Here is a 57671-nt window from a genome sequence, read left to right on the forward strand (position 1 = left end):
AGTTGTTCAAGACCAAGACCGGTGAGCTGTCTATCCACTGCACCGAACTGCGTTTGCTGACCAAAGCGCTGCGCCCGCTGCCGGACAAATTCCACGGTCTGCAGGATCAGGAAGCACGCTATCGTCAACGTTACCTGGATCTCATCTCTAACGATGAATCCCGCAATACCTTTAAAGTGCGTTCACAGATTATGGCTGGCATCCGTCAGTTCATGGTTGCTCGCGGCTTTATGGAAGTAGAAACCCCGATGATGCAGGTGATCCCAGGCGGTGCGGCAGCGCGTCCGTTTATCACCCATCATAACGCGCTGGATCTGGACATGTACCTGCGTATTGCGCCGGAACTGTACCTCAAGCGTCTGGTGGTGGGCGGTTTCGAACGCGTATTCGAAATTAACCGTAACTTCCGTAACGAAGGTATCTCTGTTCGCCATAACCCAGAGTTCACTATGATGGAACTCTACATGGCTTATGCGGACTACAAAGATCTGATCGAACTGACCGAATCGTTGTTCCGTACGTTGGCGCAGAACGTTCTGGGAACAACTAAAGTGCCTTACGGTGAAGAAGTCTTCGACTTCGGTAAGCCGTTCGAAAAACTGACCATGCGCGAAGCGATTCAGAAATACCGTCCGGAAACCAACATGGCCGATCTGGATAACTTCGACTCTGCAAAAGCGATTGCTGAATCTATCGGCATCAAAGTTGAGAAGAGCTGGGGTCTGGGTCGTATCGTGACCGAGATCTTTGAAGAAGTTGCAGAAGCGCACCTGATTCAACCGACCTTCATTACCGAGTACCCGGCAGAAGTTTCTCCGCTGGCGCGTCGTAATGACGAAAACCCGGAAATCACCGATCGCTTCGAATTCTTCATCGGCGGACGTGAAATCGGTAACGGCTTCAGCGAGCTGAACGATGCCGAAGATCAGGCGCAGCGTTTCCAGGATCAGGTTAACGCCAAAGATGCGGGTGATGACGAAGCGATGTTCTACGACGAAGACTACGTTACCGCTCTGGAACACGGTCTGCCGCCGACTGCGGGTCTGGGTATTGGTATCGACCGTATGGTTATGCTGTTCACCAACAGCCACACCATCCGCGACGTGATCCTGTTCCCGGCAATGCGTCCGGTTAAGTAAGATGTGAACTGCCGGATGGCGGCTGATGCCTTATCCGGCCTACGCGGAAGACGATTCGTAGGCCGGATAAAACGCGTTTGCGTTGTCATCCGGCAATTAATGACCGCTGGAAAATGCGCGCAACAATTTTCGCGCCTTATCGTCTGAAACCTGCATTACCATCCACGGGCTGAAGGCCCACGGTGTAGCGTCAATCCCGCATAACACATCCTCAAGATTGCTCCACCGATAATCCATCACTTCCTCCGCGTTCGGCTGCAGCGTGCTGATTAGCTGTGCGGCGTATACCGGACAAACTTCATTTTCCACAATTCCACTGGGATCTGCGGCACAATAGCGAAAATCAGCGTATACGGGCGTGAGTGCGCGAATGTCAGCTCCCAGCTCGAAGCGGGCGCGACGGATAATGGCGTCTTCAGTTGTTTCCCCTGATTGTGGATGACCGCACACCGAGTTTGTCCAGACACCCGGCCAGGCTTTTTTATGCAGCGACCGGCGGGTGACCAGTAGTTGCCCCTGCTCGTTAAATATCCAGCATGAGAAAGCGGAGTGCAGGGGCGTTGTGGCGGTATGCGCCGCATACTTTTCCAGCGTTCCACAGGGTTGGCCCTGTTCGTTCAATAAAATGACATGTTCCTGTCGCATTGCGTCCACCCTCAATCTTAAGCGCCTACATTATATGCTTAATTAAGTCATATTGATTAACAGAGGGTGTGAAATGCCAGAGCCGACGCTTCGTTACGCGATATGATTTGGCATCCGGTTTCTGGCTGCTATGATAAAGCGTCTGAAAATGTTGCGAGGTATTGTTTTGAGTGCAGGACGCCTGAAGAAAAATGGCTTGGGTATCGTGATGCTGCTGTGTGCCGGTCTGCTGTTAGCGGGCTGTTCCGGGAGTAAGTCGTCTGATACAGGAAGTTATTCCGGCTCCGTGTATACCGTGAAGCGGGGAGATACGCTATACCGTATTTCGCGCGCCACCGGCACCAGCGTGAAAGAGATTGCCCGTCTGAATAACATTTCACCACCCTATACCATCGAAGTAGGGCAAAGGCTGAAGGTCAGCGGCGGCGCGAAAACCAGTTCAAGCTCTGGCAAAACAACCAAGAAATCCTCGACTAAAACGGCAACTGTTAGACCATCTTCATCCGTGCCGCAGTCATCCTGGCCGCCGGTGGGGCAACGCTGCTGGTTGTGGCCTGCCAGCGGTAAAGTGATCCTGCCTTATTCAACGGCGGATGGCGGCAACAAGGGTATTGATATCTCAGCTGCGCGCGGCACACCGGTTTATGCGGCGGGAGCAGGGAAGGTAGTTTATGTCGGCAACCAGCTGCGGGGCTATGGCAACCTCATCATGATTAAGCACAGTGAGGATTACATTACCGCTTATGCGCATAATGATACGCTACTGGTGAACAACGGGCAGAGCGTGAAGGCCGGGCAGAAAATTGCCACCATGGGTAGCACTGATGCGGCATCTGTACGCCTGCACTTCCAGATTCGCTATCGCGCAACGGCGATTGATCCGCTGCGTTATTTACCGCCGCAGGGGAGTAAACCTAAGTGCTAACAGGCTATTTTATCAGCAGTTAGCATAGTTTGGGCTTGTCAGAGGGTGCGTAAGGTCTATAATGGCCCACGCACCTCTTCGCGGGCGTAGTTCAATGGTAGAACGAGAGCTTCCCAAGCTCTATACGAGGGTTCGATTCCCTTCGCCCGCTCCAAACTCAAGTCTACTGAAGTCTACCAAACTCAATTTTCTCTTGATAAATCAGCAGTTATAGCATTCTATTAGTCTATTGAACTCAATTGTACTCCCTCAGGGCGACTGAGTGATTTCACTATGGGATATGCGCTTTACGGGGTCGGCTTGCACTTTGGCTATTAAGGTATTTTTCCTCCATGGTGAATAAATAAAATACCGGCCATAGTGGCCGGTATTCAGCATTATTATCTATTTTTTAATAATGTCTCTGGTGAGTGGAGTAGAGGGGTTAATATTCCACACCGTTAACCCAAAGTATGCTCTTATTCTTCCAGATCACGTAAGGTCAACAATTTGGTTTTTTTCACCTGCTCGATATCTTTGGTTCCACCGAGCATCATATTGATGACTAATTCTTTGTTGAGTTGCTCGACAACAGAAGCAACACCCTGAGCCCCGCCAAGGTTTAGACCGTACAGGACAGGACGCCCAATAGCCACGATATCAGCGCCACTAGCGATAGCTTTAAATACATGTGAGCCACGACGTACACCACTATCAAAAATAATGGGTACGCGTTTATTTACCACTTTTGCGATAGAGGGCAATACATCAAATGAGGATGGCCCACTATCGAGTTGCCTTCCCCCGTGGTTAGAAACCCAGATAGCTGCAGCTCCGGCCTTAATAGCAATTTCTGCATCTTCCGGCGATTGAATTCCTTTCACAATGACCGGCAAACCGGAGATTTGGTGAACGTATTTAATATCTTCCGGTGTGAAGGCTTGTTTGGCTTGTGCGTAAATTTCGCTGATACCAGAACCTTTGCCTGTTTTTGAACCGTCATCACTCTGCTTCGCAAACATCTCAAGATTTGCAAAGCCGAGAGGGAACTGGAAATTATTTTTTATATCGTCTTCACGATATCCACCAACAGGTGAATCGACTGTCAGAATGATCGCTTTTGCACCATGCTTAACTGCTTCACTCAGTATAAATTCGTTAAACTTATTGTTTTTACTCATATAGAGCTGGAAGAAAAACGGATTTCCCTCTGATGCCCTGGAAACGTCTTCAATGGTTTTATTTCCGTAGGTGCTTAAAGAGAAAATTGAACCTACCTGGGCCATTCCTCGGGCTGTGGCAAGTTCACCGGCTTCGTGCGCCAGACCCTGGGCTGCCATTGGCGCCTGGATTATGGGGGTTTTTAGCGGAATGCCCAGCAAGCTGGTTGAAAGATTGATATTTTTTAATTCAATACCTTGCAATACTCGAGGAACGATAAATTTCTTATCAAAGCTCTCGGTATTGCTGCGCAGATTATTTTCATCTTCCGCGCCTCCACGAATATAACCAAATGCTCCCTTTTCCATTCCGGCTTTTACTTGATCTTCAAGAGCGTCAATGTTGACCATTTTAATGGGGTGCTCTTCGGTGCTGGCTTTATATGCTTCGGCTTGCGCCATACCCGATGAAATCATCATAGCCATAGAGGCTATGGCCAGAACTGTTTTATTCACTTTCACTCTTACTTCCTTGTTATTGGCGTATTGCTTCAGCCTGAATACTAATATCAACTGTTTTGCTCATTCCTATGTTGACGAGATAATCAACACCCCATAGGGTACGATCAATTTTTGCAGAGAAATCGCCACCGCAGACCTGAGCATTGAAAACCGGACTCATATAGCAGCCGAATTTGGTCGTCGTTAACGTGACAGGTTTAGTAACACCCTTCATCGTCAACATCCCTTCAATAGAGGCGGGTTTGCCCTCAGAGAAGTTCCATTTTGTTGATTTGAATACAATATTCGGATGTTTTTCTGCATCGAGTATATCGCTGCTACGGATATGTTTATCAAATGCTTCCAGACCGGTATTTAGAGACTTAACAGGAATGGTTACCTGCATTTCACCTTGCTGTTTCTCTGGAAGATATTTCACTTCTCCGCTGATGGAGTAAAAGCCACCATGGTTGGTTGATGTCTGAAAATGGTCGATATTAAATGTCGCATTCGTATGCGTACTATCCAATTTATATACTTCGGCATGTGCAATATTCACAAAACCTAATGCGCATATTGCGATCAATATGTTCTTGTTCATGGTGTAACCTCAGAGATAAAAAACAGATGCATTTATAATTCATGTGTTATAACCCGTCCAGATTGAAAAGTGGGAAGCAGTGTCCCATTTATAGAACGATAGGGAGATGCAGGGGGACTATTCTCTATTGAATAATCCCCCTGCATCACTTTGGAATTATAAGGATATATTGGATTTAATATTACCCGCTCAATCTCTGATAACACTTATAAAAATTAAGTTATCCTGCGATAACAGGTTATCCTTGCATGAGATATTCTCTATGTTCCAAAATTTTTTCCACCAGTAGATTCACTCCATTGTCGTTCGCGATATCTATCAGCGGCACTGAAAATCCGATACCGCGAATTTGGTTATTGTCAGAAAATTGTACTTTGGAATGGGTATCAGGATAGCCCTCATAGCTGTCCCACATCTCTTCTGGAGAGGAATACGGTGTGTCATTGTTTGCTGCTGAGAAGAGATAAATATTCAGATAACTTTGGGATTTGTCGGCGGGTGTTTTCAGTTGGGTTGCCAGTGGTTCTTCATCTTTTGGGTACTGTGATGTGCGCTGGTGATATTCTAATTCGCTGTCAGTAACCAATTTAAAATCAATCACATAGTCGGTCATCAACATCGGTAAAGAAGGCTGCTTTTGTTTGCCAAAGACGAATGATACATCCATCATTGGCAGGTAGTCCCATTTCCAACTCTCCAGTGGATTCACGCCGCGACGAGGAGGTTTATTGAAACTCCATGTATCCCAGAGGAGAAAAGAGGTTTCTATTTTCTGCGCAACCTCATTGATCATTGGCAGAATTTGCTGGTAATACGCCCCGCAGATGCGGTGAGCCTGACGAACCTGAGCAAAGGGATCATGTGTCATTATTGTTCCTTAATAAGTGATAAATCGCCGGAGAGGGGATTCTCTGTCAGAAATTGACTAAATCTGTGCCATGGAAGTAGTGATTCGCGGATGCCGTACAGAGCAAGGGCTTTCAGGCAATCAGCAACGATGCGCTTATCCTGAGGGGCATTCCATTCTGAATGCTGGAAAATTTCTCTGAGTCTACGCCATTCCAGTCCATGAAATTCAACCTGGGGAAACTCTGTCGCTAATTCGTGAAACCAGGTTTTTGCGGCGGCGGGCAAGTTGCCCAGAGCTAAAAAATGGACAACAGGTTTGGCGTCATCATCGTGTAAATAAGTATAAAGTTCTTTTCGCCATTGCTGTTGATATTGCATCCCTCCAGCAGGTGGTTTTACCTCGACAATCAGTGCCGCATGTTCGAAAGTGATGACCACATCCGGTTCAGAAAATTGTTCCAGACCAGATGTGTATGGCTGCATTTTTTCATCAATGGAATCGGGAAAAGCGAATTTTGGCCAGAAAGCGATAGCTTCATAAGCTCCCCAATCATCCCTGGATTTCCCGGTCAATGCAGAAAAGAAATGACTCATTGCAGCAGGTGATAAATAGTTAACCCGGCTCCAGATTGCAGCTGTGAGTAGATCTTCATAGGACTGAAAAACAGTTCGCCAGCTTTGTCGCATCCCTTCATTTAGCGTTATTCTTCCCGCTTTACCTTCCAGAATGGCATTTAACATCCCATATTCCTTAATGTGGCTTAGCTAATAAAATTAGTCGGTTAGCTTTATTTTCTAATCGTTTATACTGACATGTTCAAGCGTAGCAATCATCTACCTTATCATTCCATCTTGCCAGTCCTGCACCACAGAAATCTATCTGATGAAACCCCTCTGGGTATCGTGTTGTTGTGCGCAAAAAGGCATTTTCGTAAAGGAAGATGGCGAGTAGCAGGTAGATAAAGCAGGCAAACGACTAAAATAAGTATTAAGGGGGGCTCCTCCGTTTTCCCTCAGAGCATCATGCCAGCGTCGGGCGGCAGTGTGCTGTTACCTTCACCCAGATTACGTTGTAGCAATACGGTATCGAGCCAGCGACCATGCTTGAAGCCAATATTCTTTAGCGTGCCGACCTCCATAAATCCGACCTGCTGGTGGACTTTCAGCGATCCCTGATTATTGCTGTCGCCGACGATGGCAATCATCTGTCGGTAGCCGTGTGTTTCTGCCCATGTAATGACATGGTGTAGTAGCGCTTTGCCCGCGCCCTGACGTTGTGCTGTCGGATCAATATAAATCGAGTCTTCGAGCGTATAACGGTAGGCATAGCGTTCACGGTAGCGAGTGAGATAACAGTAGCCGATGACTTTTTCGTCCTGCAGGGCCACAACCCACGGCAACCCCAGCTCGCGGATCTTAGTCAGGCGAACAAGCATTTCGCGAGAATCTGGCGGGTTAGTCTCAAAGCTGGCCGTCCCGTGAAGAACATGATGTGCGTAGATAGTATGGATAGCGGGGATGTGCTTTTCTTCTGCGTTAACGATTTTCATTGACCAGTTCCCGTTGGCATCTTTTGCCAGATTACCTGAAAGAATGCGGAAAGGGTAAGCGTAAAAGCTTATGGCTCAATGGACATCATTCAATAGTATTAGGCTTGTATTTTGTAAGGGTAAAATTGATTGTCGTTGATATCGCCAATAATTTAACAAATAGATAAGTACAGTTTTACGGAATGATAAATACACTTGGGCGTAGTGGAATTAACAATTGCCTGTGGTAGTTCATTGAGGTATTCCACAATGCCATTTTTGGTAGGTGATAAACATACTGCTCATAAAGCCCTTTAATTTCATTTTGTTATATCTTTATCTAATTCTTTTTGCCTGGTGTTATGTTGCCGATTTAACCCTGAAACTTAGCCGTTTAAAATTAACTGATGTTATTTATAGTGTTATCAGTTACTGTTAATTATCAGGTTTTTCCTGTCAATTTTCAAAATGCTTATCAGGCAAACAGTTACCTGGTGTTTCTATATTTGCTGATAATAGTTATCATCGTTACGTGGTTTCGTCACGGAAACTTAATCTAAATCCAGTATTCGATCCCAAGAGTATTAGGATAATTTGGTTTAAAATACTTTTTTTGCCTAAGAGTTTTCTTATAACATAGCAAGACCCCACACTGAGTGATAAAATTCCTGAGCTTTCGCCAGCCTCTCAACGACGAGTGGACGAGTCATAGGGAGTCAATAAGACGAAAGAATTAAATGATTTTTAGCCATATTACGAAATAAGCGGCAGTGCACTTTACATGGTCGGCAACCGTCATGGAATGACTATAACTTATTGAAAACGCTTATTTTTACTATGATGTAAGATATAAGGGCAGATATGTTCAGTATGCGTCGACATGCCAACTTTATTAAACGCTTCAAGTCAGTAACCTGTTTATTTACGGCAAGCGTTCTTTTCCCAATGCAAGCCTCTGCAGCAGTATCAGATTACGATGCGTTGATTATTGAAGCGCGAGGTGGTAATAGCACACCGTTATTGCGCTACCTTGAGGAGCAGGGAAAGAAAAGTGCGTTAACGCCAAATCAGGTGGCTGACTGGCTGCAAGTATCCAGTTGGGTTGATAACAACGATAAAGCAACCATTGATATCTGGCAAAGGTATCGTGGACAGATGGAAGTGCCCGCACGCGGCAAAGTGGCCGCTGCACGTGCGTATCGCAATCAGAAGAGCTGGAATGAATCATTAGCGCTCTGGGAGAGCGTTGTACAGGAAGAGCCTGAGAACGCCGATGTGCGTACTGGCTGGATCATGACGCTGGCGGATGCACGTTACAATCAGCAGGCCCTGACTGAAGCGAATAAATGGGCACGTGCGCATCCGGGGGCTGACTCTGATGCACTGCTTGCCTATGTGTATCATTCACAGGGTAAAAACTGGGATGCGCTGTTAGTCGCCAGCCAGGCGGATGAAGTTGATCCGGGTAACAAAAATGCGAAATCCACGCTGTTGTCAGCGCTGTCAGCCAACCGTGTTGCTGAACCGGCGTTGGGACTGACGGAAGTGGTTCCGACATCTGACCCCGTTAAGCGGCGTCTGGCGCTTGATGCTGCAGCCGAAAAGGTGCGCGCTTCTTATACCTCTGCACGAAATGAAGATGAGCGTTTTATCGTGGCGGATAAAGCGCTTGCCCGCTATGACCAGTTGCTGGCAGCCTGGAAAGATGAACCCGCAGCTCAGGGGGATGTGCGTCGGGCGAGGATTGACCGCATGGGGGCCCTGCTGGTGCGTAAGCGCACTGCCGACGTGATTCAGGAGTACGAATCCCTTTCCGCGGACGGTGAAGTGCCCAACTATGCCAAACGTTGGGTGGCTTCAGCGTGGCTCAGCGAACGTCAGCCGGAAAAGACCGAAGCAATGCTGGCGAGCATCTATTATCCGAACGGACCTATCCCTGTTACGCCGCTCAGTCCTGAAGATCAACAGGATCTGTTCTATGCGCATATTGATAATGAAAACTTTGATGCCGCTAAAAAACAAGTTGATGACTTGATCAAAGAGAGCCCGTATCTGCGTCGTATCTACGGCTCGCCAACGCCACAGCCTAACGATAACTGGCTGCTCGGGCAGACGCTGCTGACGCAATATCATCTTGCTGCCAATGAACTGCCTGAGGCAGAAAAACTCTCAGAACATCTGGCACGAACGGGGTCCGGTAACCAGGGGTTGCGCATAACCTATGCTTCCGTTTTGGAAGCCCGTGGATTGCCACATGCGGCGGAAAAAGAGTTAAAGCTTGCGGAAGTGATCGAGCCCAGCAACCTGGAGCTGGAGCGTCAGCAGGCCTATGTGGCGCTGGATCTTCAGGAGTGGAAACAGGCCGATGAGCTGACCGATGATGTCATCGCCCGTAGTCCGGATGACGAAGCGACGCTGCGCCTGGCACGGATCCGTGATGTGCACAAAATGTCGGAAGTGCGTATCAGCGGTACGCAGGGGATCTCCTCCGATAGTCCGGTCAGCGGTAAGAATGACTTCAACATCAATACTGCGATTTACAGCCCGCCGATTAATGACAACTGGCGACTGTTTACCGGTTTCAACTTTGCCACCGGCGAGTTTGAAGAAGGAAAGGGCATCAGCCGCGATCTGGCGGCTGGTGCTGAATGGACTTCACGTGATTACTGGGCCGAAATGGAACTGTCTGGCCGTAATTATGGCGACGGGCAGAAAATGGGGGGCCGTCTTTCAGCCTGGCATGACTTCAATGATAACTGGCGTGTGGGTGGGTCAGCAGAGCGTCTTTCCCGCAATACGCCACTGCGTGCGCTGCGTAGCGGCGTATATGCAAACGGCGGCGACATGTATGTCCGCTGGTACCAAAACGAACGGCGAGAGTATCAATTGTCGTTTGCGGCCTCACATTTCTCGGATGGTAACGATCGTCTCGAATACGGGCTTAGCGGAAAAGAGCGTATGTGGACGACACCGCGCTTCACGCTGGACTTTACCCCGGGTATCGGCGGTAGCACCAACACCAAAGAGAATGTGCCGTATTACAACCCCAAAAGTGATTTCTCCGTAGTTCCCGGCTTGACCGCGGAGCAGGTGCTTTACCGACACTATGACACCGTGTGGACACAGCAAGGAGTGGCTGGTGTGGGCGGCTACTGGCAACAAGGTGAAGACGCAGGGGCTATTGTCCAGTTGGGTTACGGTCAACGGCTTAAATGGAACAACGTCGTAGATGGCGGGGTGATGCTGGTGTGGGATAAACGCCCCTACGACGGTAAACGTGAGCGGAATATCTCCCTCGCTTTCGATTTGAATGTCAGGTTTTAAGGATTGTTCATGCTGAAAAGATGCCTATGGCTTAGCGCACTCATCGCTGGCTGGTTGATGATTACCGCGTGCAGCAGTGCGCACAATACGACGCCTCGCTACGTTCCTCCTGATGAGAGAACGCCGCTGACGGCCGATCACCCGTGGCCGAAAAATAGTTTTTTGGTTCTGGGTTATCACGATGTAGAGGATGATGCAGCCGATCAGCGCTACCTCTCTGTGCGTACCAGCGCGCTGAGCGATCAAATAGCCTGGCTCCGTGATAATGGCTATAACCCGATCAGCGTTCAGCAAATTCTGGATGCTCATGACGGTAAAATCGTGCTGCCGGAAAAAGCGGTTCTGCTCACCTTTGATGACGGGTATAGCAGTTTCTATACCCGCGTCTGGCCGCTGCTGAAAGCTTACAACTGGCCAGCCCTTTGGGCACCGGTTGGAAGCTGGGTGGATGCCCCTGCGGACAAAAAAGTCGATTTTGGTGGCCTGATGACGGCGCGCGACAAATTCGCCACCTGGAAGATGGTCGAGGAAATGGGCAAATCGCCGTTGGTGGAAATCGGCGCGCATACCTGGAACTCGCATTTCGGTGCTGAGGCGAACCCGCAGGGAAGTAAAGAACCTGCAGTGGCAAACCGTCTCTACGATAAGAAAACCGGCACTTACGAAACGGACGAGCAATACTATCGCCGTATTAATACCGATATCTCTTTGATCACCAATAAAATTAAAGCGGTAACGGGGAAATCGCCACGTGCGTGGGTATGGCCTTACGGTGCCGCCAGCGGTACGACCTTAAACCTGGCCAAAGAGCAAGGTTATAAGATGGCGTTTACGCTTAATGAAGGGCTGGCGAATGCGGCATTCCTTGATGATATCCCGCGTGTACTGATTTCTGATAACCCATCGCTCAAGCGTTTTGCCAGTCAGGTTGCTCAGGTGCGTGAACCGCAGACGATGCGCGTGATGCATGTCGATCTGGATTACGTCTATGACAAAGACCCCGCCCAGCAGAAGCGCAACATCGATAAGCTGATCCAGCGTGTCTACGACATGCGTATCTCTCATGTCTTCCTGCAGGCGTATGCCGACCCTAAAGGCGACGGGAACATTCGCGAGGTCTATTTCCCTAACCGCTGGCTGCCGATGCGCGCCGATCTGTTTAACTATATCTCCTGGCAGTTACAAACCCGTGCAGGGGTTACCGTGTACGCCTGGATGCCGGTGCTGGCTTTCGATCTGGATGCCTCAATTCCGCGTGTAACGGCATGGGATCCGAAAACCGGACGTACTGCGATCAACCGCGAGAACTATGTCCGTCTTTCACCCTGGAGCAGTGAAGCGCGTCAGCGCATTACCGAGATCTACGAAGACCTGGCGAAGCACGCCAGCTTCAAAGGCATCTTGTTCCATGACGATGCCTTCCTGACGGATTTTGAAGATGCGTCGCCGGAGGCGTTAGCCGCCTACCGTGCCGCAGGACTTCCGGGAAGCATCGAGCAAATCCGTAATAACCCTCAGGCGTTTGAGCGCTGGACGCGCCTGAAAAGTAAGATGCTGATCGACTTCACCAAACAGCTGACTCAGTCTGTGCGTAATATTCGCGGTCCACAGGTGCAAACTGCGCGCAATATTTACGCCATGCCGGTACTGGAGCCTGAAAGTGAAGCCTGGTTTGCGCAAAACCTGAATGATTTCCTGAATACCTATGACTGGACGGCACCCATGGCGATGCCATTTATGGAGCAGATCCCGGCCAATGATGCTAACGCCTGGCTTGATCGACTGGTGAATGCTGTCGCACAGACGCCCGGCGCGCTGGATAAAACCGTGTTTGAACTGCAGGCACGCGACTGGCGTAAATCCGGGGAACAGGCCGAAATCAGCGGTAAACAGCTCGCCGAATGGATGCGTCAGCTTAAGTTAAGCGGCGCAGGCAACTACGGCTATTACCCGGATGATTTCATCAGCGATAAACCTGAGATGTCAGAGATTCGTTCGACGTTCTCCTCATACTGGTACCCGCAAAAATGACCGATCGCATAATTGCTTTCCTGATACTTTGCCTGATGTTCAGCCTGCCGTTTGGCGTGGCTGTCGTCTTCACGGGTGAAGTGATGTTGAACTTTGTCTTCTTCTGGCCCTTGTTCATGTCTGCATTGTGGATAAGCGGCGGGGTCTATTTCTGGTTTTACCGTGAGCGTCACTGGAAATGGGGAGATGAAACGCCGCCGCCTACTTTGGAGGGAAATCCGCTGGTCTCGATTTTGATCCCGTGTTTTAACGAAGGGATCAACGCGCGCGAAACGATCGAGGCCGCACTGGCCCAGCGATATAAGAATATTGAAGTTATTGCCATCAATGATGGTTCGACGGATGACACGCACGATGTTCTGGAACAGCTGGCAACAGAGTACCCAAGCCTGCGAGTGATTCACTTAGCGGAAAACCAGGGGAAAGCCCTGGCTCTTAAGACCGGCGCAGCTGCAGCGCGCAGTGATTACCTGGTGTGCATCGATGGGGATGCGTTACTGGATCGTGATGCCGTCGCCTATATCGTGGCTCCGCTTATCCAGTTCCCGCGCGTTGGTGCGGTGACCGGTAACCCGCGTATTCGTACCCGCTCGACGTTAATTGGCCGCGTACAGGTCGGTGAGTTCTCGTCGATTATCGGCTTAATCAAGCGTACCCAGCGAGTCTACGGGCAGATATTTACCGTTTCAGGTGTCGTTGCCGCGTTTCGTCGCCGGGCGTTGGCTGAAGTTGGCTACTGGAGCCCGGACATGATCACCGAAGATATCGACATCAGTTGGAAGCTGCAATTACGCCACTGGTCGGTATTCTTTGAGCCGCGCGCGCTGTGCTGGATCCTGATGCCTGAAACATTGAAAGGACTGTGGAAACAGCGCCTGCGCTGGGCACAAGGTGGTGCGGAGGTGTTTATCGTTAACATGCGCCGCCTGTGGTCGTGGGAATTCCGCCGTATGTGGCCGCTGTTCCTTGAGTTCTGTTTCTCTACCGCGTGGGCATTTGCGTATGCGGTTAGTATCGTGCTGTTCCTGTTAGGGCTGCTATTCCCGATGCCAGACACGCTGTATGTTCAGCATCTGTTCCCGCCAGCCTTCACTGGACTTATCCTCGGCGTGGTCTGCCTGTTGCAGTTCGCGGTGAGCCTGATGATTGAACGGCGCTATGAAAAAGGGATTGGGGCCTCATTGTTCTGGATCATCTGGTTCCCGGTGGTGTACTGGATGCTGAGTCTGTTCACCACGCTGGTGGCGTTCCCCAAAGTGATGCTCAAACGCAAACGCGGCAGGGCACGCTGGGTCAGTCCTGATCGCGGTATCGGGAGGATTGAATCATGAACCAACCGCTGATTTTTACCGAACGGCGTCTGCTGCCGCGGGTGATCGACGTCGTGTTGACGCTTATTGCCTGGATTGGGTTCTTATACCTGATTTATAAAGGGTTGATCGTCGCACTGGCGCATTCACCGCATATAGGGGTTCGCCCCTTTTTCACGACCCTGGATACGGTGACGTTTTACATTCTTATTGCCCTGGTCAATGGTCTGGTGCTAATTGGTTGGGCTAAGTACAACCAGTTTCGTTTCCGGGTGGAACGCCGCAGTCGCAGACCGGGTCTGGAAGAGCATGAGCTGGCGGAAAGTTTACGCATTACCCGCGAGCTGGTGACCGAGCTGAACAAGGCGAGGGTGCTGACGGTTCACCATCATGAAAGTGGTGAGATCAGTCATATCGATGTGGACAGGGATATCGCCGATAACCGTCTGCCGCCACCGACGCCTGCGATGCTGGAGTATTTGCCACCAGAGCAGCAGCCGTCGTGGCAGAGACGGTCTGAGTGATATTTCTGCTTTCAGCGGCTTCCTTCAGCCTCGCATCGGTCTATGATTAGACCCAGACAATAAAAAAATGTGAGGCAATGTCGTGGATAAGGAACTACTGGATGCAGGTTACCGGGCCTATACCGGCGAGAAGATTGATGTCTATTTCAACACGGGGATGTGCCAACATTCGGGTAATTGCGTACGAGGAAGCGCAAAGCTTTTTAACCTGAAGCGTAAACCGTGGATCATCCCGGATGAAGTCGATGTTGCGACGGTTATCAGGGTTATTGATACTTGTCCGAGTGGTGCACTGAAGTATCGCCAGAAATAAGTGAGGGAACCATGGAAATTCTTGCAGGCCACAACAAATTTTATGTGAACGATGCTGAAGGCAAGCAGGTCGCCGAGATTGTTTTTGTGCCGACGGGCGAGCATCTGAGCATCATTGAGCATACCGATGTCGACCCCAGTCTGAAAGGTCAGGGCGTGGGTAAGCTGCTGGTAGCGAAGGTGGTGGAGAAAATGCGCGCTGAAAACCGCAAAGTTATTCCGCTGTGCCCGTTTGCCAAACATGAGTTCGATAAAACTCGCGAGTACGACGATATTCGCGCCTGATTATCACACGAGCGCCGGAACGCATCCCCGCTATCCGGCGCATCACTGCCGATGCAGCAGATCCTGATAAATCCCCGTCAGTACCCCTTGTGGGCCAAACTCTTTTTTAATCCACTGCGTTACACGACCGGTTGCCGAATGCTGGGTTGCCAACAGCATGCGTGAATCCTGACGCGGGTTGTGGATCTGCCGCGTGACCAGCAGCGACTTTTCCATCGCTTCGCGTACCATATAGTCCGGTAAAAAGCCGATGCCTTCACCCAGAATCTGGCACTGACACTTGGTATTAAAATCAGGAACCAGAATCGACTCCTGTCCGTGTAACAGCCAGCCGACCTTCTTGTTGATGGTGTGTGCGGTGTCTTCCACCATGATGTTTGGGTACAGGCGTAACTGGCTCTCAGAAATGGGTTCCGGCATAAAGGCGAGGGGATGATCCGGGGCAATCGCAAACGACCAGCGGATCGCGCCGATCTCAGTGTAATCAATGCCGCCGCCATCCAGTAACGTATCAGGCGCGCCAATGGCGATATTAGCCAGGTTGTTGATGATCGAATCCCAGACGCCGTTATACACCTCGGTGGTGACGGTTATCTGGCAGGTCGGAAACTGCTTTTTGAGTACCTGTAACAGCCGTGCAGTATGCTGTGGGGTATACAACAGCTGGTTAATGCAAATGCGTACCCTCGCTTCAATTCCCTGGGCGATAGTATCGATGCTGCGCTTGATGGCGTGGAAGTCATTTAGCAGGTCGGTTGCTTTGCGAAAGAAGTAGCGACCGGACTCGGTGAGCTCAATGCTGCGGGTACTGCGAGTAAACAGCACCACATCGAGCCCCATCTCCATACGTTTGATGGTGTAGCTGATGGCCGACGTTGTTAAGCCAAGCTCCTCAGCGGCCTTGCTGAAACTGCTGTAGCGCGCTGCCATCGTAAAGGCCAGCAGGTTTTCCTCGGTAAAAATTGAATTCATCCGTTCTCCCCTCAGACCATGCTGCGATGTCTACGATACGATGATTGTTGAATGTATTTGTAATCCTTATCGAGAGCAATCAGTTTTGAACAGAATTTAACACTAGGGTTACATTTGATTTGAAGGCAATCACACTTCTGTATTTTAGTTGCGACCCGCTATCCGTGCTGCATACCGCCTGATTTCCCCAGGCTCTGATTCATCGCTAAAACGGCTTCCGTCATAAGGGAAAGATTGCACTACAGCACGTTTTACTCTCATTATTAAATTTGATTCAACAATCGACACGCTTACGATGAATGAAATTTAAGCGGATGTTATTCTCTAAACTCTGTTGCTATTCTCAGGTTATCGGAAATATGAAGAGTCTAAAAAACTGCAGGAGAGTGATTATGTCAGAGAAAGAACTTATTACTGAATTTCTGCTGGCGGCAGAACAGGGTAACGTCGAAGGATTAAAATCCTGTCTGGAAAAAAATGTGGATATTAATGCCACCAACCGTCAGGGCCGTACTGCCATAATTATTGCCAGCCTGAATAAGCATTACGATTGTGTTTCTTTATTGATTGCCGCCGGTGCTGATATTAATAAGCAAGATCAAACCTGCTTTAATCCATTCCTGATTAGCTGCCTGACAAATGACTTAACGCTACTGCGTTTGGTATTACCGGCTAACCCGGATCTTGAGCGTCTGAGTCGTTTTGGCGGTGTCGGTATTACGCCAGCCAGCGAAAAAGGTCATGTTGAGATCGTGCGTGAGCTGCTGCTGCGTACCGATATCAATGTCAACCATACTAATTTTGTTGGCTGGACGCCGCTGCTGGAAGCCATCGTACTTAATGACGGTGGCGCGAAGCAGCAGGAGATCGTTAAGCTGCTGCTCGACCATGGCGCAAATCCGCACATGACGGATAAATACGGTAAAACCCCGCTGGAACTGGCGCGAGAGAAAGGGTACCACGAAATTGCCGAGCTGCTGATTGCGGCCGGAGCCTGACAGAGGAGCGCCGCTATCGCCACGCCATCACGGCGATGCGTACGGGCGCTAACCGCCGACGGCGCGTTTCTTTCATTCCGGGGAACCGGGCGAGTAGAACAGGTTTTTTCCCGCGCGGTGAATCTGTTCATACCTGAGCAGCAGCGATTACTGACGTTACTGAGTGAAGGCTGTGATAACGCGCCCAATAGCTGTCGGCTGGCGCTGACGCATTGTGAAGACCTGTTTCATCCCGGTGAGCCGGTCAGTTTTACCGAATCAGGGATTGTCGTTGGTAAGGATAAGTGGATAGAGACTTCCGGGTGCCTGCTGTGGCGAATACCACGGTGGACATCTGATGCAGCAAGTCTTGCCGCAGTCGGCTGGCAGCATTGGGAAGAGGTTATCCGCCAACAGCTAAGAAACGACGACACATTATTTTTGTATCAGGGTGACAATCCGTTTTTTCAGGAAATCACCCGTCAATTACGCAACCGCCGACAAACATTACTGACGGCGTTGCGTACAGGAGAAAATATCTCTACAGCGGTCAGCCATTTAATTGGTCTGGGGATTGGGCTGACGCCATCATCGGATGATTATTTAGTTGGTCTAAGTACTATATTATTTATTCCAGGACACCCGCTGGGAAAATATCGGGGAGAGTTTTTAGCCGCCTTGCAGCGTGACGGAAATAATACGACATTACTCAGTAAAATTACGCTGGAGGAGGCTTTTCATCAGCGCTATCGGGAAAGTGTCGCACGACTGCTGAACCATATTATTAATGAGCAACAACCCGTTTCTACGCAATATATAACTGATATTAAAAATATCGGCTCAAGTTCTGGCTGCGACATGCTGTACGGCATGGCAGATGCCTGCGCCCTGAGCCACAGGTCCGGAGGGAATTATGTCGATCAGGATAGTTGTTAAAAAGAATACGTACTTTGATTCGGTCTCACTGATGTCTATTTCAACACGCGCAAATAAGCTCGATGGTGTGGAGCAGGCGTTCGTGGCTATGGCGACAGAAATGAATAAGGGCGTGCTGAAGAATCTCGGCCTGCTCATGCCTGAACTGGAAGAGGCGAAAAGTGGCGATCTGATGATTGTCATTAAAGGCGCCAGCGAAGCGGCGAACGAGCAGACGCTGGTGGCGATTGAGGATCTGTTCACGCATAAAGAGCAGGGTGGCCAGCACGAAGCGCGCTATGCCACGCTCGCCAGCGCGAAGAAGCACGTTCCCGACAGCAACCTGGCGGTGATCTCGGTCAATGGCCTGTTTGCCGCGCGTGAAGCGCGTCAGGCGCTACAAAATAACCTCAACGTGATGTTGTTCTCTGACAACGTCTCTCTTGAAGACGAGATGATGCTTAAGCAACTGGCGCACGAAAAAGGGCTGTTGATGATGGGGCCAGACTGCGGAACCGCCATTATTAACGGCGCGGCGCTGTGTTTTGGCAACGCAGTGCGTCGCGGCAACATCGGAATTATTGGTGCGTCCGGTACCGGTAGCCAGGAACTGAGCGTACGCATTCACGAGTTTGGCGGCGGGATTTCCCAACTGATTGGCACCGGTGGACGCGATCTGAGTGAAAAGATTGGCGGCCTGATGATGCTTGACGCGATTGGCATGTTGGAAGCCGATCCGCAAACCGAAATCATTGCACTGATCTCCAAACCGCCTGCACCTGCGGTGGCCCGCAAGGTACTGGAACGTGCACGCGCCTGTCATAAGCCCGTGGTGGTGTGTTTCCTTGGACGTGATGCCGCGCCTACGGATGAAGCGGGGCTGCAGTTCGCACGTGGCACCAAAGAAGCTGCGCTGAAAGCGGTACTGCTGACAGGCGTGAAAAAAGAGAGTCTGGATCTGCATCCGCTCAACTGGCCGCTGATTGAAGAGGTTCGCGCCCGTCTGACGCCACAGCAAAAGTATATTCGTGGGCTGTTCTGCGGCGGCACGCTGTGCGATGAAGCGATGTTTGCCGCCATGGAAAAACATGCTGAAGTGTACAGCAACATTCATCCGGACCCGGCATTCCGCCTCACGGATCTCAATCGCAGCGTCGCGCATACCTTCCTTGATTTCGGTGATGATGATTTCACCAACGGTAAACCGCACCCGATGATCGATCCCACCAACCGTATTAGTCGTCTGTTGCAGGAAGCGCGCGATCCTGAAGTTGGCGTGATCGTGATGGACTTCGTCCTTGGTTTTGGATCGCATGAAGATCCGGTTGGCGTGATGCTCGACGCGATCGTTGAAGCCAAAGCGATCGCCGCCGCAGACGGTCGTCCACTGGAGATCCTCGGCTATGTGCTGGGAACCGATCAGGATACGCCGTCACTGGAAAAACAGTGCCAGATGCTGACCGATGCTGGCGTCATCTGGGCGAGCAGTAGCACCAACACCGGATTGCTGGCGCGTGAATTTATCTGTAAAGGGGAGGAAGCCTGATGAGCCAGACACTGTTTAACCAGCCGCTGAATGTGATTAATGTCGGTATCGCGATGTTCAGCGATGACCTGAAAAAGCAGAACGTTCCCGTGACCCAGCTCGACTGGACGCCGCCGGGCCAGGGCAACATGCAGGTGGTTGCGGCACTGGACGAGATTGCCGATTCGCCGCTGGCAGACAAAATCGCTGCCGCTAACCAGCAGGCGCTGGAACGTATTATCCAGTCGCATCCGGTGCTGATTGGCTATGACCAGGCAATCAATGTCGTGCCGGGGATGACCCGTAACACCATCCTGCACGCCGGGCCGCCAATCCGCTGGGAAAAAATGTGCGGCGCAATGAAGGGCGCGGTCACTGGGGCGCTGGTGTTTGAAGGCCTGGCGAAAGATCTGGATGAAGCCGCCGAACTGGCCGCCTCGGGCGAAATTATCTTCTCTCCGTGCCACGAGCATGACTGCGTTGGCTCGATGGCGGGTGTGACGTCAGCATCCATGTTTATGCACATCGTTGAGAACAAAACCTACGGCAACCGCGCATATACCAATATGAGCGAGCAGATGGCGAAGATCCTGCGTATGGGCGCGAACGATCAGAGCGTTATCGATCGTCTGAACTGGATGCGTGATGTGCTGGGACCGATGCTGCGCGACGCCATGAAGCTGGCGGGCGAAATCGATCTGCGCCTGATGTTGGCGCAGGCGCTACACATGGGCGATGAGTGCCATAACCGTAACAACGCCGGGACGGCGCTGCTGATTCAGGCGCTGACGCCGTGGATTATTCAGACCGGCTATCCGGTTGAGCAGCAGCGTGAGGTGTTCGAGTTCGTCCTCAGCAGCGATTACTTCTCCGGACCGACCTGGATGGCGATGTGTAAAGCCGCAATGGACGCCGCCCACGGTATTGAATACAGCACCGTGGTGACGACGATGGCGCGAAACGGTGTTGAGTTCGGTCTGCGTATCAGCGGCTTACCGGGTCAGTGGTTTACCGGTCCGGCGCAGCAGGTGATTGGCCCGATGTTTGCGGGCTACAAGCCGGAAGATTCCGGACGTGATATTGGCGATAGCGCGATCACCGAAACCTACGGCATTGGCGGTTTCGCTATGGCGACGGCGCCGGCCATCGTGGCACTGGTGGGCGGTACGGTCGAAGAGGCCGTTGATTTCTCGCGCCAGATGCGTGAAATCACTCTCGGCGAAAACCCCAACGTCACCATTCCGCTGCTTGGTTTTATGGGCGTACCGACCGCTATCGATATTACGCGCGTGGGCAGCACCGGCATTCTGCCGGTGATTAACACCGCAATTGCGCACAAAGATGCGGGGATCGGCATGATCGGTGCCGGAATAGTCCACCCGCCGTTCGCCTGTTTTGAAAAGGCGATCCTCAACTGGCGCGACCGCTACTGCCAATAACAACAATCGGGGCTGACGCGGTTAGCCCCACAGTAGCGAAGCGAAAAATGTTGCTTACCTGCAGGGCTGGGCGATCTTCGCGATCGCAAACGATGCTTAACCTGTTAAGGATATTCCATGAACAGCATAAAACTAGAATGGAAACGTGGTGACTGGGCAGCTTACTTTGGGCTGATGACCAACAACCTGACTAACCTGCTGACAATGATGGGGCTGCTCATTTTTGTCGTCGGGATCCCTACCGAAATTGTCTATGGTCGCATTGCGCCTGCCTTTGGTCTGGCGGTGCTGGTGGCCAGCGTCTGCTACGCCTGGTTTGGCCTGCAGATGGCAAAGCACACCGGGCGTAAAGACGTGACGGCGCTGCCGTCCGGACCGAGCGCACCGTCAATCTTTACCGTCACCTTCCTGGTACTGATGCCGGTTTATCAGCAAACCAAAGATGCCAACTTTGCTATCCAGATAGCGCTGGTATGGTGCTTTGTCGAAGCGTTGATCCTGGTCGGCGGCTCCTTCCTGGGCGAGACCATCCGCAAGATGATCCCACGTACGGTACTGCTTTCTTGTCTGTCCGGCCTGGGACTGTTGCTGCTGGCGATGAACCCGATGCTGCAGGCATTCGAAGCGCCGACCGTCTCTTTCATCGTGCTGTTGCTGATCTTCATTAACTGGTTCGGTAAGAAGCCGATTTTTGCCCGTATTCCTACCGGTTTGCTGCTGCTGATTGCCGGTACGGCCCTGGCGTGGATCTCCGGTTTACAAAGCCCGGAAGCCATTAAAGCGTCGATGTCTTCCTTTGGCTTCAACCCGCCGGAAATTCATGTCGACAGCTTCCTGCAAGGTTTGCCGCACGCGCTGCCGTATCTGGCTTCTGCGGTTCCTTTGGGTCTGGCGAACTACATTTTTGACCTCGAGAACATTGAAAGTGCGCACGCGGCGGGGGATGAGTACAACACCCGCAAGGTGATGATGGCGAACGGTTTTGCCTCCATGCTCGGCTGCATGCTGGGCAATCCGTTCCCGGTGACCGTGTATGTTGGGCATGCGGGCTGGAAAGCGATGGGCGCCAGCATCGGCTATACCCTGGCATCTGGTATCACCATGTTCCTGGTACCGCTGTTTGGGCTGGGCGCGTTTATGCTCGCCATTATTCCGATGACTGCGATAGTGCCGATTCTGGTGTTTATCGGCGTGGTGACCGCCAACCAGGTGGTACGAGAAACACCCAAAGTAGAGGTTCCCGTCATCTTCATCTGTCTGTTCCCGTGGATTGCCAACTGGGCATTGACCATCGTTAACAGCGTGATGGGCGCCGCCGGAACCTCTGCGGGGAAACTGGGCAGTGACCTGCTGCACAGCAAAGGCGTCTATTACGACGGACTGGTGCATCTGGGAAGCGGCGCGCCGCTGGCCAGCATGCTGTGGGGCTGTGTCGCTATCTTCGCCATTATGAATAAGCCGTTACGCGGGGCGATTGCCGCAGCCTTTGGGGCACTGCTGTCGCTGTTTGGCGTGATCCACTCCCCGGCAGTTGGCTTTGCTGAGGGCAGCTCGATGATGTTTGTTGTGGCCTACCTGATGATGAGCGGCATGTTTGTCGTCAAACATATTCTCGACAGTCGTGAAGCGGCTACTGCGCCTGAGCAGGAACCGACGAAAACAACCTGAATCGCCTGCATGCGGAAGAAAATACGATGAAAGAACTTGTGGTCGTTGCCATTGGCGGCAACAGCATTATCAAAGATAACGCCAGCCAGTCGATTGAGCACCAGGCTGAAGCGGTGAAGGTGGTGGCGGACACGGTGCTGGAGATGTTGGCATCGGACTACAACATTGTGCTGACACACGGTAACGGGCCGCAGGTGGGGCTGGATCTCCGGCGTGCTGAAATCGCGCACGAACGCGAAGGTTTGCCGCTTACCCCGCTGGCAAACTGCGTTGCCGATACTCAGGGCGGTATCGGTTATCTGATCCAACAGGCGCTGAATAACCGTCTGGCGCGGCGCGGTGAGCAGAAGGCAGTTACGGTGGTCACGCAGGTGGAGGTCGACAAAAACGATCCGGGCTTCGCTAATCCGACCAAGCCTATCGGGGCGTTCTTTAGCGAAGTGCAGCGCGATGAGCTGCTGCGGGTCAATCCGGGCTGGCGCTTTGTCGAGGATTCGGGGCGCGGCTACCGGCGGGTTGTGGCTTCCCCTGAACCCAAACGTATTGTTGAAGCAGAGGCCATCAAAACGCTGACCCAGCAGGGGTTTGTGGTGATTGGCGCAGGCGGCGGCGGGATCCCGGTGGTGCGTAGCGAGCACGGGGATTATCACAGCGTGGATGCGGTGATTGATAAAGATCTCTCCACGGCGTTGCTGGCACAGGAGATCCGCGCCGACATTCTGGTGATCACCACCGGCGTAGAGAAAGTGTGTATTCACTTCGGCAAACCCAACCAGCAGGCGCTGGATACGGTGGATATTGCGACAATGACCGGCTACATGCAGGAAGGTCACTTCCCGCCGGGCAGTATGTTACCCAAAATCGTTGCCAGCCTGACGTTCCTGGCGCGCGGCGGTAAGCGGGTAATCATCACCACGCCGGAATGCCTGCCCGCCGCACTGCGCGGTGAAACGGGCACCCATATTGTCCATTCCTGAGAGGAGATGCGAATGAAGGAAAGTAACAGCCGCCGCGAGTTTTTAAGTCAGAGCGGGAAAATGGTCACTGCTGCTGCGCTGTTTGGCGCAGTGGCTCCGGTCACGTATGCTGCTAATCCTGTCGGGAACACCTGCGGGTCGAAGAGCACTATGACGATTAACGATAAGCACTATTACCTGGATAACGTCCTGCTGGAAGCGGGGTTTGATTACGAAAACTCGGTGGTGGTACATACCCGTACCGCGCTGCAAACCGTTGAAATCCAGGACGGGAAAATTGTTGCGCTGCGCGAGAATAAGCAGCATCCGGATGCGGCGCTGCCGCACTACGATGCGGGTGGAAAGCTGATGCTGCCCGCCATGCGCGACATGCACATCCATCTGGATAAAACCTTTTACGGTGGTCCCTGGCGTTCGCTGAACCGTCCGGCGGGTACCACCATTCAGGATATGATCCGCCTGGAACAAAAGCTGCTGCCTGAACTCCAGCCTTATACGCAGGAGCGGGCGGAAAAGCTTATCGATCTGCTGCAATCAAAAGGCACCTCGATTGCCCGCAGCCACTGCAATATAGAACCGGTTTCCGGACTGAAAAACCTGGAGAACCTGCAGGCGGTGCTGGCGCGTCGCCAGCCGGGTTTTGCCTGTGAAATTGTGGCATTTCCACAGCATGGTCTGCTGTTATCAAAATCTGAACCGTTAATGCGTGAAGCGATGCAGGCGGGAGCGCAGTATGTCGGCGGTCTGGACCCAACCAGCGTGGATGGGGCGATGGAAAAATCCCTCGACACCATGTTCCAGATTGCGCTCGATTACAACAAAGGCGTGGATATCCATCTGCATGAAACCAGTCCGGCGGGCGTGGCGGCGGTGAATTACATGGTAGAAACGGTGGAGAAAACGCCGCAGTTAAAGGGAAAACTGACCATCAGCCATGCATTTGCGCTGTCTACGCTGAACGAGCAGCAGGTGGATGAACTGGCAGCCCGCATGGCGGCGCAGCAAATTACCATTGCCTCGACGGTGCCGATTGGCACGATGCACATGCCGCTAAAACAGCTGCGCGACAAAGGCGTGGAAGTGATTACCGGCACCGACAGCGTGATTGACCACTGGTCGCCGTACGGGCTGGGCGATATGCTGGAAAAGGCGAATCTGTACGCGCAGCTCTATATTCGCCCGAATGAACTCAACCTGTCGCGGGCGCTGTTTCTCGCTACCGGTGATGTGCTGCCGCTTAACGATAAAGGTGAGCGCGTCTGGCCGAAAGCGCAGGATGAAGCCAGCTTTGTGCTGGTGGATGCCTCCTGCTCGGCGGAAGCGGTCGCGCGAATCTCCCCACGCACTGCGACCTTCCATAAAGGGCAACTGGTGTGGGGGAATGTCGCAAGCTAGCCTGGTTCTACGCGCAGCGGCTATCGCTGCTGCGCTCCCATATATTAACCGACGATCCCCATATAGCCGTGAATCCCCATATATACGCCGACCATCGCGATGAGCACGCTGGAAAAATAGGGCGCTTTGCGTGCCAGCGTGTTAAATCCGCTCCAGCGTTTGGCCGCCTGCTGCACGCTGATTGCCGCGCCCACGCCCACCGTTACCAGCGTTATCGCCAGCCCGAGGCTAAAGCACAGCACCATCGTTGCCCCCAGCGTAAAGGCTTTGAGCTGGATACAAATCAGCAGTACCGTAATGGCCGCAGGACACGGGATTAACCCGCCGGTCAGGCCAAACAATAAAATTTGGCCGTTGGTGACCTCTTTGCCCGCAAAGCGGCGCTGAATATCGGTGGCATGTGCGCGTTCGTGCGCGTCCTGATACTCTTTCGAACCCTCGCTCAGCCCTGCTAACGCGGCATGGTTATGATCGTGGTCATGGTGATGGTTATGATCGTGGTCATGGTGATGGTGATGATCGTCATCGTGGTCATGATGGTGGTGGTGATGATCGTCATGATCATGGTGGTGGTGATGCCCGTGATCGTGGTCGTGATGCGTCTGGGCCAGCCAGTTCTGCTCTCCCTGCCAGGTCCGCCAGAACATCCAGAATGCGGTCCCGAGAATAATTATCGCCGAGACAAACTGCAGCCAGGGCTCCACGGCCTGGGCTGTAAACGCTTTGCTGATATACATCCCGCCGAGCGCAATCAACCACACCACAGCGGTATGCGACAGGGTAGCCGCCAGCCCCAGCATCACCGCCTGCTTGATAGTCCCCTTTATGGCGATAATAAAGGCCGCCATCATTGTCTTGGAATGCCCCGGTTCCAGACCGTGTAACACGCCCAATAAGATCGCGCTGGGAATGAAAAACCAGGCGTTGCCTTGCTGAAGAAGCGTCGAAAACTCACCCATGAGAATGATTCTTAGTTGTTTTGTTTCACCGGATTCTACTCCCCCCCAGTATCAAATACTACCCCCCAGTAGAATGTCGATGGTATTGTCGCTACAGACAGACGTTAAAAAAGGTATTGCAATGTCACATACGATCCGCGACAAACAGAAGCTGAAAGCCCGAACCAGTAAGATTCAGGGCCAGGTAGCGGCGTTGAAAACCATGCTGGATGAACCGCATGAATGCGCGGCGGTATTGCAGCAAATAGCGGCGATCCGCGGTGCGGTAAATGGATTAATGCGCGAAGTGATTAAAGGTCATCTGACCGAGCACATTGTGCATCAGGGCGATGAAATAAAGCGTGAAGAGGATTTGGACGTTGTCCTGAAGGTACTGGATTCGTACATTAAGTAAGGCGGAGGGCGGCTCATCCACGCACTGATGAATGAGCCGTTGATAACGTCATTTAGCCAAAAAACATCACGGATACGCACAACAGACCGACAATCAACGTTATCAGGTTACCCACTGAACGGTACGGCTTCAGCGCCGGGATCAGATAGGTCGATAACGTCGGCATGATAAACAGAATCATGGCAATCAGCGGCCCACTGATCGCGTAAATCATTGAAATGGCATTAGGGTTAATGCAGCAGATGATAAACGTGATGCTTGAGACCAACATAATGGACAAAGCGCGGTTAAAGGCCCGGCTTTTCTTCACACCCACCTGATGCAACGATGTTTTTACTACCTCCGTTGCCCCTTCAATCACGCCAAAATAGGTGCCGAGGAACGATTTTGACATCGCCACGACGGCAACGATGATCCCGGAAATCGACAGCCATGCCGGTGCGTTAGGCATCATCGATAGTGCTGACAGAATGGTCACGCCTTCATTTTTTGCATCCTCGATATAGTTTGTCGGAATCGAAAGCAAACAGCTGAAAACGAAAAACAGCACGCTCAGGCAGATGATGACGTAGGCTACCTTCATGATTTTTTTGCATTTACCCATGGCCTGCTCGCCATATTTCTCACGTCGATCAATGGCGAACGTGGAGATAATTGGCGTATGGCTAAAAGCGAAAACCATCACGGGAATAGATATCCAAACCTGATGAAGCGTGTGCTGATCGACAGACATCTGGCCGGTGAGTAGCGTTGGCTGCCAGCTTCCGGTCAGGTAGAGCGAAAGGAATAAAAAATACGCGATGAGCGGGAACACCAGAAAGCCCATTACCCGGATGGTGGCCTGGCGACCCATCAGAAAAATTAAATTCAGCACCAGTACCACGCCGAGACTTACCAGCATGCGAATGCGTAGATCAATCTCGATATGTTTTGCCAACTGTTCGGTGAGTGAATTGGTTATCGCCACGGCGTAGATCAGCACCACCACAAAGAAGGCAATAAAATAAAGCGTCGTGATCAGGCTGCCTATCTTCTTGCCATAGTAGTGGGTGACCGCGCCGGTGATCCCTTCACCTGCAGAGGTTTTTGACGACAGGATAAACTGGCACAGCGCCTTGTGCGGCCAGTAGGTTAAAGGCCAGGCGACGAGTGCGGTGATAAACAGCACCACCGCGCCTGCAGAACCCAGCTGTATGGGAAGGAAGAGGGTTCCTGCGCCGACGGCAGTCCCATATAGTGCGAAGCTCCAGAGAGTCTCTTCTTTTGACCAAAATTTCGACATTATTTGAACGTATCAACTATAAAATAAACAAAAAGAAGCGCAATTTACCACAAATGAGAGGGGCTGGGGGAGGTGTGAACAAGTGGGCTGGTGAATGGATGAATAGCCGGAATTGAGAAAATTCCGGCTATTGTTTGAATTATCAGGCAGTAACGCGCTGCTGGCGACGCTTCATAACACGCTCGCGTAACGTGTCATATGCCCAGTTATAGAACATGGTGTACGGCAGGAAGAACAGGAAGAAACCTATTTCCAGCGTGAATGCCTGAAACAGGCTGACGTTCAGCACATACGCCACGATGCTCACCCCGATCACAATAAAACCACTCTCAAAACCTAACGCGTGGAATGCGCGTACTTTCGCCGTACGTTTCACCAGATGTGACGGCCATAAGCGGTCAAACAGGGCGTTATATATGATATTCCAGATCATCGCTGTCGTTGCCAGCAGAATGGTCAGCCCGCCCATTTCCAGTACCGAGCGCTGCATCAACCATGCGGTGGTTGGTGCGAGAACAGCGGTGGCAATGCCTTCAAAGCAGACGGCATGAAAAATGCGCTCCATTAACGAGCGACGTTGGACTGTATCGTGTTGCATAACCTAAAACCTTCTTTGATGCCCGGATAACGGAATGGTGGCAATTTTATCGTTTTATGTGATATCTAAAAGATAGTATCCATCGATAAAGTAGATAGTTCATGCGTTACTCTCCTGAAGCGTTAACGGCATTTGTAGAGACCGTTTCCTGCGGCTCATTTTCTGCTGCGGCTCGTCGGTTGCGCAAAAGCCAGTCCACCATCAGTACGGCCATTGCGCATCTGGAAGCCGACCTTGGTTTTGCGCTGTTTGACCGTTCATCACGCCAGCCAACGCTGACCGAAGAAGGTAAGCGGGTGCTGGGTTATGTGCAGGCCATTCTGTCAGCGAGCGATCGTCTGGACGAAGCGGCGATTTCGCTGTCGGGTGAAACGGAAGCGCGTTTGACCTTCGTGTTGTCAGATACGCTGCATCCGGATGTGCTGGAAGAACTGATGGTGCAGTTTGACCGTAAGTTTCCCCATACCGAGTTTGAATGTCTGATTGGTGAAGACGAGGACGTGATCGATCTGCTGCAAAAAGGACGTGCTCAGGTGGGGTTGATCGAAGCGCGGGAGGATTACCCGACCGACATGGGCGTCACGCGCCTGCCGATGCAAACCTGGATGGGATTATATGTTGCGGCTTCGCATCCGCTGGCGGCGCAGGAAAAACTGCAGTGGGAACAGCTGCATACCTGGCGCGAGCTGCGTCTGAACACCTATCTGGAAAGCCGTACCAACGTGGCGCGCGGCCCTGTGTGGTCTGCTCCCAACTATTTGTTGCTGCTGAGTATGGCGGTTCAGGGATTCGGCTGGTGCGCGCTGCCTTGCGCGCTGGTAGAAGAATTTGCCGCAGAAAAGCCGCTGGTTCCATTGACGCTGCCCGGTTGGCCAAAGGCTATCTCTATCGATCTGTTGTGGAATAAGAAATCCCCGCCAGGCGTGGCGGGAAGTTGGCTGCGCGACCATTTACAGCAGAGTGGCGTTCAGATGACCAATAAATGATACGAATTTCCTTTGTGATAAAAATCACCGTTTTTAAACAACCTTGATAACTCTTTTTAACAATCATCTACTATTGCGGTGTTATTTTGCGCTGAGGTGGTGATGAAAGAGGTTGTGATAGTCGGGGCGTTAAGGACACCGATTGGCTGCTTCCAGGGGACGCTGGCGCGCCACTCTGCCGTTGAATTAGGCAGCATGGTAGTCAGGGCGTTACTGGAACGCACGGGCGTGGACGTTCACGCCGTGGATGAAGTGATCCTCGGACAGGTGCTTACCGCAGGTGCCGGGCAGAACCCGGCGCGTCAGTCTGCCATCAATGGCGGGTTGCCTAATACCGTTTCCGCCATCACCATTAACGATGTCTGCGGTTCGGGTCTGAAAGCGCTGCATCTGGCGACCCAGGCTATCCAGTGCGGCGAAGCTGACATTGTGATTGCGGGTGGGCAAGAGAATATGAGCCGCGCCCCGCATGTCCTGACTGACAGTCGCACCGGGGCACAACTGGGTAACAGTCAACTGGTCGACAGCCTGGTGCATGACGGTCTGTGGGATGCCTTCAACGATTATCACATGGGCGTTACCGCGGAAAACCTGGCACGGGAATATGGTATCAGCCGCGAATTACAGGACGCCTACGCGCTTCATTCGCAGCACAAAGCGCGGATGGCAATTGATGCCGGGCGCTTTAAAGATGAGATCGTGCCGGTAGTGACCCAGCGTAACGGGCAATCCTTTGTGGTGGATACCGACGAGCAGCCGCGCACCGATGCCAGCGCCGAAGGGCTGGCGCGTCTGGATCCTACCTTCGACAGACTCGGTTCGGTCACGGCGGGCAACGCGTCATCTATCAATGATGGCGCTGCCGCGGTGATGATGATGAGCGAAGCCAAAGCGCAGGCGCTGAATTTACCCATACTGGCGCGCATTCGCGCCTTTGCCAGCGTCGGTGTCGATCCTGCGCTCATGGGGATAGCTCCGGTATACGCGACGCGTCGCTGCCTTGAGCGCGTCGGCTGGCAACTGGCGGATGTCGATTTGATTGAAGCCAATGAAGCCTTCGCCGCGCAGGCATTATCCGTTGGGAAAATGCTGGAATGGGACGAGCGTCGGGTGAATGTGAACGGCGGAGCCATTGCGCTCGGTCATCCGATTGGCGCATCAGGCTGCCGGATTCTGGTTTCACTGGTACATGAAATGGTGAAGCGTCGGGCGCATAAAGGGCTGGCAACGTTATGTATCGGCGGCGGCCAGGGGGTGGCACTCGCTATCGAACGAGATTAACGATCTTACATTTACCGTCTTAAACGCCTTTCTAAGTGTTTTCCCTGCACCTGTAAAAAAGCCCTCCAGCAGGAGGGCAAGGCCAGTTACAGAAACATACACTCTAAACACAGTCAACTTATCAAAACATTGTTTCATTTCATGTGATTAACTGCGCACTTTGTTAGAAAAGGTGTCTTATCGGCCTATAAACTCGGCTGAATTTTCCATTTTTTATCCCCACCTCTAGTGAATGAATAAATTTATCTTATTGTTATTAAATGATTTTATTTAAACCTATTTCGCTATTTATACGCGCTGGCGTGATCGCACTTACACTTTTGATAATAAGATGCGGAAAAAGTGAAACATCGTTTTAGTTATAATTGAAAACCCGTCCCGGGAGGGATATCATGAACGCATTAGGTAAAACGGAACGGCGTTTTGCTATCGCTCAAGAATTCACGGTCAATTTATCACTGGAGGTAAATGTGGACGTAAGACAAAGCATCCATAGTGCGCATGCGAAAACCCTGGATACCCAGGCGCTGCGTAATGAGTTTTTGGTAGAAGAAGTGTTTGTCGCAGATGAATACACCATGGTCTACAGCCACATCGACCGCATCATTGTTGGCGGCATTATGCCTGTGGGCAAAACCGTCTCTGTGGGTGGTGAAGTTGGCAAACAGCTGGGCGTAACCTACTTCCTGGAGCGTCGTGAGTTAGGCGTGATCAACATCGGTGGACCGGGCACGATTACCGTTGACGGTCAGTGCTATGAAATTGGTCATCGCGATGCGCTGTATGTCGGTAAAGGGGCAAAAGAAGTTGTTTTTGCAAGCATTGACCCTGCAAAACCCGCCAAGTTCTATTATAACTGCGCGCCGGCACACATGACTTATCCAACCAAAAAAGTGACCCCAGCCGACGTTGCGCCAGTGACGTTGGGTGATGATCTCACGAGTAACCGCCGTACCATCAACAAGTATTTTGTGCCGGACGTACTGGAAACCTGCCAACTGAGCATGGGCCTGACCGAACTGGCACCGGGTAACCTGTGGAACACCATGCCGTGCCATACCCATGAACGCCGTATGGAAGTCTATTTCTACTTCAATATGGAAGAGGACACCTGTGTCTTCCACATGATGGGGCAGCCTCAGGAAACGCGTCATATAGTGATGCACAACGAGCAGGCGGTGATTTCTCCGAGCTGGTCAATTCACTCCGGCGTCGGCACAAAAGCGTATACGTTCATTTGGGGCATGGTCGGCGAAAACCAGGTCTTTGATGATATGGACCATGTTGCAGTCAAAGATCTGCGCTAGTTGCGGGCGACAGCCTTGCCTGCCTGTGGCGGGCATTATAAAAATTTAAGGATTTACAATGATTTTGAATGCATTCTCTCTTGAAGGTAAAGTCGCCGTTGTGACGGGTTGTGACACCGGTCTGGGTCAGGGTATGGCGCTGGGCCTGGCGGAAGCGGGCTGCGATATCGTGGGTATCAACATTGTTGAGCCGACTGAAACCATCGAACGTGTTACCGCCCTGGGCCGCCGTTTTTTAAGCCTGACCGCCGATCTGCGTCAGATTGATGGTATTCCGGCACTGCTGGAGCGTGCGGTCGCAGAATTCGGTCATATCGACATTCTGGTCAACAACGCCGGTCTTATCCGTCGTGAAGATGCTATCGACTTCAGCGAAAAAGACTGGGACGACGTGATGAACCTGAACATTAAGAGCGTGTTCTTCATGTCTCAGGCGGCGGCGAAGCACTTTATCGCGCAGGGTAATGGCGGCAAAATTATCAACATCGCCTCTATGCTCTCCTTCCAGGGCGGCATCCGAGTGCCGTCTTACACCGCGTCTAAAAGCGGCGTAATGGGCGTCACCCGTCTGATGGCCAACGAGTGGGCAAAACATAACATCAACGTGAATGCGATCGCGCCGGGTTATATGGCGACCAATAACACGCAGCAACTGCGTGCTGATGAGCAGCGTAGCGCCGAAATTCTCGATCGTATCCCGGCGGGCCGTTGGGGTCTGCCAAGCGATCTGATGGGGCCAGTAGTGTTCCTGGCGTCCAGCGCATCTGACTATATCAACGGCTATACCGTTGCGGTAGACGGCGGCTGGCTGGCGCGTTAATTTACCGTCCAGCATCAACAAACCCTGCCAATGGCAGGGTTTTTTTTGGTGTTAAGTTATTTTAGTCCATATTCTGTTTATAAATTAATCCATACATAATTATATATATATGGGTTGGCAATAATTAATACTCTTTAATATCAGTGCATTAAATTTAATTGAGTAATTAGCGATAAATTTTAAAATTGGAATATCCATCACATAACGATGTGGTGCAGCAATTTTATCCATGTTTTTGCCGTTTCCCGCCTGACGCTTCCTGCAAGGGATCCCTTACTTTCATCGACATGGCTTACTCTGTATCTGGCAGGAAAAAATGGTCTCAATAAATAATGATGCTGCTTTAGCGCCGCGCCCAGTGCGCGATACGCGACGTATGAATATGTTTGTTTCTATCTCTGCGGCTGTCGCAGGGTTGTTATTCGGCCTGGATATCGGCGTGATTGCCGGGGCGTTGCCTTTCATCACCGATCACTTTGTGTTGACCAGCCGCCTGCAGGAGTGGGTGGTCAGCAGCATGATGCTGGGCGCGGCAATTGGTGCGCTGTTTAACGGTTGGCTGTCATTCCGCCTGGGACGTAAATACAGTCTGATGGCGGGGGCGATCCTTTTCGTCGTCGGATCTCTGGGCTCGGCGTTTGCCTCCAGCGTAGAAATGCTCATTTTTGCCCGCGTGGTACTGGGCGTTGCGGTGGGGATCGCCTCTTACACCGCGCCGCTCTATCTCTCTGAAATGGCGAGCGAAAACGTGCGTGGCAAGATGATCAGTATGTATCAGCTGATGGTGACGTTGGGCATCGTTCTGGCCTTTTTGTCTGATACCGCGTTCAGCTACAGCGGTAACTGGCGCGCTATGCTGGGCGTGCTGGCGCTTCCGGCGGTGTTACTGATTATCCTGGTTGTGTTCCTGCCAAACAGCCCGCGCTGGCTGGCGGAGAAAGGCCGCCACATCGAAGCCGAAGAAGTATTGCGCATGCTGCGCGATACCTCAGAAAAGGCCCGTGATGAACTGAACGAAATTCGTGAAAGCCTGAAGCTGAAGCAGGGTGGTTGGGCGCTGTTTAAAATTAACCGTAACGTGCGCCGCGCGGTTTTCCTTGGGATGTTGTTGCAGGCGATGCAGCAGTTCACCGGGATGAACATCATCATGTATTACGCGCCGCGCATTTTCAAAATGGCGGGTTTTACCACCACAGAGCAGCAGATGATTGCCACGCTGGTGGTTGGCTTAACGTTTATGTTCGCTACCTTTATTGCCGTCTTCACGGTCGACAAAGCAGGACGTAAACCGGCGCTGAAAATTGGGTTCAGCGTAATGGCCATCGGGACGCTGGTGCTCGGATATTGCCTGATGCAGTTTGATAACGGCACGGCTTCCAGTGGACTATCCTGGCTGTCAGTTGGCATGACGATGATGTGTATTGCAGGCTATGCGATGAGCGCCGCGCCGGTGGTGTGGATCCTGTGTTCGGAAATTCAGCCGCTGAAATGTCGCGATTTTGGTATTACCTGCTCCACCACCACCAACTGGGTGTCGAACATGATTATCGGCGCAACGTTCCTGACGCTGCTCGACAGCATTGGCGCAGCCGGTACGTTCTGGCTTTATACCGCACTGAACGTCGTATTTATTGGTATTACCTTCTGGCTTATTCCTGAAACCAAAAACGTTACGCTTGAGCATATCGAACGTAAGCTGATGGCTGGCGAGAAGTTAAGAGATATTGGGGTGTAAGTAGTGAGGCGCAGTGTCGGATGACGTCTCGTGCAGGCCGGGTAAGCGTAAGCGATACCCGGCATTTTTGTATAACAAGGTTCGAGAATAGAGAGATTACGCCTGCAGGAAGTCTTCGCGTACCGGGGTGAAGGTATCGAGTAATGTTCCCGGCTGTAAACAGACGCAGCCGTGCATAATATTGGGTTGCTTGTACAGGGTGTCTCCTGCACTGACGACATGCTTTTCTTCCCCAATCGTAAATTCAAACTCGCCCGATAAAACGTACGTGAGTTGTTCATGCGGATGGCTGTGCATCGGGCCAACTGCGCCCTGCTCGAAATTGACTTCCACGGCCATCATTTTGCCATCGTGAGCCAGAATACGCCGGGTAACGCCGTTACCCAGATCTTCAAGCGTGGTTTCTTTATGAAAAATAAACATTCGATATCCTTGCAATAAAATGAAACATTATTTCATTAAATTTATATCAGAAAATAAAAAAAGGAAATGTGCGCCGGCAGATGTGGAAAGTTGATCACATCTTTGGTTCACTGGGAGGACAACCACGAATAAGGGTAAATGATGAAAACGATCGGTCTGTTAGGCGGAATGAGCTGGGAATCTACTATTCCTTATTATCGTCTGATTAATGAAGGGGTTAAGCAGAATCTGGGCGGTCTGCATTCTGCGAAAATTCTGCTGCACAGCGTCGATTTCCATGAGATTGAAGCGTGTCAGTCGAACGGTGACTGGCAGCGGGCAGGGGAGATCCTGGCGCAGGCAGCGGTGGGGTTACAGCAAGCGGGAGCTGAGGGAATTGTGCTGTGTACCAACACTATGCATAAAGTGGCCGAGGCCATTGAAACGGCCTGCGATGTCCCGTTTTTGCATATTGCCGATGCAACAGGTCGGGCCATACAACAACAGAAGATGAGTAACGTCGCGCTGTTGGGCACGCGTTACACCATGGAACAGGATTTCTATCGTGGGCGTTTACAGATGGAATTTGGCATTAGCACGTTAATCCCTGACGCTGACGACCGACAGAAAATAAACCAGATTATTTTCGAGGAACTGTGCCTTGGTGAATTTAGCGAAACTTCCCGCGATTATTACCTGAGCGTGATTGAGCGACTGGCTCGTCAGGGGGCACAAGGGGTGATCTTTGGCTGCACCGAAATTGGCCTGCTGGTTCCCACTGAAATGAGCCCGTTGCCGGTCTTCGATACCGCGGCGATCCATGCGCAGGATGCCGTGACGTTTATGCTTTCACCTGAGATTGCAAAATAGCCTCCAGCGGGTCAGTAAGCCGGTGGAGATGGGCCTGTAGATGTGCTGTAAAAGCATCAACCAGCGCGGATGCCGGGCGATGCAGTGGATGGATCAGGCTGACGGTAAAAGGCACCGAGACACTAAAACGCCGGATTACAATCCCGCTGCCTGCGTAATCCAGGGCGGTCAGCGGGTTCACTACCGAGATCCCCACGCCGGCACGTACCATCGCACAAATTGATGCGGCACTGTGCGTTTCTATGACCATTCGGCGCTTGACCTGATGATCATTAAACAGGGTATCCAGCAACTGGCGATAACTGTCGGTGCGCGACAGGCTGATATAGTTTTCCCCCTGAAAATCTTGCGGTGTTAATACTGCTTTCCCGGTCAGCGGATGTCCCTGCGGCAGCACGCAAACTTCATCCAGCGACAGTAATTCTGTGCGTTTAGTCCCGGCGGGGGTATGCAGGGTCTCAGTTAACCCGAGATCGTGGCGCTGTGCCGACAGCCACTCTTCCAGCAGCGGTGACTCCTGCGGCACTATCTGAATATTGACCTGCGGATAGCGCTCGAGAAATGGCTGCAGCAGCGGCGGTAAAAAGGACTGTGAGAACACTGGCAGGCAGACAATCGACAGCTCACCCTGACGAAATTCACGCAGGCTTTCGGCGGCGCTGACGATCCGGTCCAGGCCATACCACGAACGTTGCACCTCTTCAAACAGGCGTAGCCCCTGCACTGTGGGATGCAGCCGGCCACGCGTGCGTTCAAACAGCGTTAATCCCAGTACTTTCTCGAATCGGGCTAGTTCCCGACTGACGGTAGGCTGCGACGTGTGCAGCATCCGTGCGGCTTCCGTCAGGTTGCCTGCTGTCATAATGGCGTGAAAAATTTCAATGTGGCGCAAGTTAACGGCAGGCATCGGCGATCCTCAAATAAGCATTCCATATCATTTTTGCATAGACTCGCGATAAAACGATATTTTTTATTCTCTTCGGGCTGTGGCGTAATCATAAAAAAGCCAATACCGGAGCACGCCATGCCACGTCCACTCAACAGCACTGATACTGACCTGACCGCAGATAACCTGCTGCGTCTGCCCGCCGAATTCGGCTGTCCGGTATGGGTTTACGATGCGCAGATTATCCGCGCGCAGATAGCCAAACTGAGTCAGTTTGATGTGGTGCGTTTTGCCCAAAAGGCCTGCTCGAATATTCATATTTTGCGTCTGATGCGTGAGCAGGGCGTGAAGGTGGATTCCGTCTCGCTGGGTGAGATTGAACGTGCGCTGGCAGCAGGTTTTGTGCCGGAGAATGATGAAATCGTCTTTACCGCCGATATGATTGACCAGGCGACGCTGGCCCGGGTGCATGAGCTACGTATTCCAGTAAACGCCGGGTCGGTTGATATGCTGGAACAGCTGGGCCAGGTTTCGCCAGGGCATCGTGTATGGCTGCGCGTCAACCCCGGTTTTGGTCACGGGCATAGCCAGAAAACCAATACCGGCGGCGAGAACAGCAAGCACGGTATCTGGTATAGCGACCTTCCGGCGGCGCTGGAGGTGATTCAGCGTTATCAACTGAAACTGGTGGGCATTCACATGCATATCGGCTCCGGTGTGGACTACGGCCATCTGGAGCAAGTGTGTGGCGCGATGGTGCGTCAGGTTGTTGAATTAGGTCAGGATCTGGAGGCTATATCTGCGGGCGGAGGTTTGTCGATCCCATATCGCGAAGGAGAAGAGGCGATCAACACCGATCACTACTTCGGGCTGTGGAACGCCGCACGAGAGCAAATCGCCAAACATCTGGGGCATCCGGTGAAGCTTGAGATCGAGCCAGGACGTTTTCTGGTGGCCGAAGCGGGTGTGCTGGTGGCGCAGGTGCGCAGTGTGAAAGAGATGGGCAGTCGCCACTTCGTGCTGATCGACGCGGGCTTCAACGATCTGATGCGGCCAGCAATGTACGGCAGCTATCACCATATCTCCGCATTGGCCGGGGATGGTCGCTCGCTGGATAATGCGGCGCAGATTGAGACGGTGGTTGCCGGGCCGCTGTGCGAATCGGGCGATGTTTTTACCCAACAGGAAGGCGGTAAAGTCGAAACCCGTCTATTACCTGCGGTAGTGCCGGGAGATTACCTGGTATTGCATGATACCGGTGCGTATGGCGCGTCGATGTCGTCGAACTACAATAGCCGCCCGCTGCTGCCGGAGGTTCTGTTCGATAACGGCGTGGCGCGACTCATTCGCCGTCGTCAGACTATTGATGAGCTGTTAGCGCTGGAATTAATCTGAATACAGCGTTATGAAACGCCGGATGGCGCTATGCTTATCCTGCCTACGAAATAAACGGTGGGGTCTGTAGGCCGGATAAGCCGAAGCTGCCATCCGGCATCTGATTACGTGAAGTTCGGCCCCGTTGTCACCGATTCCCGTAACACCAGTTTGCCGGTAAACGGTGGGATCGGCTCCACGCTTTCGCCGTTGGCCAGACGGATAGCCTGATCGATTGCCGTGGTTATCATGGTATCGATCGGCAGATAAACGGTAGACAGCCCCGGCTCCAGCCATTTCGCGCTGGGCGCATCATCAAAACCAAACAACGAAACATCCTCGGGGATCTTTAGTCCTGCCTGATGTAATGCTTTCGATGCACCTAACGCCATGTCATCGTTACAGGCGAACAGCGCGCTGAATATCACTCCTTCATCCAACAGTTCACGACAGGCTTCATAGCCTCTGGTCATCGTTGAATCACCGTATTTGACCTTGGCGGGTTCCCAGGGAATACCGTTTTTTTCCAGCGCCTTACGATATCCCATTAACCGAGATTTACCGGTTGGTGTATGGCCGGGTACGGTGATGCAGGCAATATCACGATGTCCTTGCGAGATGAGGTAATCGACGGCCTGAAACGCCGCGTCTTCCTGTTCAAAGAAAATTGCGCGGTCGCGGGCCTGGCTGACGTCGCGGTTAATGACCAGCAATGGCATATCAATGCGGCTCATCAGCGACATAATCGCCTTTTCGCTCATGTAGCGGGTGTAGAGAATAATGGCGTCGCACTGTCGGTCGGCCAGCATTTGAACGGCTTCCTGCTCACGCTCTGGTGTGTCATGGCCGTCGGTGACAATCAGCTGTTTACCGTGAGACTCCGTCTGGCGCGATGCCTGTTGCAGCAGGCGACCAAAGTAGAATCCATCAAATGTAGATACCACTAAACCAATGCTGTTGCTGGTGCGGTTTGCCAGTGAGCGCGCTAAAAAATTAGGCCGATAATCTAATGCCTGCATGGCGTTGAAGACTTTCTGGCGCGTGCTTTCTTTAACCTGCCCCGTACCATTCAGTACGCGTGAAACGGTCGCTTTCGATACGCCAGCATGTCGTGAAACGTCTAACATCGTTGTCATGACGCAATCCTGATTAATCGTTTGACAAAGAATTTCCCGGCTCAGTCAGCGCCGAAACGGAATGCCGACGTACCAGCGTTGGGTTAAAGACGTGAGTGATTTCCGGGACCGGGCGTTTTTCGGCCAGCGCCAGCGCCAGTTCGGCGGCCTGGGTTGCCATCGTCACGATAGGGTAGCGTACCGTCGTCAGCCGTGGGCGCACGTAGCGTGAAACCAGTACATCATCAAAACCAATCAGCGAGATTTCTCCCGGCACATCAATGCCGTTATCATTTAATACACCCATAGCGCCCGCCGCCATTGAGTCGTTATAGCAGGCGATAGCCGTGAAGTTTTTGCCGCGACCAAGCAGCTCAGTCATTGCCTGCTCGCCGCCGCTTTCATCGGGCTCGCCAAACGTGACCAGTCGATCGTTTACCGGAATATTGCTTTCCGCCAGCGCGTCGTAATAGCCTTGCAAACGATCTTCCGCATCTGAAATGCTGTGGTTGGAACACAGATAACCGATGCGCGTATGGCCCTGCTGAATAAGATGACGGGTTGCCAGCCAGGCACCGTAACGGTCGTCCAGCGCAACGCAGCGTTGTTCGAATCCCGGTAAGATTCGATTGATCAGTACCATCCCGGGGATTTGTTTCATCAATGATGTCAGCTCGGCATCCGGGATAATTTTAGCGTGGACCACGAGGGCTGCGCAGCGGTGGCGAATAAGCTGCTCAATCGCCTGACGTTCCTTTTGCTCGTTATGGTAGCCGTTGCCAATCAGTAAAAAGTTACCGGTGTTATAGGCCACCTGCTCGACAGCTTTAACCATTGCCCCAAAGAACGGATCGGACACATCACCGACTACCAGACCGACGGTTTCAGTAGATTGTTGTGCCAGCGCACGCGCGTTGGCGTTGGGGTGGTAGCTGAGTGATTCCATTGCACTCATTACAGCCAGACGCGATGCTTCGCTGGCTTTGGGGGAGTCATTGATCACTCGAGAAACGGTGGCGACTGATACACCAGCTAGTCGGGCTACATCCTTTATGGTCGCCATGATAGTACCTGTTGTGGGTAAACGCTTACATCCCGCCAGTGTTACGGAAAACGGCTGTCTGTTCAAGCAGATTGCCCGTCAGGACGTCGCAAATGTGAGCGGACACGAGCGAAGTAAGACAGAAAATAGAAAATGAAAACCTTTGCTTACACTTTGCGATGTGCTGTTGCGATTGTTCGCTGGTGAGGGGAGAGAGCGGATTGATAGAGTTGGGATCCCAGAGGTATTGATAGGTGAAATCAACTTTCGGGTTGATCACAAAATTTACACCAGCCTGCGCAGATGCGCAGGTTTTTTTTTGCGTACGGCGTATCTGTAACAGTAACCGATAATTTACACAACTCGTTGCACTTGGGTTCATTCCTTTGCGTTTTCCAACTGGCGGAACGGTGCGGTGACGACCACAATCAAGATCCCAGAGGTATTGATTGGTGAGATTATTCGGTACGCACTTCGTACCTGTCTCTTGCACCGACCTGCGCGGATGCGCAGGTTTTTTTTCGGATTCTATTTACCCGTTATCTGTCGCGCCCATTCCCCAACTCGTATACTCTCCCATCATTGATGTTTATATAATTAATGGCACAGGGAGTTGAGATGCTATTTGGTTTTTTTCGAAATCTGTTTCGCGTGCTGTTTCGTGTTCGCGTCACGGGCGATGTCAGCGCGCTACGGGGAGAACGCGTCTTAATCACGCCCAACCATGTCTCATTTATCGATGGTATCCTGCTGGCGCTCTTTTTACCGATTCGCCCCGTTTTTGCCGTTTACACCTCGATCAGCCAGCAATGGTATATGCGCTGGCTCACTCCACTGATTGATTTCGTACCGCTAGACCCAACCAAACCGATGTCGATTAAACATCTGGTACGCCTGGTCGAGCAGGGGCGCCCGGTGGTTATTTTCCCGGAAGGACGTATTTCGACCACCGGTTCACTGATGAAAATCTACGATGGTGCCGGGTTCGTTGCCGCAAAATCAAAGGCGACGGTGGTGCCTGTGCGTATTGAAGGCGCGGAACTGACCCAATTTAGCCGCCTGAAAGGTCTGGTTAAACAGCGATTTTTTCCGCGTATTCAATTGCATATCCTGCCGCCGACCCAAATGCCGATGCCGGAAGCGCCGCGTGCTCGCGATCGCCGCAAAATCGCCGGTGAAATGCTGCACCAGATTATGATGGAAGCGCGTATGGCCGTCCGCCCGCGTGAAACGTTATACGAGTCGCTACTGGCGGCAAAATACCGGTTTGGCGCAGGCAAAAACTGCATTGAAGATGTTAACTTTACGCCGGACAGCTACCGCAAACTGCTGACGAAGACACTCTTTGTGGCTCGTATTCTGGAGAAATATAGCGCGGAAGGTGAAAAAATCGGCCTGATGCTGCCAAATGCGGGGATCAGCGCGGCGGTCATTTTTGGCGCCATTGCGCGTCGACGCATCCCGGCGATGATGAACTATACGGCGGGCGTGAAGGGATTAACCAGCGCCATTACAGCCTCTGAAATCAAAACGATCTTCACTTCCCGACAATTTCTCGATAAAGGCAAACTCTGGCATCTACCGGAACAGCTCACCCAGGTGCGCTGGGTGTATCTGGAAGATCTGAAGGCCGATGTGACCTTTGGCGATAAGCTGTGGATTTTTTCTCATCTGTTGGTGCCGCATCTGGCACAGGTGAAGCAGCAGCCGGAAGAAGCTGCGGTGATCCTCTTTACCTCAGGATCAGAAGGCCACCCGAAAGGTGTCGTACACAGCCATAAGAGCATTCTGGCGAACGTCGAGCAGATTAAGACGATTGCCGATTTCACTGCCGACGATCGCTTTATGTCAGCATTGCCGCTATTTCACTCTTTTGGCCTGACGGTAGGGTTATTCACGCCGTTGCTGACCGGTGCTGAAGTGTTTTTGTACCCCAGTCCGCTGCATTACCGCATCGTTCCTGAGCTGGTATATGACCGTAACTGCACCGTACTGTTTGGTACCTCAACGTTCCTCGGCAATTATGCGCGGTTTGCTCATCCGTACGATTTCCACCGTCTGCGCTATGTTGTTGCCGGAGCCGAAAAGCTGCAAGACAGCACAAAGCAGTTGTGGCAGGAGAAGTTTGGCCTGCGCGTCCTTGAAGGCTATGGCGTGACGGAATGTGCGCCGGTGGTGTCGATTAACGTACCGATGGCGGCGAAATCGGGAACGGTAGGGCGCATTCTGCCTGGTATGGATGCCCGACTGTTGGCGGTTCCTGGTATTGAAGATGGCGGGCGTTTACAGCTGAAAGGCCCTAATATTATGAGCGGCTATCTGCGCGTCGAAAAGCCAGGTGTACTGGAAGTCCCAACCGCAGAAAATGCGCAGGGTCAGATAGAACACGGCTGGTACGACACCGGTGATGTTGTACGCTTTGATGAAAATGGCTTTGTACAGATTCAGGGGCGTGCCAAGCGCTTTGCCAAAATTGCCGGTGAGATGGTGTCACTGGAGATGGTTGAACAGCTGGCGCTGGCAGTATCTGCTGACAAAATGCATGCCACGGCTATCAAGAGCGATGCCAATAAAGGGGAAGCGCTGGTGCTGTTTACTACCGACAGCGAGCTGACCCGTGAAAGATTACTCCAGTATGCGCGCATCCACGGCATTCCAGAGCTTGCCGTACCGCGTGATATCCGCCACCTGAAACAACTCCCTCTGCTCGGCAGCGGTAAGCCAGATTTTGTGACACTGAAAAACTGGGTCGATGAACCGGAAAAACAACATGCGTGAGTCAGTACACACTAGCACGTCAATCTGGTCAAAAGGGATGATGTCCGTTATCGCCGCGCAGTTTTTGTCAGCGTTTGGCGATAACGCGTTGTTGTTTGCTACCCTGGCTTTGCTCAAGGCGCAGTTCTACCCGGACTGGAGCCAGCCAATCCTGCAAATGGTGTTTGTGGGCGCTTACATTTTGTTTGCGCCGTTTGTTGGACAGGTGGCGGATAGCTTTGCCAAAGGCAGAGTGATGATGTTCGCCAACGGTCTCAAGCTGCTGGGCGCGGCGAGTATCTGTTTCGGCGTTAACCCATTTCTCGGGTATACGCTGGTGGGTATTGGCGCTGCGGCGTATTCTCCGGCCAAGTATGGCATTCTCGGTGAACTGACCACCGGCGACAAACTGGTGAAAGCCAACGGCCTGATGGAAGCTTCCACCATTGCCGCGATTTTGCTCGGTTCTGTCGCCGGCGGCGTTCTGGCCGACTGGCACGTGATTGCCGCGCTTTCTGCCTGTGCGCTGGCCTATGCTGGCGCAGTGGTCGCTAACCTGTATATCCCGAAACTGACCGCGGCTCGCCCTGGCCAGTCCTGGCATCTGGGGAAAATGACGCGCAGTTTCTTCTGTGCCGCCTCTTCGCTGTGGCGCAACGGTGAAACACGCTTCTCGTTGGTGGGAACCAGCCTTTTTTGGGGGGCGGGCGTTACGCTGCGTTTTCTGCTGGTACTGTGGGTTCCGGTGGCGCTCGGCATCACCGATAACGCCACGCCGACCTATCTCAATGCCATGGTAGCGATCGGGATTGTCGTCGGCGCGGGGGCGGCTGCGAAGCTGGTGACGCTGGAAACCGTGTCGCGTTGTATGCCTGCGGGGATCCTGATTGGCGTCGTGGTGCTGATTTTTTCTCTTCAACATTCGCTGCTTCCGGCCTACGCATTGCTGATGCTTATCGGCGTGTGTGGTGGGTTCTTTGTGGTGCCGCTGAATGCGTTGCTGCAGGAACGGGGTAAGAAAAGCGTCGGCGCAGGTAATGCGATTGCGGTGCAAAACCTGGGTGAAAACAGCGCGATGCTGTTGATGTTGGGTATTTACTCACTGGCGGTGCTGGTGGGGATTCCGGCGGTAGCGATTGGTATTGGGTTCGGTGCGCTGTTTGCGCTGGCGATTGCGGCGCTGTGGATTTGGCAGCGCCGCCATTAGTCTGTTATATGCTGTTGCAACCAGGCCTACAGGGAACGCTGTCTGTAGGCCTGATAAGCGCAGCGCCATCAGGCGCTAACTGTTAAGGTGCAGGATAGGTATACACCTGATGCACCGCTTCAATCTCTGCCAGCACTTCCTCGCTCAATTCCAGATACAGGCTTTCAACGTTGGTTTTTAGCTGCTCCATCGTCGTGGCACCCAGCAGTGTGCTGGCGACAAACGGCTGACGACGCACGAATGCCAGCGCCATTTGCGCAGGATCGAGGTTATGGCGTTTGGCGATATCCACATAGGCAGCTACCGCTTTTTGCGTTTGTTCGCTGCTGTAGCGCGTAAAACGGCTAAACAGCGTATTGCGTGCGCCGGCAGGTTTCGCACCGTTCAGGTATTTACCGGTTAAGGTGCCAAAACCAAGGCACGAGTAGGCCAGTAGCTCAACGCCTTCATACTGGCTCACTTCGGCCAGTCCAACTTCAAAGCTGCGGTTTAGCAGGCTGTACGGGTTCTGGATAGTGGCGATACGCGGCAGGTCATGTTTGTCTGCCAGGTGCAGATAACGCATTACGCCAAACGCGGTTTCGTTGGAAACACCGATGTAACGAATCTTACCTGCACGCTGAAACTCTGCCAGCGCGTCCAGCGTATCCAGTAGGGAAACGACCGGCGCGGAGTCCGTCCAGCTATATCCCAGCTTACCAAAGCAGTTGGTCGGACGCTGCGGCCAGTGGACCTGATAGAGATCGAGATAATCGGTCTGCAGTCTTTTCAGACTGTCGTGCAGTGCCTCACGGATGTTTTTACGATCCAGCGCCTGATTCGGTCGAATGCCGCTGTCGTTGTTACGTGATGGTCCACTGACCTTCGACGCCACGATTAGCTTTTCGCGGCTGCCGTGTTTGGCGAGCCAGTTGCCCACGTAAGTTTCGGTGAGTCCCTGGGTTTCTGGACGAGGCGGTACCGGATACATCTCGGCAACGTCGATTAAATTTATGCCTTGTGCAACGGCATAGTCGAGCTGTGCATGTGCGTCGGCTTCGCTGTTTTGTTCACCAAACGTCATTGTGCCCAGCCCCAGTGTACTGACTTCCAGCGAGCTGTGGGGTATACGGTGATATTGCATAGCCGTTTCCTTTTTATAATCACGACATAAGGATTATAAAAATGGCTGAGGGAAGGGAAAAAGGGAAGCAAAATTGTTAAGGCCAGCGCGCTGCTGACCTTAACCATCAACGCTCAATGATTTGAGAGACTTCGTCGCGGTTAATTTGCATCGCATTGCCTTGCTGATCGTGGTAACTCACCAGACCGGTATCATCGTCAATTTCTGGTTTACCATCGGTCAGGATCATTCGACCATCTTTTGTTGCCATCACATAATCACTGCTGCATCCGGAAACGGCAAAAGCCAGCCCGACGGCGGAAATTAAAACTGCCCATTTTTTCATCTGCTTATCCTCACATGGCCTGCGTCTGACACTAGTTTAGTAATAACGCGAAGTTGTGCAGGACGAAAGCAGTAAAATCTTAATCTGTGAGAGAAGGAAGGTGCGCGGGGAGTATTCGCTCCCCATGGGGGGAGCGATAGTGTCAGTCAGAGTGGATTTTTTTTATTGCGCCACAGGTTCAGGGTCTCTACAGCGATAGAGAAGAACATAGCGAAGTAAATGTATCCTTTCGGAACATGGACATCGAAGCTTTCCAGGATTAGCGTGAAGCCAACCAGTATCAGGAAAGAGAGTGCCAGCATTTTTACCGAAGGGTGACGATCAACAAACTCACCGATTGGGCGGGCTGCAAACATCATTACGCCCACGGCAATCACGACGGCTGCCATCATAATAAACAGATGATCGGACAAGCCTACTGCGGTGATTACTGAGTCCAGACTGAAGATAATATCCAACAGCATGATCTGCACAATCGCGCCCAGGAAAGAAGAGACGCGGGTTTTCAGTCCTTCCTCTTCGCCCTCAATGGACTCGTGGATCTCTTTACTCGCTTTCCAGATCAGGAACAATCCGCCGAGCAGAAGGATCAGATCGCGTGCTGAAATCGCCTCGCCAAACAGTTCGAATAACGGGTTAGTGAGCCGCGTTACCCAGGCGATGGATGCCAGCAGCGCCAGACGCATCACCATCGCTGCCGCCAGCCCGATTCGTCGGGCATGATTGCGTTGTGCTGTTGGGAGTTTTGCTACAACCAGAGAAAGGAAAATAATATTGTCGATCCCGAGAACGATCTCCAGCAGCGTCAGCGTACCGAGCGCCAGCCAGGCGTTAGGATCGGTTATCCATGCAAATAACATCAAACAAAGTCCTGCCAAAAAAAAGAAGCGGTAATTATAGGCGCGTAACGCGACGGGCGAAAGGTCAGGGTGTGTTATTGAGCCTGGAATAGAAAATGCCGTTCCAGCAATGCGCGGGTGAAGTTCTTTTTCAGGTAAAACCCGCGGGGCAGAGTCAGGATCGGTTCGCCATGGGCGCCAATGGCCTCGGTCAGCGCCCGGGCGTTAGCGGCTTTAGGACGCAGTTGCAGCACTTCCCCATGGCGAGCGGTGATGCGTTCGACGTGGCCTAGCACTATCATGTCCATCAACTCTTCCCAGTCCAGACGCAGTTGTCGATCTTCCTCTTCATTCGGACTCCACAGCAACGGAGAGCCAACGCGCCGTTCAGCCACAGGGATGCTGCGTTCACCTTCTACGGGTATCCACAACACGCGTTTAAGCTTGTGTCGAACATGGCTGGTTTCCCAGGTCACGCCGGTATTACCGGTTAACGGTGCCACGCAGACAAAGGTCGTTTCCAGCGGTCTGCCAAGGCTATCTACAGGGATCGTTTTTAACTCCACACCCAGCGCGGCAAAATCCTGCTCCGGTTTACTGCCCGCACTGGCCCCAAGCCAAATTTCCAGCAGCACGCCAATCCAGCCTTTGTCCCGCTTCAGATCCTTTGGCGCGACGAGTCCTGCCATCGCCGACAGTTCTCCCAGCGTGTAGCCCGAAAGTTGCCGTGCCTGGTGCAGCAACTGGGCTTCGGATTCAGGCGGAGAAATCAATGGATGGAGTTCTGGCATCAGGGTTACCCTTGGGTTAAAAAATGAGCAATGATTTTATACCGTGTGGACAGAGTTTATCTTTTTCCACATGCTTTATCCAATTGCATGATTTATAGTGGTTTTTATATTTTGATGTAAAGGGTTGCGCAACAGAAAACCGGGTTTTCCAATTCTGGTCACTGACAATGAACAGGATCTTACACCATGTTATCCACAGAAAGATGGGATAACTGTGAAAAACCCCCACTACTGTTTCAATTTACAGCCTTGACGTGCGACGAAAATCGAATTTTCACACAAATTGTGCCTAACTTATTGGCATAATCTGTGGATAAAACCAACGCTGGTCGATCTTTCATCAGCTCGAAGATCGTATGCGTGACGTGCATCACATTTCTGCATGTTTAGCTACAGTTGTTGCTTTTAACTTAATGAATATATAAGACTATTTTTTGAGTGTGACGGATGTCTTATTCAGACTGCTCCGGGTTTTCCCATAGTAATTCCGTACTTCTTCACAACTATATCCACAGAAAAGGTGAATAAAATCGCCTATGTAGCATATCTTCTGTTTATAACTCGGCTCTTTGCTGTGAGTTATTCAATTGTTATTAGAATATCGCGCCCTTAACAGAGTGGTTTACCGCCCCTCTGGAGTGTGAAACAATCGTTTGTATATAAGGTTTATGTTGAGGTAGTCCGGTGATTGATGACGATGGCTACCGCCCGAATGTAGGGATAGTAATTTGTAACCGCCAGGGGCAGGTCATGTGGGCCCGGCGATTTGGTCAGCACTCCTGGCAATTCCCGCAAGGCGGGATAAATGCAGGAGAGACAGCAGAGCAGGCGATGTACCGGGAACTCTTTGAAGAAGTAGGTCTGAGTCGTAAAGATGTGCGGATCCTTGCTTCTACTCGTAACTGGTTGCGTTACAAGTTACCGAAACGTTTGGTGCGTTGGGACACAAAGCCGGTTTGTATCGGCCAGAAACAAAAATGGTTTCTTTTGCAGTTGGTCAGTAGCGATGCTGAAATCAATATGCAAACCAGCAGTACACCTGAGTTCGACGGCTGGCGCTGGGTGAGTTACTGGTATCCGGTTCGACAGGTGGTGTCATTTAAACGCGATGTCTATCGCAGGGTGATGAAAGAATTCGCAAGTGTTGTGATGGCGCTTCAGGAGAGCACTCCTAAGCCGCAAAGCGCACCTGCGTACAGACGTAAAAGAGGTTAAGCTACGCAAATTATGCTCACCCGCCTGCGCGAAATAGTCGAAAAGGTGGCCAGTGCCCCACGTCTCAATGAGGCGTTGAATATTCTGGTTACTGACATCTGTCTTGCGATGGATACAGAGGTCTGCTCGGTCTACCTGGCCGATCACGACCGACGCTGTTATTACCTGATGGCGACCCGAGGACTTAAAAAACCACGCGGTCGCACTGTTGCACTGGCGTTTGATGAAGGGATCGTTGGCCTGGTTGGCAGGCTGGCGGAACCTATCAACCTTGCCGATGCGCAAAAACACCCCAGCTTTAAATATATTCCTTCGGTGAAAGAAGAACGCTTTCGTGCGTTCTTAGGCGTACCGATCATCCAGCGACGCCAGTTATTAGGCGTCCTGGTGGTACAGCAACGTGAGTTGCGCCAGTACGACGAAAGCGAAGAATCTTTTCTGGTCACGCTTGCCACACAAATGGCCGCTATTCTGTCTCAGTCGCAGTTAACCGCGCTATTTGGGCAATACCGGCAAACGCGTATCCGCGCATTGCCTGCCGCCCCCGGCGTGGCGATCGCTGAAGGCTGGCAGGATGCCACGTTACCGCTGATGGAACAGGTGTATCAGGCTTCAACGTTGGATCCAGTGCTTGAGCGTGAACGTCTGACTGGCGCACTGGAAGAAGCCGCAAATGAATTTCGCCGCTACAGTAAGCGTTTTGCTGCCGGGGCACAGAAAGAGACGGCGGCAATTTTTGATCTCTATTCGCACCTGCTCTCCGATACCCGTCTGCGCCGCGAGTTGTTCGCGGAAGTGGATAACGGCTCGGTGGCCGAGTGGGCGGTTAAAACGATCATCGAGAAGTTTGCCGAACAGTTTGCCGCGCTAAGCGATAACTATCTCAAAGAACGCGCCGGGGATTTGCGCGCGTTGGGGCAGCGTCTGCTGTTCCATCTTGACGACTCTGTTCAGGGGCCGAATGCCTGGCCGGAACGTTTCGTGCTGGTGGCGGATGAGCTGTCTGCCACTACGCTGGCGGAACTTCCCCAGGACCGGTTGGTAGGGGTTGTCGTCAGGGATGGTGCCGCCAACTCTCACGCGGCGATTATGGTTCGTGCGCTGGGTATCCCGACCGTTATGGGGGCCGATATCCAGCCGTCGGTGCTGCATCGCCGCACGCTGGTGGTGGACGGTTATCGCGGTGAACTGCTGGTCGATCCGGAACCGGTATTGATTCAGGAATACCAGCGTCTTATCAGTGAAGAAATTGAGCTGAGCCGCCTGGCGGAAGACGACGTCAACCAGCCTGCACAGTTGAAAAGCGGCGAGCGCGTGAAGGTGATGCTCAATGCGGGTCTCAGCCCGGAACATGAAGAAAAGCTGGGTAGCAGGATCGACGGTATTGGCCTGTATCGCACCGAAATCCCGTTCATGCTGCAAAGCGGTTTTCCTTCGGAAGAAGAACAGGTTGCGCAGTATCAGGGTATGCTGCAGATGTTTAACGATAAGCCCGTAACTCTGCGTACGCTGGATGTCGGTGCCGATAAACAACTGCCCTACATGCCCATCAGTGAAGAGAACCCGTGCCTTGGCTGGCGAGGGATCCGCATAACGCTCGATCAGCCAGAGATCTTTTTGATCCAGGTTCGCGCCATGCTGCGTGCCAACGCGGCAACCGGCAACCTCAGCATTTTGCTACCGATGGTAACCAGCATTGATGAAGTGGATGAAGCGCGACGCCTGATAGAACGTGCCGGACGCGAAGTGGAAGAGATGATCGGCTACGAGATCCCAAAACCACGCATTGGCATCATGCTGGAAGTTCCGTCGATGGTGTTTATGCTGCCGCATTTAGCAAACAGGATCGATTTTATTTCGGTTGGGACCAACGATTTGACCCAGTATATTTTGGCAGTCGATCGGAACAACACACGCGTTGCCAGTATTTATGACAGCCTGCATCCGGGGATGTTACGTGCGCTGGCCATGATTGCGCAGGAGGCGGAGAAAAGCGGCATCGATTTGCGATTGTGTGGTGAAATGGCGGGTGACCCGATGTGTGTCACCATCCTTATTGGGCTTGGTTTCCGTCATTTATCGATGAACGGGCGTTCTGTAGCACGTGTGAAATACCTGCTGCGCCATATCGATTTTGACGAAGCGCAAACGCTGGCGCAGCGCAGCCTGGAAGCGCAACTGGCGACGGAAGTACGCCATCAGGTGGCGGCCTTTATGGAGCGCCGTGGCATGGGAGGATTGATTCGCGGAGGATTGTAGGCCTGATAAGCGTAGCGCCATCAGGCAATACGGGGGGTAAAGATTACCTATACAGATCTTTTACATCTTCCCGGCATCCGCTGCGATCCCCTTGTGCTATCATTCGCACCTTTGGAGCGCCTGCATTATGCAGGCGCGCTTATCAATTGCTGTCTGACTTCAGCGAAATAACAAGAACTTGTGGTGACAGATGACCAGTAGCTATCTGCATTTTCCGGATTTCGATCCGGTCATTTTCTCAATTGGACCCGTCGCGCTTCACTGGTACGGCATGATGTATCTGGTGGGGTTTATTTTCGCGATGTGGCTGGCGACGCGCCGGGCTAATCGCCCGGGCAGTGGCTGGACCAAAAACGAAGTAGAAAACTTACTTTATGCAGGCTTCCTCGGGGTCTTCCTCGGCGGGCGTATTGGCTACGTGCTGTTCTATAACTTCCCGCTGTTCCTTGATAACCCGCTGTATCTGTTCCGCGTCTGGGATGGGGGCATGTCCTTCCATGGCGGGCTTATCGGGGTGATTCTGGTGATGATTATCTTCGCCAAACGCACCAAGCGTACATTCTTCCAGGTCTCTGATTTTATTGCTCCACTGATTCCGTTTGGTTTGGGCGCAGGCCGCCTGGGTAACTTTATCAACGGTGAACTGTGGGGACGCGTTGACCCTAACTTTAAGTACGCCATGCTGTTCCCTGGCTCCCGCACTGAAGATATTTTATTGCTGCAAACCAATCCGCAGTGGCAGTCTATTTTTGACACATACGGCTCTTTGCCTCGCCATGCCTCACAGCTTTATGAGATGGCGCTGGAAGGGGTTGTGCTGTTTATCATTCTTAACCTGTTTATTCGCAAACCTCGTCCGATGGGCTCGGTTTCCGGTCTGTTCCTGATTGGCTATGGCGCGTTTCGTATTATCGTCGAATTCTTCCGCCAGCCGGATGCGCAGTTTACCGGCACATGGGTCCAGTACATCAGCATGGGGCAGATCCTGTCTATCCCGATGATTGTCGCAGGTATTATTATGATGGTTTGGGCGTACCGTCGCAGCCCGCAGCAACACGTTTCCTGAGGAACCATGAAACAGTATTTAGAACTGATGCAAAAAGTGCTGGATGAAGGCACACAGAAAAACGACCGCACCGGAACCGGAACGCTTTCCATTTTTGGTCATCAGATGCGTTTTAATCTGCAGGAAGGGTTCCCGCTGGTTACGACTAAACGCTGCCATTTACGCTCGATCATCCATGAGCTGTTGTGGTTTTTGCAGGGCGACACCAACGTTGCCTACCTGCATGAAAACAACGTCTCAATCTGGGATGAATGGGCTGATGAGAACGGTAATTTAGGTCCGGTGTACGGTAAACAGTGGCGTGCATGGCCAACACCGGATGGCCGCCATATCGACCAGATCACGACGGTGCTGAACCAGTTGAAAAACGACCCGGATTCCCGTCGTATTATCGTTTCCGCGTGGAACGTAGGCGAACTGGATAAAATGGCGCTGGCGCCGTGCCACGCGTTCTTCCAGTTCTACGTGGCGGATGGCAAACTCTCTTGCCAACTGTATCAGCGTTCATGCGATGTGTTCCTCGGTCTGCCGTTTAACATTGCCAGCTACGCCTTGCTGGTTCACATGATGGCGCAGCAGTGCGATCTTGAAGTCGGTGATTTTGTCTGGACAGGCGGTGACACGCACCTGTACAGCAACCATATGGATCAAACACATCTGCAGCTTAGCCGCGAGCCACGTGCGCTGCCGAAGTTGGTTATCAAGCGTAAACCAGATTCAATTTTCGACTATCGTTTCGACGACTTCGAAATTGAGGGTTACGATCCGCACCCAGGCATTAAAGCACCGGTCGCTATCTGATCGAGGCTAATCCTGTCACAACCGGCGCCTTATGCGTCGGTTTTTTTTTGCCTTACATTCTATTCTGCGGCGTTGATTCCTGAAATTTTGCAACGTGATGTAATGCGATAAATATTCTCCGTAGCTTGCCGAAGAAGCTGAATTTCCCCCTCGTTATTAATTTCTCTCACGCCATACTGGCGACATGAAAAAACAACAAGGCTACACGCTTCTCGAAACCCTGATTGCAATGCTGATTATCGCGGCGCTTGGCGCATCAGGGTTGTACGGTTGGCAGCGCTGGCAACAACAGCAGCGGTTATGGCAAACAGCCAGCCAGGTGCGGGATTACCTGCTGCAATTGCGCGAAGATGCTAACTGGCGTAATCGTGATCACGTCATCAACGTGCTCCGCGATGGAGGAACATGGTGTCTGGCAAGCTCAGCGACGTCACAAACTTCGTGTCAGCCGGTTTCACCGTTGATTTTTACGCCACTCTGGGCTGATGTCGAGATGGCAGAGATAACACCGTCACTGGCTTTTTTTGGCTTACGTAATACCGCATGGGCCGGGCATATCTACCTGAAGAATGCTGCAGGTGAATGGCGTGTGGTGGTGTCTGGTTGGGGACGAATCAGACTTTGCGAACGCGGTGAGGCGGATCAATGTCGGTAAGTGAACGTGGCTTTTCACTGCTTGAGGTGCTTATCGCTATGGTGATAAGCAGCATTTTACTCCTCAGCGCTGCGCGATTTTTACCTGCGCTGCAGCGAGAAATTTTGCAGAACACTCGTCAGCTAGTGCTTGAAGATGAGCTCTGGCAGCGGATCTATACCGTGGCGAAGCATCTCCAGCGGGCTGGTTATTGTCGGGGAAACTGTATCGGAGAAGGGCTGATGATATCAGCCGCGGGAGACTGTGTGATTGTACGCTGGGATGCCAATAGCAACGGTGTTTGGGACGATATTCCGACAAAGGAGGCCGATGCCGTTGGGTTTCGTGTTCAAGATAAGGTGCTGGAAACCTTGCGTGGCGCAACAACCTGCGTGGGAAAAGGTTGGGATAAAATGACCGATCCGGATTCTATTCAGATTGAGGTATTTCAGGTGGAGCGCCTGAATATCAGCGGATTTGCGCCAGTGCTTTCGTTGCACCTGCGCGGGAGAAGCAACGCCGAACCTCAAAAGGTCATTGAGGTATTCTATGACGTCACAGGATTCAACCTGTGAACCGTGAGCGAGGTGTTTCATCGCTTGCAATGGTGCTTTTACTCCTGGTACTTGGCAGTCTGTTGCTGCAAGGCGTAAGCCGACAGGAGGCGAGTTTTGCGTCGCGGGTGGCAACGGAAAGCCAGTCGCTACAACATCAGGCAGTGGTGCAATCCGCCATGGAATGGGCACGTATGCAGCCCTGGAGTTTGCAGATGGCAACGCAGTGTCGACGCTATTCCACACAGGGTGCGACAGTCTGCCTGCGTGTGCTCGACGACGATCTTGTGCTGCTTATTGCGCAATATGAAGGTATATCGCTATGGCGTCAGGGGATGATTATCGAGGGTACTATCGAATTCTCAGCGCATGGCTGGAGCGATTTCTGCCCGTTAAAGGTGCTGGCGTTATGTCTGATACCCTGAACAGACAGCGTGGTTTTAGCCTGCCGGAAGTGATGCTGGCAATGGTGCTGATGATTATGATCGTGACCGCGCTTTCCGGATATCAGCGGGCGCTGATGAAGAGCTTTTTAGTCAGAAGCCAGTATCAACAATTGTGGCATCACGCCTGGCAGCAAACGCAGTTGCATATGTATTCACCACCTTTAAACTGGCAAATTAACCGAATGCAGACAACGATAGCGGGATGTGTCAGCATCAATGTTAAAATTACTTCCCCTCTGAGCAGGCAGGGTCAGATGACACGACTGCACTGCCCAAATCGTCAGTAGTCAGGAGTTGCTATGTTAAGGGTCTACCACTCCAATCGTCTGGATGTGCTGGAAGCGTTGATGGAATATATCGTTGAGCGCGAGCGGCTGGACGACCCCTTTGAACCCGAGATGATCCTGGTTCAAAGCACCGGTATGGCGCAGTGGTTGCAAATGACTCTGGCACAGAAGTTTGGTATTGCCGCTAACATTGATTTCCCGCTGCCAGCGAGTTTTATCTGGGATATGTTTGTGCGTGTATTGCCGGATATCCCAAAAGAGAGCGCATTTAGCAAACAGAGCATGAGCTGGAAGCTGATGACGCTGCTACCTCAATTGCTGGATAACGACGATTTCGCACTGCTACGCCACTATCTCACCGACGACACAGACAAACGTAAGCTGTTTCAGCTTTCATCACGCGCTGCGGATCTGTTCGACCAGTATTTAGTCTACCGTCCTGAATGGCTGACGCAGTGGGAGGTGGGGCTGCAGGTGGAAGGACTAGGAGATGCTCAGGCCTGGCAAGCGCCATTGTGGAAAGCACTGGTGGAATACACGGCTGAACTGGGACAGCCAGGCTGGCATCGTGCCAATTTATATCAGCGGTTTATTCAGACCCTGGAGAATACGTCTGACTGCCCACAAGGCTTGCCCTCGCGCGTCTTTATTTGTGGTATCTCCGCGCTACCGCCCGTGTATCTGCAGGCATTACAAGCGCTGGGTAAGCACATTGATATTCATCTGCTTTTTACCAATCCCTGTCGTTACTACTGGGGGGATATTAAAGACCCCGCTTATCTGGCTAAACTGTTGGCGCGTCAGCGTAGGCATAGCTTTGAAGAACGACATTTACCGCTGTTTCGCGATAGTCAGAATGCTGAAGGACTGTTTAACAGCGATGGTGAGCAGGATGTGGGGAATCCGATGTTGGCCTCATGGGGAAAACTAGGACGTGACTACATATATCTGCTTTCGGAATTGGAAAACAGCCAGGAGCTGGATGCGTTTGTCGACATTACTCCTGACAATCTTTTGCATAATATTCAAGCGGATATTCTGGAACTCGAAAACCATGCGGTGGCGGGAGTCAGCCTGGAGGAGTATTCGCGTAGCGACAATAAACGGTTGCTTGAGCCGAATGATACTAGTGTGACGTTTCATGTCTGTCATAGCCCACAACGCGAAGTGGAAATACTCCACGACCGGTTGCTGGCAATGCTGGAAGCGGACCCAACACTGACGCCGCGCGACATCATCGTGATGGTGGCGGATATCGACAGCTACAGTCCATTTATTCAGGCTGTCTTTGGCAGTGCACCGGCCGATCGTTACCTGCCGTATGCTATTTCCGATCGCCGGGCGCGTCAGTCTCATCCCGTCTTACAGGCGTTTATTAGCCTGCTTTCGCTACCGGACAGCCGTTTTGTCTCAGAGGATGTCCTGGCATTACTGGATGTGCCTGTGCTGGCTGCGCGTTTCAACATCAATGAAGAAGGGTTGCGCTATCTTCGTTTGTGGGTCAATGAATCTGGAATTCGCTGGGGCATTGACGACGACAACGTGCGCGAACTCGCGCTTCCTCCAACTGGCCAGCATACCTGGCAATTTGGTTTAACACGTATGCTGCTGGGCTATGCGATGGAAAGCGCACAGGGGGAGTGGCAGTCGGTATTGCCCTATGATGAGTCCAGTGGTTTGATTGCCGAGTTAGTCGGGCATTTGGCCTCGTTGCTGATGCAGCTAAACATCTGGCGCAGAGGGTTAGCACAGGAACGCCCGCTGGAAGAGTGGTTACCCGTTTGCCGGGACATGCTTAATGATTTCTTCCTGCCGGACGCGGACACCGAAGCGGCGATGACGCTGATTGAACAGCAGTGGCAGGCCATTATCACTGAAGGTTTGGGGGCCGAGTATGGCGAGGCCATACCGCTGTCTCTGTTACGTGACGAACTGGCGCAGCGTCTTGACCAGGAGCGCATCAGCCAGCGTTTCCTGGCAGGGCCTGTCAATATCTGTACGCTGATGCCGATGCGCTCTATCCCTTTCAAAGTGGTGTGCCTGTTGGGCATGAACGATGGCGTTTATCCGCGCCAGCTTGCGCCGCTGGGATTTGATCTGATGAGCCAAAAACCGAGGCGTGGTGACCGAAGCCGCCGTGATGATGACCGCTATCTGTTCCTCGAAGCCCTGATTTCGGCGCAACAAACGCTCTATATCAGCTATATCGGCCGCTCAATCCAGGATAACAGTGAACGCTTCCCGTCGGTGCTGGTGCAGGAACTTATGGATTACATTGGGCAAAGCCACTATTTGCCGGGCGATGAATTACTCACTAGCGATCAAAGTGAAGCGAAAGTAAAAGCGCACATTACCCGTTTACATACCCGTATGCCCTTTGATGCACAAAACTATCTGCCAGGTGAGCAGCAAAGCTATGCCCGGGAGTGGTTGCCAGCGGCAAGCCTGTCAGGCAAAGCGCACACGGATTTTGTCCAGCCGCTCCCCTTTACAATGCCTGAAACCCTGACGCTGGAAACGCTGCAACGCTTTTGGGCTCATCCGGTGCGGGCGTTTTTCCAGATGCGCCTGAGGGTAAATTTCCGCTCTGAAGAGAGCGAAATCCCGGAAACAGAACCCTTTATCCTCGAAGGGCTCAGCCGCTATCAGCTTAATCAGCAGTTGCTTAATACCCTGGTTGAAGAGAACGACGCTGAACGATTGTTTCGCCGTTTTCGTGCGGCGGGTGCGCTTCCCTATGGGCCATTTGGTGAAATTCTGTGGGATACGCAGCGTCAGGAGATGCAGACGCTGGCTGAACGCATTATCGCCTGTCGTCAGCCTTGTCAGAGCATGGAAATCGATCTTACCTGTAACGGCGTGCAAATCACCGGTTGGTTGCCGCAGGTACAAGAGGACGGTTTGTTGCGCTGGCGCCCATCTTTGATCAGCATTGCGCAGGGTGTGCAACTTTGGCTGGAACATCTTGTCTATTGTGCGAGTGGCGGTACGGGAGAAAGCCGGTTGTTCTTACGCAAAGACGGCGAGTGGCGTTTCCCTCCACTGGAGGCCGAACAGGCGTTACAGTATCTGTCGCAACTTATTGAGGGATATCGGGAAGGCATGTCATCGCCGCTACTGGTATTACCGGAAAGTGGTGGGGCGTGGATAAAAACCTGTTATGACGCCGTAAATGATGCCATGTTAGATGACGATGATACGTTGCAAAAAGCGCGCAGTAAGTTTCTGCAGGCCTATGAAGGCAACATGATGGTACGCGGTGAAGGTGATGACATCTGGTATCAACGTCTGTGGCGTCAACTGGATGCTGATACGCTGGAGACCATTGTTTTAC

At 52.2% G+C, this 57671-nt stretch carries 52 protein-coding genes and 1 tRNA gene (2 of these 53 only partly in view); 35 read left to right on the forward strand and 18 right to left on the reverse strand.

The window, feature by feature from the left end; genetic code table 11:
* On the forward strand, positions 1-1139 hold the 3' portion of the coding sequence (gene lysS / locus G8S19_RS03940; RefSeq protein WP_116360704.1) for a lysine--tRNA ligase. It extends 379 nt beyond the left edge of the window; 1139 of the gene's 1518 nt are visible here — the last part of the coding sequence; its start codon lies off the left edge, out of view; its stop codon occupies positions 1137-1139.
* A 96-nt stretch (positions 1140-1235) separates the two neighbouring features.
* On the opposite strand, the gene idi is transcribed toward lysS, so the two are convergent.
* On the reverse strand, positions 1236-1784 hold the full coding sequence (idi, locus tag G8S19_RS03945) for an isopentenyl-diphosphate Delta-isomerase (protein ID WP_048213161.1): 549 nt from the start codon (positions 1782-1784) through the stop codon (positions 1236-1238).
* A gap of 166 nt (positions 1785-1950) precedes the next feature.
* On the opposite strand from idi, the gene actS reads away from it, so the two are divergent.
* Together actS and G8S19_RS03955 are read left to right on the forward strand one after the other, a co-directional pair.
* Positions 1951-2709, forward strand: a complete 759-nt coding sequence (gene actS, locus G8S19_RS03950; protein ID WP_048213497.1) for an amidase activator ActS — start codon at positions 1951-1953, stop codon at positions 2707-2709.
* Between the two features lie 80 nt (positions 2710-2789).
* Positions 2790-2863 (forward strand) — tRNA-Gly (locus G8S19_RS03955).
* A gap of 304 nt (positions 2864-3167) precedes the next feature.
* Here G8S19_RS03955 and G8S19_RS03960 read toward each other — a convergent pair.
* The 5 genes from G8S19_RS03960 to G8S19_RS03980 form a co-directional block, all read right to left on the reverse strand.
* Positions 3168-4334, reverse strand: a complete 1167-nt coding sequence (locus G8S19_RS03960; protein ID WP_253686606.1) for a lactate oxidase — start codon at positions 4332-4334, stop codon at positions 3168-3170.
* A gap of 49 nt (positions 4335-4383) precedes the next feature.
* Positions 4384-4950: a YceI family protein gene (locus G8S19_RS03965; protein ID WP_061068516.1), complete on the reverse strand. Its 567-nt coding sequence runs from the start codon at positions 4948-4950 to the stop codon at positions 4384-4386.
* Positions 4951-5188: 238 nt separating this feature from the next.
* Positions 5189-5818, reverse strand: coding sequence for a hypothetical protein (locus tag G8S19_RS03970; RefSeq protein ID WP_048213139.1), 630 nt, complete (start codon positions 5816-5818; stop codon positions 5189-5191).
* Positions 5818-6540 (reverse strand): hypothetical protein, encoded by a 723-nt coding sequence (locus G8S19_RS03975; protein WP_253686114.1) that lies wholly within the window; start codon positions 6538-6540, stop codon positions 5818-5820. Before G8S19_RS03975 ends, G8S19_RS03970 begins: the two co-directional genes overlap by 1 nt.
* Positions 6541-6812: 272 nt before the next feature.
* Positions 6813-7349 (reverse strand): GNAT family N-acetyltransferase, encoded by a 537-nt coding sequence (locus G8S19_RS03980; RefSeq protein ID WP_086523439.1) that lies wholly within the window; start codon positions 7347-7349, stop codon positions 6813-6815.
* A gap of 840 nt (positions 7350-8189) precedes the next feature.
* Between G8S19_RS03980 and pgaA the strand changes: the two genes are divergently transcribed.
* The 6 genes from pgaA (at position 8190) to G8S19_RS04010 (ending at position 15114) form a co-directional block, all read left to right on the forward strand.
* Entirely contained in the window at positions 8190-10652 is a 2463-nt protein-coding gene (gene pgaA / locus G8S19_RS03985) for a poly-beta-1,6 N-acetyl-D-glucosamine export porin PgaA (RefSeq protein WP_048213136.1), read from the forward strand.
* 9 nt (positions 10653-10661) lie between these two features.
* Positions 10662-12683 (forward strand): poly-beta-1,6-N-acetyl-D-glucosamine N-deacetylase PgaB, encoded by a 2022-nt coding sequence (pgaB, locus tag G8S19_RS03990; protein ID WP_048213135.1) that lies wholly within the window; start codon positions 10662-10664, stop codon positions 12681-12683.
* A complete protein-coding gene (gene pgaC / locus G8S19_RS03995) occupies positions 12680-14014 on the forward strand; it encodes a poly-beta-1,6-N-acetyl-D-glucosamine synthase (protein WP_040232145.1) in 1335 nt (444 codons plus the stop codon). Before pgaB ends, pgaC begins: the two co-directional genes overlap by 4 nt.
* On the forward strand, positions 14011-14517 hold the full coding sequence (gene pgaD / locus G8S19_RS04000; RefSeq protein ID WP_048213134.1) for a poly-beta-1,6-N-acetyl-D-glucosamine biosynthesis protein PgaD: 507 nt from the start codon (positions 14011-14013) through the stop codon (positions 14515-14517). The genes pgaC and pgaD overlap by 4 nt, the downstream gene beginning before the upstream one ends.
* An 82-nt stretch (positions 14518-14599) precedes the next feature.
* A complete protein-coding gene (gene yjdI / locus G8S19_RS04005; protein WP_005123368.1) occupies positions 14600-14830 on the forward strand; it encodes a 4Fe-4S mono-cluster protein YjdI in 231 nt (76 codons plus the stop codon).
* An 11-nt stretch (positions 14831-14841) separates the two neighbouring features.
* Positions 14842-15114: a GNAT family N-acetyltransferase gene (locus tag G8S19_RS04010; RefSeq protein ID WP_101741591.1), complete on the forward strand. Its 273-nt coding sequence runs from the start codon at positions 14842-14844 to the stop codon at positions 15112-15114.
* A gap of 42 nt (positions 15115-15156) precedes the next feature.
* Here the strand turns inward: G8S19_RS04010 and G8S19_RS04015 are convergent, their stop codons facing one another.
* Positions 15157-16086 (reverse strand): LysR substrate-binding domain-containing protein, encoded by a 930-nt coding sequence (locus G8S19_RS04015; RefSeq protein WP_253686116.1) that lies wholly within the window; start codon positions 16084-16086, stop codon positions 15157-15159.
* A gap of 392 nt (positions 16087-16478) precedes the next feature.
* Here G8S19_RS04015 and G8S19_RS04020 point away from each other — a divergent pair, with 392 nt between their 5' ends.
* The 7 genes from G8S19_RS04020 to G8S19_RS04050 all read left to right on the forward strand — a co-directional run bounded on the left by G8S19_RS04020 (position 16479) and on the right by G8S19_RS04050 (position 24982).
* Entirely contained in the window at positions 16479-17084 is a 606-nt protein-coding gene (locus G8S19_RS04020) for an ankyrin repeat domain-containing protein (protein ID WP_101741593.1), read from the forward strand.
* A gap of 117 nt (positions 17085-17201) precedes the next feature.
* A complete protein-coding gene (locus G8S19_RS04025) occupies positions 17202-17999 on the forward strand; it encodes a DUF2877 domain-containing protein (protein WP_253686118.1) in 798 nt (265 codons plus the stop codon).
* Complete coding sequence (gene fdrA / locus G8S19_RS04030) at positions 17977-19524, forward strand: acyl-CoA synthetase FdrA (RefSeq protein WP_253686120.1); 1548 nt, start codon at positions 17977-17979, stop codon at positions 19522-19524. Before G8S19_RS04025 ends, fdrA begins: the two co-directional genes overlap by 23 nt.
* Complete coding sequence (locus tag G8S19_RS04035; RefSeq protein ID WP_003033887.1) at positions 19524-20942, forward strand: DUF1116 domain-containing protein; 1419 nt, start codon at positions 19524-19526, stop codon at positions 20940-20942. The genes fdrA and G8S19_RS04035 overlap by 1 nt, the downstream gene beginning before the upstream one ends.
* Before the next feature lie 117 nt (positions 20943-21059).
* Positions 21060-22610, forward strand: a complete 1551-nt coding sequence (locus G8S19_RS04040; RefSeq protein WP_105242191.1) for a xanthine permease — start codon at positions 21060-21062, stop codon at positions 22608-22610.
* Between the two features lie 26 nt (positions 22611-22636).
* Complete coding sequence (locus G8S19_RS04045) at positions 22637-23587, forward strand: carbamate kinase family protein (RefSeq protein WP_253686122.1); 951 nt, start codon at positions 22637-22639, stop codon at positions 23585-23587.
* Positions 23588-23599: 12 nt separating this feature from the next.
* A complete protein-coding gene (locus tag G8S19_RS04050; RefSeq protein WP_115601520.1) occupies positions 23600-24982 on the forward strand; it encodes an amidohydrolase family protein in 1383 nt (460 codons plus the stop codon).
* Positions 24983-25026: 44 nt separating this feature from the next.
* Here the strand turns inward: G8S19_RS04050 and G8S19_RS04055 are convergent, their stop codons facing one another.
* Entirely contained in the window at positions 25027-25941 is a 915-nt protein-coding gene (locus tag G8S19_RS04055; RefSeq protein ID WP_253686124.1) for a nickel/cobalt efflux protein RcnA, read from the reverse strand.
* 121 nt (positions 25942-26062) lie between these two features.
* Between G8S19_RS04055 and rcnR the strand changes: the two genes are divergently transcribed.
* Positions 26063-26335: a Ni(II)/Co(II)-binding transcriptional repressor RcnR gene (gene rcnR / locus G8S19_RS04060; protein ID WP_003825567.1), complete on the forward strand. Its 273-nt coding sequence runs from the start codon at positions 26063-26065 to the stop codon at positions 26333-26335.
* Positions 26336-26387: 52 nt separating this feature from the next.
* On the opposite strand, the gene G8S19_RS04065 is transcribed toward rcnR, so the two are convergent.
* On the reverse strand, positions 26388-27617 hold the full coding sequence (locus G8S19_RS04065; protein WP_048213124.1) for an amino acid permease: 1230 nt from the start codon (positions 27615-27617) through the stop codon (positions 26388-26390).
* A gap of 142 nt (positions 27618-27759) precedes the next feature.
* Positions 27760-28215, reverse strand: a complete 456-nt coding sequence (locus G8S19_RS04070; protein ID WP_048213123.1) for a multidrug/biocide efflux PACE transporter — start codon at positions 28213-28215, stop codon at positions 27760-27762.
* A 101-nt stretch (positions 28216-28316) separates the two neighbouring features.
* Between G8S19_RS04070 and G8S19_RS04075 the strand changes: the two genes are divergently transcribed.
* From G8S19_RS04075 to araE, 5 genes are all read left to right on the forward strand, one after another.
* Complete coding sequence (locus G8S19_RS04075) at positions 28317-29201, forward strand: LysR family transcriptional regulator (RefSeq protein WP_048213122.1); 885 nt, start codon at positions 28317-28319, stop codon at positions 29199-29201.
* A gap of 102 nt (positions 29202-29303) precedes the next feature.
* Entirely contained in the window at positions 29304-30482 is a 1179-nt protein-coding gene (locus G8S19_RS04080; RefSeq protein ID WP_005123390.1) for an acetyl-CoA C-acetyltransferase, read from the forward strand.
* 470 nt (positions 30483-30952) lie between these two features.
* Positions 30953-31789, forward strand: coding sequence for a 5-dehydro-4-deoxy-D-glucuronate isomerase (gene kduI, locus G8S19_RS04085; RefSeq protein ID WP_005123391.1), 837 nt, complete (start codon positions 30953-30955; stop codon positions 31787-31789).
* A 58-nt stretch (positions 31790-31847) separates the two neighbouring features.
* Complete coding sequence (kduD, locus tag G8S19_RS04090) at positions 31848-32609, forward strand: 2-dehydro-3-deoxy-D-gluconate 5-dehydrogenase KduD (RefSeq protein WP_005123393.1); 762 nt, start codon at positions 31848-31850, stop codon at positions 32607-32609.
* Between the two features lie 316 nt (positions 32610-32925).
* Positions 32926-34344: an arabinose-proton symporter AraE gene (araE, locus tag G8S19_RS04095; RefSeq protein ID WP_003033926.1), complete on the forward strand. Its 1419-nt coding sequence runs from the start codon at positions 32926-32928 to the stop codon at positions 34342-34344.
* A 96-nt stretch (positions 34345-34440) separates the two neighbouring features.
* Here araE and G8S19_RS04100 read toward each other — a convergent pair whose 3' ends face one another.
* Positions 34441-34767, reverse strand: coding sequence for a cupin domain-containing protein (locus tag G8S19_RS04100; protein WP_061068507.1), 327 nt, complete (start codon positions 34765-34767; stop codon positions 34441-34443).
* Positions 34768-34908: 141 nt separating this feature from the next.
* Here G8S19_RS04100 and G8S19_RS04105 point away from each other — a divergent pair, with 141 nt between their 5' ends.
* Entirely contained in the window at positions 34909-35616 is a 708-nt protein-coding gene (locus G8S19_RS04105; protein WP_061068506.1) for an aspartate/glutamate racemase, read from the forward strand.
* On the opposite strand, the gene G8S19_RS04110 is transcribed toward G8S19_RS04105, so the two are convergent.
* Positions 35588-36523, reverse strand: a complete 936-nt coding sequence (locus G8S19_RS04110) for a LysR family transcriptional regulator (protein WP_048213118.1) — start codon at positions 36521-36523, stop codon at positions 35588-35590. The genes G8S19_RS04105 and G8S19_RS04110 overlap by 29 nt on opposite strands.
* A gap of 117 nt (positions 36524-36640) precedes the next feature.
* Between G8S19_RS04110 and lysA the strand changes: the two genes are divergently transcribed.
* Positions 36641-37897: a diaminopimelate decarboxylase gene (gene lysA / locus G8S19_RS04115; RefSeq protein ID WP_048213117.1), complete on the forward strand. Its 1257-nt coding sequence runs from the start codon at positions 36641-36643 to the stop codon at positions 37895-37897.
* Between the two features lie 104 nt (positions 37898-38001).
* On the opposite strand, the gene G8S19_RS04120 is transcribed toward lysA, so the two are convergent.
* Together G8S19_RS04120 and galR are read right to left on the reverse strand one after the other, a co-directional pair.
* Positions 38002-39012 carry a LacI family DNA-binding transcriptional regulator gene (locus G8S19_RS04120; RefSeq protein ID WP_048213116.1) on the reverse strand — a complete coding sequence of 337 codons (1011 nt, stop codon included), beginning with the start codon at positions 39010-39012 and terminating at the stop codon, positions 38002-38004.
* A 13-nt stretch (positions 39013-39025) separates the two neighbouring features.
* The gene (gene galR, locus G8S19_RS04125; RefSeq protein ID WP_048213115.1) at positions 39026-40054 is read right to left on the reverse strand and encodes an HTH-type transcriptional regulator GalR; all 1029 of its coding nucleotides are present in this window, start codon (positions 40052-40054) and stop codon (positions 39026-39028) included.
* A 597-nt stretch (positions 40055-40651) separates the two neighbouring features.
* Here galR and aas point away from each other — a divergent pair.
* Both aas and lplT read left to right on the forward strand, forming a co-directional pair.
* A complete protein-coding gene (aas, locus tag G8S19_RS04130; protein WP_253686126.1) occupies positions 40652-42811 on the forward strand; it encodes a bifunctional acyl-ACP--phospholipid O-acyltransferase/long-chain-fatty-acid--ACP ligase in 2160 nt (719 codons plus the stop codon).
* Positions 42804-43997, forward strand: coding sequence for a lysophospholipid transporter LplT (gene lplT, locus G8S19_RS04135; protein ID WP_253686128.1), 1194 nt, complete (start codon positions 42804-42806; stop codon positions 43995-43997). The genes aas and lplT overlap by 8 nt, the downstream gene beginning before the upstream one ends.
* Positions 43998-44079: 82 nt before the next feature.
* Here the strand turns inward: lplT and G8S19_RS04140 are convergent, their stop codons facing one another.
* From G8S19_RS04140 to mutH, 4 genes are all read right to left on the reverse strand, one after another.
* Positions 44080-45120 carry an NADP(H)-dependent aldo-keto reductase gene (locus tag G8S19_RS04140; protein ID WP_048213112.1) on the reverse strand — a complete coding sequence of 347 codons (1041 nt, stop codon included), beginning with the start codon at positions 45118-45120 and terminating at the stop codon, positions 44080-44082.
* Between the two features lie 106 nt (positions 45121-45226).
* Positions 45227-45445: a lipoprotein YgdR gene (ygdR, locus tag G8S19_RS04145; protein WP_005123410.1), complete on the reverse strand. Its 219-nt coding sequence runs from the start codon at positions 45443-45445 to the stop codon at positions 45227-45229.
* Positions 45446-45591: 146 nt separating this feature from the next.
* On the reverse strand, positions 45592-46305 hold the full coding sequence (locus tag G8S19_RS04150; RefSeq protein ID WP_040232169.1) for a TerC family protein: 714 nt from the start codon (positions 46303-46305) through the stop codon (positions 45592-45594).
* Between the two features lie 74 nt (positions 46306-46379).
* Positions 46380-47075 (reverse strand): DNA mismatch repair endonuclease MutH, encoded by a 696-nt coding sequence (gene mutH, locus G8S19_RS04155; protein WP_048213111.1) that lies wholly within the window; start codon positions 47073-47075, stop codon positions 46380-46382.
* Between the two features lie 684 nt (positions 47076-47759).
* Between mutH and rppH the strand changes: the two genes are divergently transcribed.
* From rppH to recC, 9 genes are all read left to right on the forward strand, one after another.
* Positions 47760-48290, forward strand: a complete 531-nt coding sequence (rppH, locus tag G8S19_RS04160) for an RNA pyrophosphohydrolase (protein WP_003825602.1) — start codon at positions 47760-47762, stop codon at positions 48288-48290.
* Positions 48291-48302: 12 nt separating this feature from the next.
* A complete protein-coding gene (gene ptsP / locus G8S19_RS04165) occupies positions 48303-50549 on the forward strand; it encodes a phosphoenolpyruvate--protein phosphotransferase (RefSeq protein WP_115642935.1) in 2247 nt (748 codons plus the stop codon).
* Positions 50550-50739: 190 nt separating this feature from the next.
* Complete coding sequence (gene lgt / locus G8S19_RS04170; protein WP_048213109.1) at positions 50740-51615, forward strand: prolipoprotein diacylglyceryl transferase; 876 nt, start codon at positions 50740-50742, stop codon at positions 51613-51615.
* Positions 51616-51621: 6 nt separating this feature from the next.
* Complete coding sequence (gene thyA, locus G8S19_RS04175) at positions 51622-52416, forward strand: thymidylate synthase (RefSeq protein WP_005123418.1); 795 nt, start codon at positions 51622-51624, stop codon at positions 52414-52416.
* Positions 52417-52600: 184 nt separating this feature from the next.
* Positions 52601-53071: a prepilin peptidase-dependent protein gene (locus G8S19_RS04180; protein WP_124020875.1), complete on the forward strand. Its 471-nt coding sequence runs from the start codon at positions 52601-52603 to the stop codon at positions 53069-53071.
* Positions 53062-53625, forward strand: a complete 564-nt coding sequence (locus tag G8S19_RS04185) for a prepilin peptidase-dependent protein (protein WP_101741608.1) — start codon at positions 53062-53064, stop codon at positions 53623-53625. Before G8S19_RS04180 ends, G8S19_RS04185 begins: the two co-directional genes overlap by 10 nt.
* A complete protein-coding gene (locus G8S19_RS04190; RefSeq protein WP_048213106.1) occupies positions 53622-54029 on the forward strand; it encodes a DUF2509 family protein in 408 nt (135 codons plus the stop codon). The genes G8S19_RS04185 and G8S19_RS04190 overlap by 4 nt, the downstream gene beginning before the upstream one ends.
* Positions 54014-54337, forward strand: coding sequence for a prepilin-type N-terminal cleavage/methylation domain-containing protein (locus G8S19_RS04195; RefSeq protein ID WP_101741609.1), 324 nt, complete (start codon positions 54014-54016; stop codon positions 54335-54337). The genes G8S19_RS04190 and G8S19_RS04195 overlap by 16 nt, the downstream gene beginning before the upstream one ends.
* 12 nt (positions 54338-54349) lie before the next feature.
* Positions 54350-57671: the 5' portion of an exodeoxyribonuclease V subunit gamma gene (gene recC, locus G8S19_RS04200; protein ID WP_048213104.1), read on the forward strand. 47 nt of this gene lie beyond the right edge of the window; only the first 3322 of its 3369 coding nucleotides appear in the window; the start codon lies at positions 54350-54352; the stop codon falls past the right edge of the window.

Origin of the sequence: Citrobacter sp. SX206, from assembly GCF_024181025.1 — a bacterium.
In the GTDB taxonomy this organism is placed as follows: Bacteria; Pseudomonadota; Gammaproteobacteria; order Enterobacterales; family Enterobacteriaceae; genus Citrobacter; species Citrobacter youngae.

Excerpts from the sequence above, each read along its gene's own strand:
- idi (WP_048213161.1), bottom strand. The coding sequence starts at position 1,784 with ATGCGACAGGAACATGTCATTTTATTGAACGAACAGGGCCAACCCTGT.
- G8S19_RS03960 (WP_253686606.1), bottom strand. The coding sequence starts at position 4,334 with ATGGCTATGATGATTTCATCGGGTATGGCGCAAGCCGAAGCATATAAA.
- G8S19_RS03965 (WP_061068516.1), bottom strand. The coding sequence starts at position 4,950 with ATGAACAAGAACATATTGATCGCAATATGCGCATTAGGTTTTGTGAAT.
- G8S19_RS03970 (WP_048213139.1), bottom strand. The coding sequence starts at position 5,818 with ATGACACATGATCCCTTTGCTCAGGTTCGTCAGGCTCACCGCATCTGC.
- G8S19_RS03975 (WP_253686114.1), bottom strand. The coding sequence starts at position 6,540 with ATGTTAAATGCCATTCTGGAAGGTAAAGCGGGAAGAATAACGCTAAAT.
- G8S19_RS03980 (WP_086523439.1), bottom strand. The coding sequence starts at position 7,349 with ATGAAAATCGTTAACGCAGAAGAAAAGCACATCCCCGCTATCCATACT.
- pgaA (WP_048213136.1), top strand. The coding sequence starts at position 8,190 with ATGTTCAGTATGCGTCGACATGCCAACTTTATTAAACGCTTCAAGTCA.
- pgaB (WP_048213135.1), top strand. The coding sequence starts at position 10,662 with ATGCTGAAAAGATGCCTATGGCTTAGCGCACTCATCGCTGGCTGGTTG.
- pgaC (WP_040232145.1), top strand. The coding sequence starts at position 12,680 with ATGACCGATCGCATAATTGCTTTCCTGATACTTTGCCTGATGTTCAGC.
- pgaD (WP_048213134.1), top strand. The coding sequence starts at position 14,011 with ATGAACCAACCGCTGATTTTTACCGAACGGCGTCTGCTGCCGCGGGTG.
- G8S19_RS04010 (WP_101741591.1), top strand. The coding sequence starts at position 14,842 with ATGGAAATTCTTGCAGGCCACAACAAATTTTATGTGAACGATGCTGAA.
- G8S19_RS04015 (WP_253686116.1), bottom strand. The coding sequence starts at position 16,086 with ATGAATTCAATTTTTACCGAGGAAAACCTGCTGGCCTTTACGATGGCA.
- G8S19_RS04020 (WP_101741593.1), top strand. The coding sequence starts at position 16,479 with ATGTCAGAGAAAGAACTTATTACTGAATTTCTGCTGGCGGCAGAACAG.
- fdrA (WP_253686120.1), top strand. The coding sequence starts at position 17,977 with ATGTCGATCAGGATAGTTGTTAAAAAGAATACGTACTTTGATTCGGTC.
- G8S19_RS04035 (WP_003033887.1), top strand. The coding sequence starts at position 19,524 with ATGAGCCAGACACTGTTTAACCAGCCGCTGAATGTGATTAATGTCGGT.
- G8S19_RS04040 (WP_105242191.1), top strand. The coding sequence starts at position 21,060 with ATGAACAGCATAAAACTAGAATGGAAACGTGGTGACTGGGCAGCTTAC.
- G8S19_RS04045 (WP_253686122.1), top strand. The coding sequence starts at position 22,637 with ATGAAAGAACTTGTGGTCGTTGCCATTGGCGGCAACAGCATTATCAAA.
- G8S19_RS04050 (WP_115601520.1), top strand. The coding sequence starts at position 23,600 with ATGAAGGAAAGTAACAGCCGCCGCGAGTTTTTAAGTCAGAGCGGGAAA.
- G8S19_RS04055 (WP_253686124.1), bottom strand. The coding sequence starts at position 25,941 with ATGGGTGAGTTTTCGACGCTTCTTCAGCAAGGCAACGCCTGGTTTTTC.
- rcnR (WP_003825567.1), top strand. The coding sequence starts at position 26,063 with ATGTCACATACGATCCGCGACAAACAGAAGCTGAAAGCCCGAACCAGT.
- G8S19_RS04065 (WP_048213124.1), bottom strand. The coding sequence starts at position 27,617 with ATGTCGAAATTTTGGTCAAAAGAAGAGACTCTCTGGAGCTTCGCACTA.
- G8S19_RS04070 (WP_048213123.1), bottom strand. The coding sequence starts at position 28,215 with ATGCAACACGATACAGTCCAACGTCGCTCGTTAATGGAGCGCATTTTT.
- G8S19_RS04075 (WP_048213122.1), top strand. The coding sequence starts at position 28,317 with ATGCGTTACTCTCCTGAAGCGTTAACGGCATTTGTAGAGACCGTTTCC.
- G8S19_RS04080 (WP_005123390.1), top strand. The coding sequence starts at position 29,304 with ATGAAAGAGGTTGTGATAGTCGGGGCGTTAAGGACACCGATTGGCTGC.
- kduD (WP_005123393.1), top strand. The coding sequence starts at position 31,848 with ATGATTTTGAATGCATTCTCTCTTGAAGGTAAAGTCGCCGTTGTGACG.
- araE (WP_003033926.1), top strand. The coding sequence starts at position 32,926 with ATGGTCTCAATAAATAATGATGCTGCTTTAGCGCCGCGCCCAGTGCGC.
- G8S19_RS04100 (WP_061068507.1), bottom strand. The coding sequence starts at position 34,767 with ATGTTTATTTTTCATAAAGAAACCACGCTTGAAGATCTGGGTAACGGC.
- G8S19_RS04105 (WP_061068506.1), top strand. The coding sequence starts at position 34,909 with ATGAAAACGATCGGTCTGTTAGGCGGAATGAGCTGGGAATCTACTATT.
- G8S19_RS04110 (WP_048213118.1), bottom strand. The coding sequence starts at position 36,523 with ATGCCTGCCGTTAACTTGCGCCACATTGAAATTTTTCACGCCATTATG.
- lysA (WP_048213117.1), top strand. The coding sequence starts at position 36,641 with ATGCCACGTCCACTCAACAGCACTGATACTGACCTGACCGCAGATAAC.
- G8S19_RS04120 (WP_048213116.1), bottom strand. The coding sequence starts at position 39,012 with ATGACAACGATGTTAGACGTTTCACGACATGCTGGCGTATCGAAAGCG.
- galR (WP_048213115.1), bottom strand. The coding sequence starts at position 40,054 with ATGGCGACCATAAAGGATGTAGCCCGACTAGCTGGTGTATCAGTCGCC.
- aas (WP_253686126.1), top strand. The coding sequence starts at position 40,652 with ATGCTATTTGGTTTTTTTCGAAATCTGTTTCGCGTGCTGTTTCGTGTT.
- lplT (WP_253686128.1), top strand. The coding sequence starts at position 42,804 with ATGCGTGAGTCAGTACACACTAGCACGTCAATCTGGTCAAAAGGGATG.
- G8S19_RS04140 (WP_048213112.1), bottom strand. The coding sequence starts at position 45,120 with ATGCAATATCACCGTATACCCCACAGCTCGCTGGAAGTCAGTACACTG.
- ygdR (WP_005123410.1), bottom strand. The coding sequence starts at position 45,445 with ATGAAAAAATGGGCAGTTTTAATTTCCGCCGTCGGGCTGGCTTTTGCC.
- G8S19_RS04150 (WP_040232169.1), bottom strand. The coding sequence starts at position 46,305 with ATGTTATTTGCATGGATAACCGATCCTAACGCCTGGCTGGCGCTCGGT.
- mutH (WP_048213111.1), bottom strand. The coding sequence starts at position 47,075 with ATGCCAGAACTCCATCCATTGATTTCTCCGCCTGAATCCGAAGCCCAG.
- ptsP (WP_115642935.1), top strand. The coding sequence starts at position 48,303 with ATGCTCACCCGCCTGCGCGAAATAGTCGAAAAGGTGGCCAGTGCCCCA.
- lgt (WP_048213109.1), top strand. The coding sequence starts at position 50,740 with ATGACCAGTAGCTATCTGCATTTTCCGGATTTCGATCCGGTCATTTTC.
- thyA (WP_005123418.1), top strand. The coding sequence starts at position 51,622 with ATGAAACAGTATTTAGAACTGATGCAAAAAGTGCTGGATGAAGGCACA.
- G8S19_RS04180 (WP_124020875.1), top strand. The coding sequence starts at position 52,601 with ATGAAAAAACAACAAGGCTACACGCTTCTCGAAACCCTGATTGCAATG.
- G8S19_RS04185 (WP_101741608.1), top strand. The coding sequence starts at position 53,062 with ATGTCGGTAAGTGAACGTGGCTTTTCACTGCTTGAGGTGCTTATCGCT.
- G8S19_RS04195 (WP_101741609.1), top strand. The coding sequence starts at position 54,014 with ATGTCTGATACCCTGAACAGACAGCGTGGTTTTAGCCTGCCGGAAGTG.